The organism is Pseudomonas rustica, assembly GCF_018336155.1.
GTDB lineage: Bacteria > Pseudomonadota > Gammaproteobacteria > Pseudomonadales > Pseudomonadaceae > Aquipseudomonas > Aquipseudomonas rustica.
On sequence record NZ_JAGYHF010000004.1, the window covers coordinates 394,692 to 451,978 of the forward strand.

Below are 57,287 nucleotides of genomic sequence, written 5' to 3' on the forward strand. Positions count from 1 at the left end.
TCCTCCAGGTGGTGATGCACCTTCTCCGACAACTTCTTCGCCGTCGCCAACCACGCCGGGCTCGACATCTCGGTCTCGTCGAGCTCTTCCATCATCTCGTCCATTTCATGGTGCTCGGAAATCGCGTGACGACTGAGGTCGACACCGGCATCGCACTCCATCAACGGAATGTAGAAGTGACGTTCTTCGGCGGTTTCGTGGGCTTGCAGTTCATCTTTGAGCAGTTTGTAAGCCTCAACCCGCTCCGGGGTGTCGCCGCTGGTTTTGATCAGGCTTTTCGCGTAAGTGCGCTGGCGGTCGTGGCTTTCACGAAGGGCTTCAAAAATATTCATGGCGTGTCCTCATCAACCGCGTGCTGGAATGACGCTGTAAAAGCTAGACCGCGACGCGTGAGCGACGGTTCCACCGGTTTTGCGCAGGGACTTGGAAGCAGACCACCGGGCAGGATACGCTGGCGAATTATCCTACAAGGAAGTCCTGCATGAACTTGCGCATCGAGTTAACGCAAACACCCACGGAAGAACACCGCGCGGCGATTCTGGCGCCACTGCGCGCACATAACGTCTCCCAGGCCGGCCCATCGGCGTGGGAACCGATTGCGCTGTTGGTGCGCGACGAGCACGACGCTGTGCTCGGCGGCCTGTATGGCCATACGTTTTATCGCTGGTTGTTCATTGAATTGTTGGCCGTGCCGATTGAAGGGCGCGGTCAGGGCATCGGTTCGAAACTGATGCAGATGGCTGAAGATTTTGCGCGAGAGAAGGATTGCGTGGGGATCTGGCTCGACACCTTTTCGTTTCAGGCGCCGGAGTTTTACAAGAAGGTCGGGTATACCGAGTGCGGTGAGATTGTTGATTATCCGCTGGGGCATAAGCGGCATTTTTTCCAGAAGCGGTTGATTGACTGAATGTGACGGCCCCTTCGCGAGCAAGCTTTGCTCCTACGGTGATCAATATCTGTAGGAGCAAGGCTTGCCCGCGAAGAAGCTCAGCTGCATCAACTGATGGTTACAGGCAAGTCGCCAACGCCGCCAACCGCCGCTTCGCGACAAAATCATCTTTCTGCGCGTAGTAGTTCAGCGTCGTCCCCGACGGCTCCGTGCTCAGGTCAACGAACGACTCCGCCGAACGGGTGTACACCGTCGAACCGCCCTTCTTGCCCGGTTGCAGATAAGCCCCCGCGTCCACGCCAAACACCGCCTCGTCCTGCCAGGCGAATTGCACGCACTGCGCCACGAGCTTCTCGGCTTTGTCCGAGGTCATGACTTTATAAGGCGCTTGGGTGCGCGCATCGTCCATCGCCGAACCTGCGCAACCGGCCAGAACCGTCGCCGCCAGCGCTACCATCAGAATTCGCATTGCATTCGCTCATTCAGAAAAAAGCGGACTGTATCACCGCCGCAAGCGGAAATCGTTCTGCTTTACTGCATTTATAGCGAGACAGGCACTCGCCGCTGCGGCAACCTAAGGTCATCAGCCTCACAAGGAAAACCCATGGCGCCTACCGATCAGCGACATGAACACGCCCTGAAACTGTTCCTCGACGCGCGCCCCGAGCTGCGCGAAAGCCTCGACCACCTCAATCCTCTGTTGGCTCAGGCCAAGGGCGAAACCCAGGCGCAATACCGCGAAGAACGTCTGCATGAGGCGTTTGAAGAAGAAGCGGACAAACTGGGGTTGTTCGCCTGGGAACTGACGTTGCAACTGACCGCTGATTCGCCTGAGGAATATCAGGCGCAGCGCCTGGAAGTGCATCGCGAGGTGGCGGAAATGGCCGGCATGGACTGGCTGGAATACTGCGACCTGTACGGGATCGAACCTTAACCGCCACGCCAAGGATCCTTTCGCCGATGCTGCCTTCCGCCTCGACTCATCGCGCCAGCCCCGGCCATCTGCACACGCAGAAATGGCGCGGACGCGTGGGTCTGGCGCTGGTCGCCAGCCTGTCGGTACTGGCCGGCATGACCGATGCCATCGGCTTCATGGCCAGCGGCGATTTCGTCTCGTTCATGAGCGGGAACACGACACGCCTGGCGGTGGCGATCAGTGAAGGTGATCTCGGGTTGACCTTGCGCCTGGTGATTCTTGTCGCAACGTTCATCCTCGGTAACGCCTTGGGTGTACTCGTCGCGCGCCTCGGTGGGCGACGCGCGCTGCCGCTGCTGCTGTGCATCGCCACCCTGCTCAGCACTTCGGCAGCGTGGCCGTTCGACGCGCAACTGCCGGCACTGCTGGCCGCGATCATTGCGATGGGCATGCTCAACGCAGCGGTCGAGGAGGTGAATGGCCTGCCGGTCGGGCTGACCTACGTGACCGGCGCGCTGTCGCGATTTGGCCGAGGACTGGGCCGCTGGATGCTTGGCGAACGGCGCAGTGGCTGGCGGGTGCAACTGGTGCCGTGGAGCGGGATGTTTATCGGCGCCATTCTCGGGGCGGTGCTGGAACAGCATCTAGGCCTCAAGGCCATGTTTGTCAGCGCTGTGCTGGCCGCGTTGATCGGCCTGCTTTCCCTCAGAATCCCGCGACGCTGGCAACTCGGCTACATGCCCCGCTAACCGCAAATCCCCTGTAGGAGATGACGAGTGAAACGAGGCTGCGATCTTTTGATCTGGTTTTTTTAAAATCAAGATCAACAGATCGCAGCGTGCCGCAGCTCCTACAGGGATCGGGTTTACGCGATCCTTTGGCGGCCGCAATGCTTTATCATGGCCGCAGTTTTGCTGATCGAGTCCGTCATGAAGTTCGCCATCGCGTTGTTTTCCGCCGCCCATGCGCCCTCCTCGCGCCGTGCCCTGCTGTTTGCGCAGGCGGCACTGGCCGGTGGGCATGAGATTGTCCGGCTGTTTTTCTACCAGGACGGCGTCTACAACGCCTCCGACGCGGTGGTCACCCCGCAGGACGAACTCGACTTGCCCAAGCAATGGCGCGCGTTTATCACCGAGCAAAAGCTCGACGGCGTGGTTTGCATCGCCGCCGCCCTGCGCCGTGGCGCCCTGAACGCGGAAGAAGCCAAGCGTTACCAGCGCGAAGCGATTTCGGTCAGCACGCCGTGGGAATTGTCCGGCCTCGGTCAGTTGCATGATGCGGTGCAAGATGCCGATCGCCTGATCTGCTTTGGAGGTGCGTGAGATGGCCAAATCCCTGTTGATCATCAGCCGCCAGTCGCCATGGTCGGGCCCCGGCGCCCGCGAAGCGCTGGACATCGTGCTGGCCGGCGGCGCTTTCGATCTGCCGATCGGTTTGCTGTTTCTCGATGACGGCGTGCTGCAACTCAGCGCCGGGCAAAACGCGAAAGCGCTGCAACAGAAAGACCTCAGCGCCAACCTGCAAGCGCTGCCGATGTTCGGCGTGGAAGAGCTGTTCTATTGCGCCGACAGCGCCAGCGCCCGCGGCCTCAGCACGTTGTCGCTGGACGAAGCCGCGCCGCTGGCCGCCGAGCAAATCACCGCCCTTATTGACCGCTACGACCAGGTGATCACCCTCTGATGTCGACTTTGCATGTGTTGTCTCATTCCCCGTTCGGCGACGATCGCCTGACCAGTTGCCTGCGCGTGATCGGCGGCGCTGATGTTTTGTTGCTGTCCGGCGATGCGGTCTACGCGTTGCAACCGGGCACCGCGCCGTTCACTGCGCTGCACAACCGCCAGATCAAATTGTTCGTTCTGGCCGAAGATGCGCAGGCGCGCGCCATCCAAGTTCCAGACTGGGCCGAAGTGATCGATTACCCGGCCTTCGTCGAACTGTCGATCCATCACGACAAGGTCAACAGCTGGCTATGAATTCCATGACCGTCGGCGCCCGCGCCATCGAACTGGACAAGGACGGCTTCCTCGTTGACCTCAGTGACTGGTCCCACGAGGTCGCCAGCGCCCTCGCCGCTGCCGAAGAGATTGAGTTGACCGCCGAACACTGGGAAGTCCTCGAATTGCTGCGCAGCTTCTACGCCGAATTCCAGTTGTCCCCGGCCACGCGTCCGCTGATCAAGTACACCGGGCTGAAACTCGGTGTGGAAAAAGGCAACAGCCTGCACCTGAACCGACTGTTCAAAGGCACCCCTGCCAAACTCGCCGCAAAACTGGCGGGCCTGCCCAAACCGACGAATTGCTTATGACCGACTTTCCAGCGCTGACCCTCGAAACGCCTGCTGAACATCCATTCGCCCAATTCGTACGCATCCTCGGCAAGGGCAAACGCGGCGCCCGTGACCTGACGCGCGAAGAAGCGCGCGAAGCCATGGGCATGGTGCTCGACGACAAGGTCGAGGACACCCAGCTCGGTGCGTTCCTGATGTTGCTGCGCCACAAGGAAGAAAGCGCCGAGGAAATGGCCGGTTTCACCGAAGCCTTGCGTGAACGCTTGCAGGCGCCGGCGCTGAACGTCGATCTGGATTGGCCGACCTACGCCGGTAAAAAGCGCCATCTGCCGTGGTATCTGCTGGCCGCCAAGTGCCTGGCGCAGAACGGCGTGCGCATCTTCATGCACGGCGGCGGCGCGCACACCGCCGGGCGGCTGTACAGCGAGCAACTGCTCGGTGAGCTGAACATTCCGTTGTGCCGCACCTGGCAGCAGGTCGGCGCGGCGCTGGACAACGGCGGCCTCGCGTTTATGCCGCTGGTGGACTGGGCGCCACAATTGCAGAACATGATCGATCTGCGCAACACCTTGGGTCTGCGCTCGCCGATTCATTCGCTGGCGCGGATTCTCAATCCACTGGGCGCTCGCTGTGGGCTGCAAAGTATTTTCCACCCCGGCTATCAAGCGGTACACCGCGATGCCAGCGGCCTGCTCGGCGATACAGCGATTGTGGTCAAGGGCGACGGCGGCGAAATCGAGATCAACCCGGATGCCGACAGTCATCTCTACGGCACCACGGGTGGCGAAAGCTGGGACGAAGAATGGCCGCAACTGTCGGCGCAACGTCACGTCAAACCTTCATCGCTGGATATTGAGCACTTGAAAGCCGTGTGGCGCGGCGACGTGGTCGACAGCTACCCACAAATGGCGCTGATTTCGACGATGGCGCTGGCCCTGCGCGGGCTTGGCCAACCGCGTGAGCAAGCCTTCGAAACCGCCGAGCAATACTGGGCCGCGCGGGACAAATCGATTTAACCGATCATTCACGCCCGATCTTTGCGCTTTTTGTTCGAACTCACAGGAATAGACTCGACTCCAACGTTTACTGATTTACGGAGTCTTGATCATGGGTTTACTCGTCGATGGCCACTGGCAGGACAAGTGGTACGAAAGCAGCAAAGACGGCGCGTTCCAGCGCGAACAGGCACAACGCCGTAACTGGGTGACCGCCAACGGCGAGCCTGGCCCGAGCGGTGAAGGTGGTTTTGCCGCCGAGGCCGGTCGCTATCACCTCTACGTGTCACTCGCCTGTCCATGGGCACATCGCACGCTGATCCTGCGCAAACTCAAAGGTCTGGAAAGTCTGATCGACGTTTCGGTGGTCAGTTGGTTGATGCTGGAAAACGGCTGGACGTTCGACAAAGCGCTGGGCTCGACTGGCGACAAACTCGATGGCTTTGAATTCATGCATCAGCGCTACACCGCTGACACCGCCGACTACACCGGCCGCGTCACCGTGCCGGTGCTGTGGGACAAAAAGCTCAAACGCATCGTCAGTAATGAATCAGCGGAGATCATCCGCATGTTCAACAGCGCGTTTGATGGTCTGACTGGCAATGAGCTGGACTTCTACCCGGCGCCACTGCGCAGCGAGATCGATGCGCTGAACGATCGAATCTATCCAGCCGTAAACAACGGCGTGTACCGCGCCGGGTTTGCCACGTCGCAACAGGCCTATGAACAAGCGTTCGATGAGGTGTTTGCTGAGCTCGATCATCTGGAGCGGGTTTTAGGTGCGAATCGCTATCTGACCGGCGAGTACCTGACCGAAGCCGATGTGCGCCTGTTCACCACGATGATCCGTTTTGACGCGGTGTATCACGGGCACTTCAAGTGCAATCTGCGACGGATTGCCGATTACCCGAACCTGTCGAACTGGTTGCGTGAGGTGTATCAGCTGCCGGGGATTGGCGAGACAGTGGATTTTCAGCACATCAAGAACCACTACTACGGCAGCCACAAGACCATCAACCCGACGGGGGTTGTGCCGAAGGGGCCGGAGCAGGATTTCACGGCGGCCCATGATCGGGCGCGGTTGGGCGGCAAAGGGGTTTGGTTGAAGGGCTAACAGCAAAAATCAAAAGATCGCAGCCTTCGGCAGCTCCTACATGAGAATGCGTTCTCTGTAGGAGCTGCCGAAGGCTGCGATCTTTTGATCTGACTCAGACCTGCGCCTGAGCCCCTTCAAACCACGCCAGTTTCTCGCGCAGTTGCACCACTTCCCCCACGATCACCAATGTCGGCGCATGCACTTCATGCTCCGACACCATGCGTGGCAGATCCGCCAGCGTGCCGGTAAAGACCCGCTGATTGACCGTGGTGCCCTGCTGAATCAATGCCGCCGGGGTATCCGCCGCGCGACCGTGCTTGATCAGTTGTTCGCAGATCACCGGCAAGCCCACCAGGCCCATGTAGAACACCAACGTCTGCGCCGGGGCGACGAGGTCGGCCCAGGGCAGATCGGTGGAGCCGTCCTTCAAATGCCCGGTGACAAAGCGCACTGACTGCGCGTAATCACGATGGGTCAGCGGAATCCCGGCATACGCCGCGCAACCACTGGCTGCGGTAATCCCAGGCACCACCTGAAATGGAATCCCGTGGGCCGCCAGTTCTTCGATCTCTTCGCCGCCACGGCCGAAGATAAACGGATCACCGCCCTTCAAGCGCACCACACGCTTACCGGCCTTGGCCAGATCGACCAGTTGCTGGTTGATCTGATCCTGCGGCACGGCGTGATCTGAACGGCGCTTGCCGACATACACGCGCTCGGCATCGCGACGGCACAACTCAAGAATCGCTGGCGCAACCAACCGGTCGTACAACACCACGTCGGCTTGCTGCATCAGACGCAAAGCCTTGAACGTCAGCAGATCCGGATCACCCGGCCCTGCGCCGACCAAATACACTTCACCGGTGGTCACGGTCGCTTCGCCATCAATCTTGGCTTGCAACAGACGCTCGGCCTCGGCGCCCTGCCCGGCCAGTTGGCGGTCGGCAATCGGCCCTTGGAACACATCCTCCCAGAATCCGCGACGCTGCTGCACATCCGGAAACAGGCTTTTCACCTGATTACGGAAACGTGCGGCGAGCCCGGCCAATTGGCCGTAAGTCGAGGGAATCCAGGTTTCGATCTTGGCGCGAATCAGTCGCGCCAGCACCGGCGCGTCGCCACCGCTGGACACGGCGATGATCAGCGGCGAGCGATCGACGATCGCCGGGAAGATCACGCTGCACAAGGCAGGCGCGTCGACCACGTTGACCGGCACACAACGCTTGTGAGCATCGGTGGAGACTTGTGCGTTCAGCGTTTCATCGTCGGTGGCGGCGATGATCAGCCCGCAACCGTCCAGATCCGCCTCGACGTAACCGCGCAACAGGCATTCGCCGCCGGAAGCTGCGACCAGCTCACGCAGCTGCGATTCGATTTCAGGTGCGACCACCCGCAGCAGCGCACCGGCATCGGCCAGCAGGCGGGATTTGCGCAAGGCAATTTCCCCCCCACCGACGACCAACACACGACTGCCGCGCAGGTTGTGAAACAGCGGCAGATATTTCATTTAGCCGATGACCTCAAGGCCACCCATGTACGGCTTCAGTACGTCCGGCACACGGATCGAACCGTCAGCCTGCTGGTAGTTTTCCAGCACGGCAACCAGGGTACGGCCTACGGCCAGACCGGAACCGTTCAAGGTGTGTACCAGTTCAGGCTTGCCGGTTTCCGGGTTGCGGAAACGCGCTTGCATCCGACGAGCCTGGAAGTCGCCGCAGTTCGAGCACGACGAAATTTCGCGGTACTTGTCCTGGCTCGGGATCCACACTTCGAGGTCGTAAGTCTTGACCGCGCTGAAGCCCATGTCGCCGGTGCACAGCGCCAGGGTGCGATACGGCAGACCGAGCAGTTGCAGGACTTTTTCAGCGTTGGCGGTCAGGCCTTCCAGCGCTTCCATCGAGGTCGACGGCTCAACGATTTGCACCATTTCAACTTTGTCGAACTGGTGCTGACGGATCATGCCGCGAGTGTCGCGACCCGATGCACCGGCTTCACTGCGGAAGCACGGGGTGTGGGCAACGAACTTGATCGGCAACAGTTTCGAATCGACGATTTCACCGGCAACGATGTTGGTCAACGACACTTCGGCAGTCGGGATCAGGTACAGATCGGCTTCGCCTTCGCGGGCGATCTTGAACAGGTCTTCTTCGAACTTCGGCAGTTGACCGGTCCCCTGCAGCGCCGGCGCCTGAACCAGATAAGGCGTGTAAGCCTCTTCGTAGCCGTGCTCGTTGACGTGCAGGTTGATCATGAACTGCGCGAGTGCGCGGTGCAGACGGGCGATCGGGCCACGCAGCAGGGCGAAACGCGCGCCGGACAGCTTGGCGGCGGTTTCAAAGTCCAGCCAGCCAAACTTCTCGCCGAGGGCAACGTGGTCTTTCACTTCGAAATCGAAAGCGGTCGGCGTGCCCCAGCGGCGCACTTCGACGTTGTCGTCTTCGTCTTTGCCGACCGGCACGGATTCGTGCGGCAGGTTAGGAATGCCCAGAACGATCGAGTCCAGTTCGGTCTGGATCGCGTCCAGCTCGACTTTACCGGCACTCAATTCGCCCGCCATGCGCTCGACGTCCGCCATCAACGGCGCGATGTCTTCGCCGCGCTGCTTGGCCTGACCGATGGATTTGGAACGCGCGTTACGCTCAGCCTGCAGTGCTTCGGTGCGGGTCTGGACGGTCTTGCGCTGTTCTTCCAGCGCTTCGATGCGCGCGGTATCCAGGGCAAAGCCACGGGAAGCCAGGCGGTCCGCTACGTCCTGAAGGTTGCTACGTAACAGTTTGGAATCGAGCATGTCGGTTTCTCGTTATCAAAGTTTGGTCAAAGACAGGCCAGCCCACGTCGCGAGCAGCCCGCCGAATACGCTGAGTGCCGCATAGCCCAAGGCCAGCGGCACTTGCCCGCTTTCCAGCAGGCGCACCGTATCCAGTGAAAAGGATGAAAAAGTCGTCAGCCCCCCGAGGAAGCCGACCATCAACCCGGCACGCACCTCGATCGGCACTTCCGGGCGTATCAAAAACAGGCCGTACAACACGCCAATCAGCAGGCAGCCCACGATATTAACGGCCAGCGTCGCGGTATAGAAGTGCCGCGGCCAATTGGCGTTGATCCAATTGCCGGTGGCGAAGCGCAACAAAGTGCCAGCAACGCCGCCGGCAGAAACCGCGATGATCAATGGAAGCACTATTTTCTCCGCTGCCGAGGGCTTAAACGATCGAGTTGGGCGAGGTGGTTGAGCTTCTCGCCGATCTTCAACTCCAGGCCGCGCGGCACCGGTTGGTAGAACGGGATCGGGTCGAGTTCGTCCGGGAAATAGTCTTCGCCGGCGGCATAAGCGTCCGGTTCATCGTGGGCGTAACGGTATTCGTCGCCGTAGCCCAACTGTTTCATCAGTTTGGTCGGCGCGTTGCGCAGATGCAGCGGCACTTCCAGCGAACCGTGTTCGGCGGCGGCGCGCAGGGCAGTTTTGAAACCCATGTACACCGCGTTGCTTTTCGGCGCGCAGGCCAGATAGGTGATGGCTTGCGCCACGGCCAATTCGCCCTCCGGACTGCCGAGGCGCTCCTGCACTTCCCACGCAGCGAGGCACAGGCTCAGCGCGCGCGGGTCGGCATTGCCGATGTCTTCGCTGGCCATGCGCACCACGCGCCGGGCCAGGTACAGCGGATCGCAACCACCGTCGATCATCCGCGCGAACCAGTACAGCGCGCCGTCGGGGTTGGAACCGCGTACCGATTTGTGCAGCGCCGAGATCTGGTCGTAGAACGCTTCGCCGCCCTTGTCGAAGCGCCGACGCGTATCGCCGAGCAGACTCTGCAGCAGATCAATGCCCATCTCGCTGTTGTCGTCGGCCAGGTCGGAGGCGTTTTCCAGCAGATTAAGCAAACGCCGGCCATCGCCATCGGCGGCGGACAGCAGCATCTGGAAACCTTCGTCGCTGAGGGTCAGATTGCGCTTGCCCAGCCCGCGCTCTTCGGTGAGCGCGCGGTGCACCAGTTTGCGCAGCGCCGCTTCGTCGAGGCTTTTCAGCACGTAGACGCGGGCCCGCGACAACAAGGCGTTATTGAGTTCGAACGAAGGGTTTTCGGTGGTGGCGCCGATGAAGATCAGCGTGCCGTCTTCAACGTACGGCAGGAATGCGTCCTGCTGCGACTTGTTGAAACGGTGGACTTCATCGACGAACAGAATTGTGCGCTTGCCGTATTGGCCAGCCTGCTGCTTGGCGATTTCAACCGCCTGACGAATCTCTTTGACCCCGGCGAGTACCGCCGAAACCGTTTCGAAGTGCGCGTCCGAGACTTCCGCGAGCAACCGCGCCAACGTAGTTTTACCCACGCCCGGCGGCCCCCAGAAAATCATCGAATGCAGGGCTCCCTGCTCCAGCGCCTCACGCAGAGGCTTGCCGCGAGCGAGCACGTGCTCCTGACCGACGTACTCATCCAGATTGGTCGCCCGCAAACGCGCGGCCAGTGGCTGGGCAATCGGTGCACTGCGAAACAGATCCATCACGTAGCGTTGAAACCTCTATTTGAATCCGGTCGATCAGATGGCCATTGTGGGAGCGGGCTTGCTCGCGAAAGCGGTATGTCAGACAACTATTTTGTTGAATGTTAAATCGCATTCGCGAGCAAGCCCGCTCCCACAGGATTTTGCATTTTACTCTTGGATCACATCCGCACCCTTGGGGATGTCGAACTTGAACTTGGAGGCCGGTACCGGCTCGTTGGCCTTCACCCCGGTGAACAGGATGTTGGTGCGTTGGCCGACGCTGTCGATCAGTTGCATGTCGTTGAGCAAACCGTTGCGGAACGACAGGCGCAGGTTGTCGAACAGGGTGTCTTTGGTTTTCGGCTTCAGCGTGAAGTCGATCACGCCGCCCGCTTCTTTCGCGGTGATGTCGAAGCTCTGGCTGATCTTCGACACGTCACCGGACAGCAACAGCGCCGGGGTCTGGGTCAGACGCTCGTCGAGTTTCTTGATGGTCGCCTGTTCCAGATCCGGATCCCACAGGGTGACTTTCTTGCCGTCGGAAACCATGGTCTGCTCGGCCGGCGCGTTGGTGTGCCAGTAGAACAGGCCCGGGCGCTGCAGGGTCATGTTGCCGGTGGTTTCCTGCAACTGGGTGCCGCCGCCGTCGAGGGTCAGCTGCGAGAAGTTGGCGGTCAGGGTTTTCGATGTTTCCAGCAATTGGGTCAGACGCGCCACGTCCTTGTCATCGGCGTGAGCCGTGAGGGTGGTCAACGCCAGTACTGGCAACAGCATGCGGATAAGACGCATGGGAGTCCTCTTGAATACTCGTTGGGAGAGCGGCGGAACATCATTGTCCCGCCTCTTGCTTCTGGCTTCAGTCGCGAACCGGGCCCGGGGCCAGGACTTCACGCGAACCGTTGGTGTTCATTGAGGTGACGACCCCGGCCATTTCCATGGCTTCGATCATCCGGGCGGCGCGGTTGTAGCCGATCTTCAGCTTGCGCTGCACAGCGGAAATCGAGGCGCGACGGCTTTCGAGGACGAATTGCACCGCTTCGTCATACAGCGCGTCAGCTTCCGGATCATCGCCGCCACCGCTGCTGCCTTCAAAGCCGCTGCCCGCCTCTTCGACACCGTTGAGGATGTCGTCGTTGTATTCAGGAGCGCCGCGCAGTTTCCACGCTTCCACCACACGGTGAACTTCTTCGTCGGAGACGAACGCGCCGTGAACCCGGATCGGCAGGCTGGTGCCCGGCGGCATGTAAAGCATGTCACCGTGGCCGAGCAATTGTTCGGCGCCGCCCTGATCGATGATCGTCCGGGAGTCGATCTTGCTCGACACCTGGAACGCCATGCGCGTCGGAATGTTCGCTTTGATCAAACCGGTGATCACGTCCACCGACGGCCGCTGAGTCGCGAGGATCAAGTGAATACCGGCCGCACGCGCCTTCTGCGCAATACGAGCGATCAGTTCTTCAACCTTCTTGCCGACGATCATCATCATGTCGGCGAATTCGTCGACGACCACGACGATGGTCGGCAGCTTCTGCAACAGCGGTGCTTCGTCGTGGATGCTTTCGCGCTTGTACAGCGGATCGCTCAACGGCTCGCCGGCGTCCTGCGCTTCCTTGACCTTGGCGTTGAAGCCGGACAGGTTACGCACGCCCATCTTCGCCATGAGCTTATAGCGGCGTTCCATCTCGGCAACGCTCCAGCGCAGGGCGTTGGCAGCGTCCTTCATGTCGGTCACGACCGGGCACAGCAGGTGCGGAATGCCTTCGTAGATCGACAGTTCCAACATCTTCGGGTCGATCATGATCAGCTTGGCGTCTTCCGGGCCGGACTTGAACAGGATCGACAGGATCATCGCGTTCACGCCCACCGACTTACCGGAACCGGTCGTACCGGCCACCAGCAAGTGCGGCATTTTCGCCAGGTCAGTGATGACCGGCTTACCGCCGATGTCATGGCCCAGCGCCAGAGTGACCGGCGATTTGAAGTTGTCGTACTCAGGCGTCGACAGCACTTCGGAGAAACGCACGATCTGCCGGTCTTCGTTGGGAATCTCGATACCGACCGTGGTCTTGCCCGGAATCACCTCAACCACCCGCACACTGGTCACGGCCAGCGAACGCGCAAGGTCTTTGGCGAGGTTGGCGATGCGGCTGACTTTGACGCCGGCGGCAGGCTGAATTTCGTAACGGGTAATCACCGGACCCGGGTGGATCGAGTCGACGGTCACTTCAACACCGAATTCCTTGAGCTTGATCTCCAGCAAGTGGCCGACCGCTGCCAGGGATTCCGGCGAGTAATTAAGTTGTTTCTTTTCCGCCGGATCGAGGATCGAGATCGGCGGCAAGGTGCCTTCCACGGCGCTGTCGACGAACAACGGCACCTGTTTCTCTTTCTGCACACGCTTGCTTGGCTCAGGCGCTTTGGCCGGCGCCGGAGCGATGACTGGCGGAACCTGTTTCTCGCGGTCGGACATGTGCTTGCTCAGCGCTTGCTCACGTTCGATCAGGCGTTCTTTGACTTTGGCCTGCTCGCGCTTGTCGGTCACCGTCGGCGCGACCACGTCGTGCACGCGATCATCGACCTCACGCAGTTGCGCGACCAGTTGCTTGCGCTCAGTACGCGCCGACCACCAGCGATTGAGCGCGCCCTGGAACAGTTCAAACAGGTCGAGGGTGATCTTGCCGGTGATGTCCATCACCTTGAACCACGACAGGTCGGTGAACACCGTCAGACCAAACAGGAACAGCGCGATGAACAACAACGTGCTGCCCTGAATGTTCAGCGCGTTCTTCGCCAGATTGCCGAGGCTTTCGCCCAACGCACCACCGGCACCGGCCGGCAGACCCGACGCGGCATGGAAATGCAGATGCGCCAGCGCAGCGCCGGACAGCACCAGAAACACCAGACCGATCAGGCGCCAGGAGAACAGCCAGCCGCTCCACTGCCACGGTTCGTGGCGTTGACGGAAGATCTGATAAGCCTTGATCGCCAGCAGCAACGGGAAGATGTAGGCGAAGTAACCCAGCACCATAAACAGGATGTCAGCGCTGTAGGAGCCCGCCGGGCCGCCGAAATTCTGTACGTCGTCGATCTTGCTGTTGTGGCTCCAGCCCGGATCGTCCTTGCCGTAGGTGAGCAAGGCCATCATCAGGAACAGGCACAAAGCGCCGATGGCGATCAATGCACCTTCCTTGAGCCGGTAGTGCAACTGTTGGCGCCAGAGCGGAACGACTGTTTTGGGTGCTGCGGTGGATTTCTTCAAAACGCTACTTTTCCTGCGCCAATGGCGCGTCCATCTATTGAATGACGATAAAAAACTGCCCAATCCAGGCAGGTAACAAAGTGAACGAGCGCAACTGAGACTACTTTTAACACTGCGCCGTGGCTTTTAAAAACACGGCACAACGCGAATATTCTGTAACAGCCCGGCATTGTACGGGTTTGTACGTGCGATGCCATGCTTCAAACCCCAGGGTAAAGCATAGTCAAGCACACAAAACCCGTGGGCCAATTTGAGCATGCATTACCTTTTGTGACAAAGGCTTATGAGGTGTATTTGATGAGCGCAGCGAAGCATTCACGCCTGATCATCCTCAACTCCGGCCCGGCGCTAATGGAACGCTTGGATCAACACGCCACACGGGCTGCCATAGCGATCGATTACGACCACAGCCTCGACGCCAAGTTGCAGCCGCGTCCATTCGGCTGCATGAGCGAGCAGTCTCTGGACGACATTCCTGTCATTTAACGGCACACTTTATCGCGGGCCGAACAGCCCGCCCCGCCCTCCCCTTCTGCAAGCCTGGATGCCATGCTGACTTGGTTACAACGCAACTCCCTGACTTTTCCGCCATTGGAAAAGGCCATGCGCGAACCCAACGGACTGCTCGCCGCCGGTGGTGATCTGTCCGCCGATCGTTTGATTCAGGCGTATCGTCACGGCTGCTTTCCATGGTTTTCCGAAGGCCAGCCGATTCTCTGGTGGTCGCCGGATCCGCGCACGGTGATGTTTCCCGACGAACTGCACGTCTCGCGCAGCCTCGGCAAACTCCTGCGCAAGGAACGCTACCAAGTCACCTTCGATAAAGACTTCGACGCCGTCATCCGCGCCTGCGCCGCACCCCGCGATTACGCCGATGGCACATGGATCACCGAAGCGATGCAGGACGCCTACGTTGAATTGCATCGACGCGGCTTCGCCCATTCGGTGGAGGTTTGGGATCAGGGCGAACTGGTCGGCGGCCTGTATGGGTTGGCGATGGGTCAACTGTTCTTTGGCGAGTCGATGTTCAGCCGCGCCGACAACGCCTCCAAGTACGGTTTCGCCACGCTGGTGCGCCATCTGCAAGATTCGGGTTTCGTGCTGATTGACTGCCAGATGCCGACCGATCATCTGCACAGCCTTGGCGCCCGCTCGATTCCCCGTCAGGAATTTGCTGACTATCTGGCCCGACATCTGGATCAACCCAGTCGCGCCACTTGGGTTTGCTGAGCGACTTTTGCGCGCGTGGCTTACACTTAATTCACCAGCTTATCCCGAGGGTTGATCATGACCGAGTTGGCGCGTCTGAAGTTCTATGCCACTCAACCTCACTCTTGCAGTTATCTGCCTGAGGAGCAGGCTACCACCCTGTTTCTCGACCCGAGCCAGCCCATGGATGTGCATGTCTACGCAGACCTGTCGGAAATGGGCTTTCGTCGCAGCGGCGATCATCTGTACCGTCCGCATTGCCAGAACTGCAATGCGTGCGTGCCTGCGCGCATCCCCGTCGCACAGTTCACCCCCAATCGTCAGCAGAAACGCATTTTCAAGCGCAACGCCGATTTGCAGGTGCGCCCGGTCAAACCGCAATTCAGCGAAGAATATTTCGATCTGTACCAGCGCTACATCGAACAACGCCACGCTGACGGCGACATGTACCCACCGAGCCGTGATCAATTTTCGACGTTTCTGGTGCGTGATCTGCCCTTCTCGCGTTTTTATGAGTTTCGCCTCGACGGACGGTTGCTCGCCGTGGCGGTGACCGATTTGCTGCCTAATGGCTTGTCGGCGGTTTACACCTTTTACGAACCGGCAGAAGAACGCCGCAGCCTCGGCCGCTTCGGCATCCTCTGGCAGATCAGCGAGAGCCAGCGCTTGGGGCTGGAGGCGGTTTACCTCGGTTACTGGATCAAGAACTGCAAAAAGATGAACTACAAAACCCAATATCGCCCCATCGAACTGCTGATTAATCAGCGTTGGGTCATCCTCAACTAAACCAAAGCCCTAAACCCCTTGGCGTAAACCCCATTTTTCGGGCACAATGCACGCCGCTTTTGCCTGGCGCAGTTGCACCGGGCCATTCATTGGATACCGAGGGCTTTACTGCATGTCGAAAGAAGACAGCTTCGAAATGGAAGGCACTGTCGTCGACACCCTGCCCAACACCATGTTTCGTGTGGAGTTGGAAAATGGGCACGTCGTAACCGCGCATATTTCCGGCAAGATGCGCAAGAACTACATTCGTATTCTTACCGGTGACAAAGTGCGCGTCGAGCTGACGCCCTATGACTTGAGCAAAGGGCGCATTACTTACCGCGCTCGTTAATCAGGTCAATACAAGACGCCCGGTTTATGCCGGGCGTTTTTGTTTGTGCGTTTTTTGGGGTTTTGGGTTTTGGGGGCATATCCGTTGCTGCGGGTGATGCCGCCGGCGGTTTCGCTCTTTTAGCGAGTCACCTTTTCCAGACGCCGAAAAGGTAACCCAAAAGGCTTGGCCCCGGCGTACGGCACTTCGCTTAGGCTCAGCGTTCCCTCGCTCCGGTGCCCATCAGGGGGCATCGCCTACGGTTTGCTTCGCTGCACCTCCTCTCGATGTATGCGGCTGCGCCGCATGGCGCTACGCGCCTACCCCTGATGGGCACCTACGCTCGGCCTGCCGAAGGGGCTTGAGATCAAAAGCCACGTCAAAAGCCAGATCAAGATCAAGAGCCCCTCACCCTAGCCCTCTCCCGGAGGGAGAGGGGACTGATCGGGGTGTTTGGGAGAGGTACGCCGGCTTGGGATACCGAGTCGAATGCATATTTTGAAAAGCCCACCATCGGCTCCCTCTCCCTCGGGAGAGGGCTGGGGTGAGGGGCGAATCCAACGCAAATCAAAAAGCCGTGCGCCCCCCGCTCTTCACCACTCAATAGGCCGAGTGTCAGCTCGCCTGCTCTTGATCTTGATCTCGGAGCCCGTCGGCAGGCTGAGTGTAGGGATTGATCCGGGGTGGGAGCGCAGCGACCGTTTGGCGCAGCCAAACACAGCGAGAGGAGGTGCAGCGAAGCAAACCGTAGGCGCTGCCCCCCGGATCGATCCCGGAGCGAAGGAACCCGAGCATTAGCGAGGGCCGAACGTCAGGGCACAGACCTTTTGGTTACTTTTGGGGCGTTTGCCAAAAGTGACCCGCCGTAAGGGCGGAACCCTAACCAGCCATCACCACAACAACGGATATTCACCCAAAAACACCAGACAACAAAAAGGGCGCCCAAAGGCGCCCTCAGCGTAACAACAACGATCAAGCCATCTCAGCAGTGGTCTCGAAATCAAAGGTCAACTCACCATCCTTGATATCGATATGAACAACCCCACCATGCTCAGCCAACTCACCAAACAAGATCTCCTCCGCCAGCGGACGCTTGATCTTGTCCTGAATCAGACGAGCCATCGGACGCGCACCCATCGCCGCATCATAACCACCCGCCGCAATCCAGCTACGCGCCGCGTCAGTCACTTCCAGCAACACACGCTTGTCTTCCAGTTGCGCCTGAAGCTCGGTAAGGAACTTGTCCACCACACTTTTGATAACCTCATGACTGAGGCGACCAAACTGGATAATGGTGTCCAGACGGTTACGGAACTCCGGCGTGAAGCTCTTCTTGATCACTTCCATCGCATCAGACGAGTGATCCTGATGGGTGAAACCGATCGAAGCCCGCGCCGCCGTTTCAGCACCGGCGTTAGTGGTCATGATCACAATCACGTTGCGGAAGTCCGCCTTGCGCCCGTTGTTATCGGTCAGCGTACCGTGATCCATCACCTGCAGCAGCAGGTTGAAGACTTCCGGATGCGCCTTCTCGATCTCATCGAGCAGCAATACGCAGTGCGGCTGCTTGGTGATCGCTTCGGTCAACAGACCGCCCTGATCGAAACCGACATAGCCTGGAGGCGCACCGATCAGACGCGATACGGTGTGGCGCTCCATGTACTCGGACATGTCGAAACGAACCAGTTCAATGCCCAACGCCTTGGCCAATTGCCGCGCGGCCTCGGTTTTACCGACACCGGTCGGGCCGGCGAACAGGAACGAACCGACTGGCTTGTCAGGCGACTTGAGGCCGGCACGGGACAGTTTGATCGCAGTCGACAGCGAATCGATCGCCGCGTCCTGACCAAACACCGTCAGCTTCAGGTCACGCTCCAGGTTACGCAGCAGTTCCTTATCGGAGCTGGTGACATGCTTTGGCGGGATCCGCGCGATCTTCGCCACGATGTCTTCGACGTGCGGCACTTCGATGCGTTTGGCGCGCTTCTCGACCGGTTGCAGGCGCTGGTAGGCGCCCGCCTCGTCAATGACGTCAATGGCTTTGTCCGGCATGTGCCGATCATTGATATAGCGCGACGCCAGTTCAGCAGCGGCACGCAGCGCTTCGTCGCTGTATTCGATGTTGTGGTGCTGCTCGAAACGCCCTTTCAGGCCGCGCAGGATACCGATGGTGTCTTCCACCGACGGCTCGACGACATCAACCTTCTGGAAGCGACGCGCCAAGGCACGATCCTTCTCGAAGATGCCGCGGAATTCCTGGAACGTGGTCGAACCGATGCAGCGAATGTCGCCAGACGACAGCAGCGGCTTGAGCAGATTCGAAGCGTCCATAACCCCGCCCGACGCAGCGCCCGCACCAATAATGGTGTGGATCTCGTCGATAAACAGAATGGCTTGCGGACGTTTTTTCAGTTCATTGAGCAGCGCTTTGAAGCGCTTCTCGAAATCACCGCGATACTTGGTGCCCGCGAGCAGAGCACCAAGATCAAGCGAATAAACGACGCTACCCGCCAACAGATCCGGCACCTGGTTGTCGACAATACGCTTGGCCAGGCCTTCGGCAATCGCGGTTTTACCCACGCCTGCTTCGCCGACCAGCAGCGGATTGTTTTTGCGCCGACGCGCGAGAATCTGCGCGACACGCTCGACTTCCGACTCACGACCGACCAGTGGATCGATGCGACCCTGGCGCGCGAGTTCGTTGAGGTTGCTGGCATAAGCATCCAGAGGATTGCCTGAAGAAGAAGACTCACCGCCCTCGTCGTCCTGCATATCTTGTTCACCTTCAGAGTGATCGCCATGCCCCGGCACTTTGGAAATGCCATGGGCGATGTAGTTGACGACATCGATGCGCGCAACGCTCTGCTGTTTCAGCAGGAACACCGCCTGACTCTCTTGCTCACTGAAGATGGCAACCAGCACGTTAGCGCCAGTTACTTCGCGTTTGCCCGAGCTCTGTACGTGAAAAACAGCACGCTGCAGTACACGCTGGAAGCCCAGGGTTGGCTGGGTTTCGCGATCTTCGTCATGAACGGGGATCAATGGCGTGGTGGAGTCGATGAACTCCTGCAGGTCATGCTTGAGTTTGTCGAGGTTTGCGCCGCAGGCACGCAAAACGGTGGCGGCAGCCTCATTATCCAATAGGGCCAGCAGGAGATGTTCGACGGTCATGAATTCATGACGCTTCGAACGAGCCTCCTTGAAGGCTAAATTGAGGGTGACTTCGAGCTCGCGGTTTAACATAGCTTCACCTCATACCCAAGTGGTCGGCGATTAACCGTCCTTCTCGATTTCACAGAGTAGCGGATGCTGGCTTTCCCTGGCGTACTGGTTGACCTGCATGGCCTTTGTCTCGGCGATGTCGCGGGTAAACACTCCACATACTGCCCGTCCTTCTGTATGAACGGCCAGCATGACCTTGGTCGCCAGCTCGCGATTCAGGTTAAAAAACACCTCGAGCACTTCGACGACGAAATCCATCGGTGTGTAGTCATCGTTGAACAAAACCACCTTGTACATCGGCGGCGCCTGTAATGCAGGCTTTGCTTCCTGAACAGCAACGCCCGCCGAACCGTCGTCGTGTTCCTCCGGGTGATCCTTTTGGAAAGTCGGGCGATCCTGATTGAATGTTAGTCGAATCTGGCTGATTGCATGCATGGAAAGAAAGGTTCGTCAGTTGTGCAAATACAGTGGTGGGGGCGGTTGTACACGTTTTCAACTCCGACTGCCCGGTCACCTTGACTATCGGGAAAACGGTGTTACAACCAATAGAGCCCACAGTGGGTAAAAAAGATCCGCGGAGTCAATCCTTTTAACGGATTAGATTGCGGATGAATTGGATGATACTCCAGCGATGGAATCTGTTGCAGAGGGATTTGAGCATGGCAGTCGGCAAGGTGAAATGGTTCAACAATGCCAAGGGATTCGGTTTCATCAACACCGACACCCATGAGGGCCGCGATGAGGATGGCAAAGACATCGACTTCTTTGCCCATTATTCGGCCATTGAAATGGACGGGTACAAAACCCTTAAAGCAGGTCAAGCGGTGAGATTCGATATTGTGCAAGGCCCCAAAGGCCTGCATGCGGTGAAGATTACTTCGGCCGAAGTCTCGCCGGTGTCGAGCACGGTCGCCGCCGAAGAACAAACAGCGACCAGCTGACGCCGCAAACATTCAGCCATAAAAAAAACCGCCTGACTCAATTCATCGAGTCAGGCGGTTTTTGTGTACCTGCGTTTTACATGTGCGAGATCAGCGCATCACCGAAGCCCGAAGACGACACCAGTTTGGCCCCATCCATCAGACGTTCGAAGTCATAGGTCACGGTTTTGGCCGAGATAGCGCCATTGGTGCCTTTGATGATCAGATCCGCCGCTTCCGTCCAGCCCATGTGGCGCAGCATCATTTCTGCCGAAAGAATCAACGAACCCGGGTTGACCTGATCCTTGCCGGCGTACTTCGGCGCGGTACCGTGGGTGGCTTCGAACATCGCCACGGTGTCGGACAGGTTGGCGCCCGGCGCGATGCCGATACCGCCCACTTCTGCCGCCAGGGCATCGGAGAGGTAGTCACCGTTGAGGTTGAGGGTCGCGATCACATCGTATTCGGCCGGGCGCAGCAGGATCTGCTGGAGCATGGCGTCGGCGATGGCGTCTTTGACCACAACGTTCTTGCCGGTTTTCGGGTTTTTGAATTGCATCCACGGGCCGCCGTCGAGCAGGGTCGCGCCGAATTCTTCAGCGGCCACTTCGTAGGCCCACTCTTTGAAGGCACCTTCGGTGAACTTCATGATGTTGCCTTTGTGCACGATGGTCAGCGAATCGCGGTCGTTATCGACCACATATTGCAGAGCCTTGCGTGCCAGACGCTTGGTGCCTTCCAGCGAAACCGGCTTGACGCCGATGCCGCAGTTTTCGTCGAAACGGATCTTGGTGACGCCCATTTCTTCTTTAAGGAATTTGATGACCTTGGTGGCTTCCGGCGAACCGGCCTTCCACTCAATGCCGGCATAGATGTCTTCGGAGTTCTCGCGGAAGATCGTCATGTCGACGTCGCCAGGCTTTTTCACCGGGCTTGGCACGCCTTCAAACCAGCGCACCGGGCGCAGGCAGACGTACAGGTCGAGCTGCTGACGCAGGGCCACGTTCAGCGAACGGATGCCGCCACCGACCGGCGTGGTCAGCGGGCCTTTGATGGAAACCACGTAATCCTTGACCGCATCGAGAGTTTCCTGAGGCAGCCAGGTGTCCTGATCGTAAACCTGAGTGGCTTTTTCCCCGGCGAAGACTTCCATCCAGGAAATCTTGCGTTTACCGCCGTATGCCTTTTGAACTGCAGCATCGACAACCTTGATCATCACCGGGCTGATGTCGACACCAATGCCGTCACCTTCGATGAAGGGGATGATCGGGTTATCAGGAACATTGAGAGAATGGTCTGCATTGACGGTGATTTTGTCGCCGACGGCTGGAACCTGAATCTTCTTGTAACCCATGCTGAACTCCATTGTTTGGATTGAACATCTGGCTTGGTTCGAGCGTAACCCAGTTAAATCAACACGCAAACCCTCTGTTCCCGGCAATCGCACAACTCCTTTCGTACAACCCTGAAAGCAAAGGGAAAAGCGCCAAACTCAAGCATTCGCAGCGACTCTACGCGCCACCCTGCCCTGCGACCTTTAGACCAATGGACGAGATTGGTTGCATATGAACCATCGGCAGATTGCCAGCTACCTATGTATAATGCCCGCCGCTGACCACAGGGTCACGACGGCTGGCCTCTCTAGAACGAGACTTTCCGCCTGATTGGTCGGGTTGTTACCGCAGCCTGACTGCTTGACGCTCTACTGATGCACCCAACATCACCGCGAAGAATCTCGACATTCGGTTCATGGATGACTTTGAACGAACGCGCTTACCCGGCGCCCCTCGAGTTTCTGCGCACGCTTTAGCAAAGAAGAGAGAGTTAATCCGAATATGCCCACCCGCTCGAAGATCATCTATACCTTCACCGACGAAGCTCCAGCCCTCGCCACCTATTCCCTGCTGCCGATCATCGAGGCCTACACCGCTTCGGCCGATATCGCCGTGGAAACCCGCGATATCTCTCTTGCAGCACGTATTCTGGCCAGCTTCCCCGAGCAACTGGGTGACAAAGCCGTAGCCGACCACCTCGCCGAACTGGGCGACCTGGCCGTTACGCCTGAAGCCAACATCATCAAGCTGCCGAACATCAGCGCTTCGGTGCCTCAGCTGCAAGCCGCGATCAAAGAGCTGCAAGCCCAGGGTTACAACCTGCCGGACTACCCGGAAACCGTGACCAGCGACGCCGACAAAGAAGCCAAGGCGCGTTACGACAAGGTCAAGGGCAGCGCCGTGAACCCGGTTCTGCGTGAAGGCAACTCCGACCGTCGCGCTCCGCTGTCGGTGAAGAACTATGCGCGCAAGCACCCGCACAAAATGGGCGCCTGGGCCAAAGACTCAAAGTCCCACGTCGCTCACATGAGCACCGGCGATTTCTACGGCAGCGAAAAAGCTGCCCTGATCGACGCCGCTGACGCCGTGAAGATCGAGCTGATCGCCAAAGACGGCACCGCGACCGTTCTGAAAGAAAAAACCACCGTTCAGGCTGGCGAGATCCTCGACTGCGCCGTGATGAGCAAAAACGCCCTGCGCGCGTTCATCGCTGCTGAAATCGAAAGCGCCAAGGCCCAGGGTGTGCTGCTCTCGGTTCACCTGAAAGCGACCATGATGAAGGTCTCCGACCCGATCATGTTCGGCCAGATCGTTGCCGAGTTCTATAAAGACGCGCTGACCAAGCACGCTGCCGTGCTGGCCGAGATCGGCTTCAACCTGAACAACGGCATCGGCGATCTGTACGCTCGCATCAAAGCGCTGCCGGCTGAGCAGCAAGCGCAGATCGAAGCCGACATGGCAGCGGTCTACGCTGCTCGTCCGTCGCTGGCGATGGTCAACTCCGACAAAGGCATCACCAACCTGCACGTGCCGAGCGACGTTATCGTCGACGCCTCGATGCCAGCGATGATCCGTGACTCCGGCAAAATGTGGGGCACTGACGGTCAACTGCACGACACCAAGGCTGTGATTCCGGATCGTTGCTACGCGACCATCTACCAAGCCGTGATCGAAGATTGCAAAGCCAATGGCGCTTTCGACCCGACCACCATGGGCAGCGTGCCAAACGTGGGTCTGATGGCGAAGAAAGCCGAAGAGTACGGCTCGCACGACAAGACCTTCCAGATCAAAGCTGACGGCGTGGTTCGCGTGACCGACAGCAAAGGCACCCTGCTGATGGAACAGGCTGTTGAAGCCGGCGACATCTTCCGCATGTGCCAGACCAAAGACGCGCCGATCCAGGACTGGGTCAAACTGGCCGTCAACCGTGCTCGCGCCAGCAGCACGCCAGCGATTTTCTGGCTCGACCCAATGCGCGCTCACGACGGCGTAGTGATCGAGAAAGTTCAGGCTTACCTGAAGGATCACGACACGGCCGGTCTGGACATCCAGATCATGGCGCCGGTCGACGCGATGAAGTTCACCCTGCAGCGCACCCGCGAAGGCAAGGACACCATTTCGGTGACCGGCAACGTACTGCGCGACTACCTGACTGACCTGTTCCCGATCATGGAACTGGGCACCAGCGCCAAGATGCTGTCGATCGTGCCGCTGATGAACGGCGGTGGCCTGTTCGAAACCGGCGCTGGCGGTTCGGCGCCGAAGCACGTGCAGCAACTGGTTGAAGAGAACTTCCTGCGCTGGGATTCGCTGGGCGAGTTCCTCGCACTGGCAGCGTCCCTTGAGCATCTGGGCGTGAACTACAACAACCCGAAAGCGCTGGTGCTGTCGAAAACCCTGGATCAGGCCACTGGCCAATTCCTCGACAACAACAAGTCGCCATCGCGCAAAGTCGGCAACATCGACAACCGCGGCAGCCACTTCTACCTGGCGATGTACTGGGCTCAGGCCCTGGCCGCCCAGACTGAAGATGCGGCACTGCAAGCGCAGTTCGCGACTCTGGCCAAGACTCTGACCGAGAACGAAGCAACCATCGTTGCCGAACTCAACGCCGTTCAGGGCAAGCCAGTCGACATCGGCGGTTACTACCACGCCAATGCCGAGCTGATCAGCAAGGCCATGCGCCCAAGCGCAACCCTCAACGCGGCGATTGCTGCGCTGGTTTAAGGTTGTAAAGGGAACATCACAAACCCCGGCCTAGTGCCGGGGTTTGTGTTTCCGGGTTTTATGATCACCACAAACCCTGTGTGGGAGCGGGCTTGCTCGCGAATGCGGTTTATCATTCAACCTCTTCATTGACTGACCCACCGCTTTCGCGAGCAAGCCCGCTCCCACAGGGGATTGGGTTTCAATTCAATATTTGAGGAAGACTCATGGAATGGCTCCCCCACATCACCGTCGCCACCATCGTCGAGGACAACGGTCGCTTCCTGATGGTTGAAGAACACAAAGCCGGGCGCAATGTGCTCAACCAGCCCGCCGGTCATCTCGATCCGGACGAAACCCTGATCGACGCCGCCATCCGCGAAACCCTTGAAGAAACCGGCTGGGACGTCGAGCCCACAGGCGTCATCGGCATTTACCTCTACACCGCCCCGAGCAACGGCGTGACCTATCAGCGCGTGTGCTTCAGCGCCAAAGCGGTGAAACATCACCCGGATTACCAATTGGACGACGGCATCGTCGGCGCCAAGTGGCTGACCCGCGACGAATTAATGGCCCAGCGCGACAACTGGCGCAGTGAGCTGATCATCCGTTGCATCGACGATTATCTGGCCGGGCATCACTTCAGCCTCGAACTGATCCGCCCTTCTCTTTAGCCTTGAGGCCGCGAGCCTGCTAGAATCGCGTCCTTTTTCAAGACACTCATTGAATCCCTATGCGTGATCCAGCCCCTTCTGACACATCCAAGAAGCGCGTCATTGTCGGCATGTCCGGCGGCGTGGACTCTTCCGTTTCCGCTCTCCTGCTGATCGAGCAGGGCTATGAAGTGGAAGGCCTGTTCATGAAGAACTGGGAAGAAGACGACGGAACGGAATACTGCACCGCCATGGACGACCTGGCGGATGCCCAGGCTGTCTGCGACAAAATCGGTATCAAACTGCACACCGCCAACTTCGCCGCCGAATACTGGGACAATGTGTTCGAGCACTTCCTGGCCGAATACAAGGCCGGGCGTACGCCGAACCCGGACATCCTCTGCAACCGCGAGATCAAGTTCAAGGCGTTCCTCGACTACGCCATGATGCTCGGCGCCGACCTGATCGCCACCGGCCACTACGTGCGCCGCCGTGACATCGATGGCCGCACCGAACTGCTCAAAGGCCTCGATCCGAACAAGGATCAGAGCTACTTCCTGCACGCCGTTGGCGGCGAACAGATCGCCAAGACCCTGTTCCCGGTCGGCGAACTGGAAAAGCCGGAAGTCCGTGCAATTGCCGAGAAATATGAGCTGGCGACCGCCAAGAAGAAGGATTCCACCGGGATCTGCTTCATCGGCGAGCGTCGTTTCAGCGACTTCCTCAAGCAATACCTGCCAGCGCAGCCGGGCGAAATCAAAACCACCGAAGGCGAAGTCATCGGCCGTCACCACGGCTTGATGTACCACACCATCGGTCAGCGTCAGGGCCTCGGCATCGGCGGATTGAAAGACGCCGGCGACGAGCCGTGGTACGTGCTGCGCAAGGATCTCGACACCAACGAGCTGATCGTCGGCCAAGGCAACAACCATCCGTGGCTGTTCTCCGGCGCCCTGCTCGCTTCGGAAATCTATTGGGTCAACCCGATCGACCTGAGCCAGCCGCTGCGCCTGACCGCCAAGGTTCGCTATCGCCAGAGCGATCAGGCCTGCACCCTGGAAAAAACTGCCAATGGCTACCGCGCCGTGTTCGACGAGCCGCAACGCGCGGTGACGCCGGGCCAGTCCGTGGTGTTCTATGACGGTGAAATCTGTCTCGGCGGCGGCGTGATCGAAGTGGCCGAGCCGTGGAGCGGCCAGGCATGAGCCCGACTCAGGAGCAACTGACGGCGCTGGGCGGCGTGTTTCTCGCCGCCGTGCTGGTCGACCGGATCGCCAAAAGCGGCCAGACCAGCGAAGCCGGCCTGACGTGCATGCTCGGCAGCCTGCTGGTGCGCGACCCGAAAGACACGCTGGACGTGTACGGCGGCGATGACCTCAATCTGCGCGAAGGCTATCGGGCGTTGATCGGCGCCCTCGAACGCGACCCGAGCACTTTGCAGCGCGAGCCATTGCGTTATGCCCTGTCGATGCTCGGCCTGGAACGCCAACTGGCGAAACGTGGCGACATGCTCGATGTGATCGGCAAACGTCTGCCGCAGATTCAGTCGCAGGTCGAACATTTCGGCCCGGCCCATGAAAACGTGATTGCGGCGTGCGGTGCGCTGTATCAGGACACCCTGAGCACCCTGCGCCAACGGATTCAGGTACACGGCGACATGCGCAACCTGCAACAACCGAGCAACGCCTCGAAGATTCGCGCCCTGCTGCTCGCCGGCATCCGTTCGGCACGCCTGTGGCGACAGCTCGGCGGCCATCGCTGGCAGTTGGTGATCAGCCGGCGCAAGCTGCTCAAAGAGCTGTATCCGTTGATGCGCAGCGAGTAATTCGCCCTGCAATAAAAGCTTTGTAGTCTGTAACGCGTAATACGCCGGTCAGTTGGCAACGGACCGGCGGATTTTTTCATGTATGATACGCGCCCCATTTCGTTGCCCGACTGTCCGAGAACACCCCATGCAGCTTTCTTCGCTCACTGCGGTTTCCCCTGTTGACGGCCGCTACGCCGGCAAAACCCAGGCCCTGCGCCCGATTTTCAGCGAGTACGGTTTGATCCGTGCCCGTGTTCTGGTTGAAGTGCGCTGGCTCCAGCGCCTGGCCGCCCACGCTGGTATCCCAGAAGTGCCAGCCTTCTCCGCCGAGGCCAACGCCGTTCTCAATGAACTGGCTGAAAACTTCTCGCTGGAGCACGCCGAGCGCGTCAAAGAGATCGAGCGCACCACCAACCACGACGTCAAAGCGATCGAATACCTGCTCAAAGAGCAGGCGGCCAAGCTGCCGGAGCTGGCCAATGTCAGCGAGTTCATCCACTTTGCCTGCACCAGCGAAGACATCAATAACCTGTCCCACGCCTTGATGCTGCGTGAAGGCCGTGACGACGTGATGCTGCCGCTGATGCGCCAGACCGCCGAAGCCATCCGCGAACTGGCCATCCGTTTCGCTGACGTGCCGATGCTGTCGCGCACCCACGGTCAACCGGCCTCGCCGACTACTCTGGGTAAAGAGCTGGCGAACGTGGTTTACCGTCTCGAGCGTCAGATTGCTCAAGTCGCTGCCGTACCGCTGCTGGGCAAGATCAACGGCGCTGTCGGCAACTACAACGCGCACCTGTCGGCCTACCCGCAGATCGACTGGGAAGCCAATGCCCGCGCCTTCATCGAAGACGAGCTGGGTCTGGGTTTCAACCCGTACACCACGCAGATCGAACCGCACGACTACATCGCCGAGCTGTTCGACGCGATCGCGCGCTTCAACACCATCCTGATCGACTTCGACCGTGACATCTGGGGCTACATCTCCCTGGGTTATTTCAAGCAGCGCACCATCGCTGGCGAAATCGGTTCGTCGACCATGCCGCACAAGGTCAACCCGATCGACTTCGAAAACTCCGAAGGCAACCTGGGTATCGCCAACGCACTGTTCCAGCACCTGGCGAGCAAACTGCCGATCTCCCGCTGGCAGCGCGACCTGACCGACTCCACCGTACTGCGTAACCTCGGTGTCGGCTTCGCCCACAGCGTGATCGCGTACGAAGCCAGCCTCAAAGGCATCAGCAAACTCGAGCTGAACGCTCAGAAGATTGCCGCTGACCTCGACGCTTGCTGGGAAGTGCTGGCTGAGCCGATCCAGACCGTGATGCGCCGCTACAACATCGAAAACCCGTACGAGAAGCTGAAAGAACTGACCCGCGGCAAGGGCATCAGCCCTGAAGCGCTGCAGACTTTCATCGATGGTCTGGACATGCCAGCGGAAGCGAAAGCCGAGCTCAAGCAACTGACCCCGGCCAACTACATCGGCAATGCTGTAGCGCAAGCCAAACGCATCTGATCGACCGTTTGCCCCGTTTGAGACGCCCGGCCGCGCCGGGCGTTTTTATTCCCGTCTGAAAAGTGCTTTTTTTCAATAGGTTACACATGAATCCTGATATTCCTCTGCAACTTCTGGGTGGCATCACCGCACGCGAATTCCTGCGCGACTACTGGCAGAAAAAACCGCTGCTGATCCGCCAGGCAATCCCTGACTTCGAAAGCCCGATCGACGCCGACGAGCTGGCGGGTCTGGCCCTGGAAGAAGAAGTCGAATCGCGTCTGGTGATCGAGCACGGCGAGCGCCCATGGGAATTGCGTCGCGGCCCGTTCGCTGAAGACGAATTCAGCAAATTGCCGGAAAAAGAGTGGACGTTGCTGGTTCAGGCCGTCGATCAGTTCGTGCCGGAAGTCAGCGAGCTGCTGGAAAACTTCCGCTTCCTGCCGAGCTGGCGCGTCGACGACGTGATGATCAGCTTCGCCGCCCCGGGTGGCAGCGTCGGCCCGCACTTCGACAACTACGACGTGTTCCTGCTGCAAGGTCACGGCAAGCGCAACTGGAAAATTGGCCAGATGTGCGACTCCGAGAGCCCGCTGCTGCAACACGCGGATCTGCGCATCCTCGCTGAATTCCACGAGACCGAAGAGTGGACGCTGGAACCGGGCGACATGCTCTACCTGCCGCCACGTCTGGCTCACTGTGGTGTCGCGGTCGACAACTGCATGACCTACTCGGTCGGTTTCCGCGCGCCGAGCGCCTCTGAGGTGCTGACCCACTTCACCGACTTCCTCAGCCAGTTCCTGACTGACGAAGAGCGCTACACCGACGCCGACGCGCAGCCAGCCGCTGACCCGCATCAGATTCAACACGATGCGCTGGATCGCCTCAAAGCCCTGCTCGCCGAGCACATGAGCGACGAGCGTCTGCTGCTGACCTGGTTCGGCCAGTACATGACCGAGCCGCGCTACCCGGAACTGGTCAGCGGCCCTGACGACGTCGAGGAAGAAGAATTCCTCAACGCCCTGCAAGACGGCGCCGTGCTGATCCGTAATCCGAGCGCGCGTCTGGCGTGGTCGGAAGTCGATGACGACCTGCTGCTGTTCGCCAGCGGCCAGAGCCGCTACCTGCCGGGCAAACTGCGCGAGCTGCTGAAACTGATCTGCGCCGCCGACGCCCTGCACGCCGACAACCTCGGCGAGTGGCTGAACGACGAAGACGGTGCCGGCCTGCTCTGCGAACTGGTCAAGCAAGGCAGCTTGGGGTTCGCTGATGAATAAGATTCGCGTTCGTGTCGCAGACTGGCAGAAGGACATCGCCGAGATCCGGCGCATTCGTGAAACGGTGTTCATTGCCGAGCAATCGGTGCCACCTGAGTTGGAATGGGACGCGGACGACGCCAGCGCCGTGCATTTCCTGGCGTTTGAAGGCGACTTCCCGATCGGCACTGCGCGCCTGTTGCCTGACGGCCACATCGGCCGCGTGTCGGTGCTGAAAGACTGGCGCGGGATGAAGGTCGGTGATGCGCTGATGCAAGCGGTCATCGCCGAAGCGGAAGCACGCGGCTTGAAAGAGCAGATGCTCAGCGCGCAAGTGCAAGCCACGGCGTTCTATGAGCGCCTGGGCTTCAGCCTGGTCAGCGAGGAATTCCTCGAAGCCGGGATTCCGCACGTCGACATGGTTCGCCATTCGGCCTGAACCCCGCCCTGATCGTTCCCACGCAGAGCGTGGGAACGATCATGCAAACCCTGTGGCGAGGGGATTTATCCCCGTTCGGCTGCGCAGCAGTCGCCAACCCGACAAACTCGGTCTACTTGATGCACCGCGCTCTCAGGATTTGGGGCTGCTTCGCAGCCCATCGGGGATAAATCCCCTCGCCACAAAAGCAGTTCTCGAAACGCCTCGGCATCCAACGATGCCGGGGCGTTTTGCTGTCCAGGATTCAACTTGCCCCACCCGAGGCCGACAAACTGGCAATATCAAGCCTTTCGAACGCGGAGATAACGGACATGTCCCTACTCACCCTGCTCACCACCCTGCTGCTCGGTTGCAGTTTTTCGGTGATGGCAGCCACAGAAATCGTCCCCCTCAAGTACCACACCAGCGCCGATATGTTGCCGGTGGCGCAGGACTTCATCGGTCAGGATGGCCAGGTCAGCGCCTACGGCAACCAGCTCATCGTCAAAGCCGAGCCGGGCAAGATTCAGGAACTCAAGGATCTGCTGTCACAACTCGACACCGCGCCCAAACGCCTGCTGATCACCGTCGACACCAACGAAAACAATGGTCGCGGCGATGAAGGCTACTCCGTCAACGGCGCCCCGCCGAACCAGACCCGCATCATCAGCCGCAGCACCACCAGCCGTAACGGTGGCATTCAGCAAGTGCAGGCCAGTGAAGGCGCACCTGCGCTGATTCAAGTAGGCCAAAGCGTGCCGATCACCAGCAGCCAGAGTAATTCCTACGGCGATTACAGCAGCCAGACCCAGTATCGCAACGTCACTCAAGGGTTCTACGTGACCGCCAGCGTCACCGGCGACACCGTTCACCTGGCGATCAGTACCAACCGTGACCGCATGAGCCAGGAACGTCCCGATGTAGTGAACGTGCAAAGCACTGACACAACCGTCACCGGCCGCCTCGGTGAGTGGATCACCCTCGCCGGCGTCAACAGCCAGACTCAGGCCGACAAACAGGGCCTGACCCGCAGCTACTCTACTCAAGGCCGGGATGACATGACCTTGCGGGTGAAAGTCGACACCTTGGACTAACTCACCGAAAACTGACTGATTAGTCGTATTAGACGAAAGATGTAGTGCTTGAAAAAAAGCACTACAAAACGTTTGACGAGGCAAAAAAGCAAAGGCATGATGGCCTCGCTCCCGCTAATCAGAGGCCCTGGCAAGGGCCTTCGAAGCGATGTTCGCACCTACCCCGCGAACCGCTTCGTGTCTGTACCGCCCACAAGGTGTGTTTGACGAGGTTGCCGACTGGAACGAAGTTGTCCCGAGGGACGGAAGCGTAATTAGGTAACCCGGCTCCACGCTGTAGACCGTATAGAGGCCCACGACGCCCGAATGCGCCCGCAGTCCGCCACTACCTGCTCACTTCCCCTCGAGCCCATCGTTCATCCCGTCGCCTACCCCGCCGAATCCGACTTGACCCTCTAAGCTTCTGGTCAGCGAGCGCAGGAATTTTCCACCGCAGAACAACTTTTCATAAAAGACGCGACGAGGTTTATCTCCATGGCACTGACACGCGAACAGCAAATTGCAGCCCTCGAAAAAGACTGGGCTGAAAACCCGCGCTGGAAAGGCGTGACACGCGCTTACTCCGCTGCTGACGTCGTCCGCCTGCGTGGCTCGGTTCAACCTGAGCACACTTTTGCAAAACTGGGCGCCGAGAAGCTGTGGAACCTGGTGACCCAGGGCGCCAAGCCGTCCTTCCGTCCCGAGAAAGATTTCGTCAACTGCATGGGCGCCCTGACCGGCGGCCAGGCTGTGCAACAAGTCAAAGCCGGTATCCAGGCGATTTACCTGTCGGGCTGGCAGGTTGCTGCGGACAACAACTCCGCCGAATCGATGTACCCGGATCAGTCGCTGTACCCGGTGGATTCGGTTCCAACCGTGGTCAAGCGCATCAACAACTCGTTCCGTCGTGCTGACCAGATCCAGTGGAAAGCCGGCAAAGGCCCGGGCGACGAAGGCTACATCGACTACTTCGCACCGATCGTGGCTGACGCTGAAGCCGGTTTCGGTGGCGTGCTGAACGCTTACGAGCTGATGAAAAGCATGATCGAAGCAGGCGCCGCCGGCGTTCACTTCGAAGACCAACTGGCTTCCGTGAAAAAATGCGGTCACATGGGCGGTAAAGTACTGGTTCCAACTCAGGAAGCCGTACAGAAGCTGACCGCTGCACGTCTGGCTGCTGACGTTGCCGGTACCCCGACCATCATTCTGGCACGTACCGACGCGAACGCCGCTGACCTGCTGACCTCCGATTGCGACCCGTACGACCAGCCGTTCGTGACTGGCGAGCGCACTCAGGAAGGTTTCTACAAGGTTCGTGCTGGCCTGGATCAAGCCATCGCTCGTGGTCTGGCTTACGCGCCATACGCCGACCTGATCTGGTGCGAAACTGCCAAACCGGATCTGGACGAGGCTCGTCGCTTCGCCGAAGCGATCAAAAAGGAATACCCGGACCAACTGCTGTCGTACAACTGCTCGCCTTCCTTCAACTGGAAGAAAAACCTGGACGACGCGACCATCGCCAAGTTCCAGCGCGAACTGTCCGCCATGGGTTACAAGCACCAGTTCATCACCCTGGCCGGCATTCACAACATGTGGCACAGCATGTTCAACCTGGCGCACGACTACGCCCGCAACGACATGACTGCTTACGTGAAACTGCAAGAGCAGGAATTCGCTGACGCCGCCAAGGGTTACACCTTCGTGGCTCACCAGCAGGAAGTGGGCACCGGCTACTTCGACGACATGACCACCGTGATTCAAGGTGGCTCGTCTTCGGTAACCGCACTGACCGGTTCGACTGAAGAAGAACAGTTCCACTGATTCTGCTTCGCCTGAGCAAACGGCCTCTGCGGATCGGATAGAAAGCTAACCGCAGAGCCGCAAAACTGACGCCCCGACTGGTTCGGGGCGTTTTTTTGTCTGGGATTTGGCGATCTGTTCAGGTGTTTAAACGCAAATCCGCATGCGCGTTTAAATTACACAAACCGTTACGCCATAAAGGCTACAACGCCTTGCGCCGTTACCTACGCCCACCTCAGAATCCGCCGGCATACGCTGCTATGGGTCGGGTTATATCGTTGCTCTGTCACTGAAAAACAGTGATCGGGTTTGGTAGCCCGTCTGTAATAGATGTATGGCGACACCTTATGCAGCCTCATTTGCGGCTCTGCTATATATGGTGGTCATGCGGGGGGCTCTTTCGGGAGCGCCGGGTTCCTATTGCAGCCGGTCTACCAACCCGCGTATGGCCGCCACCCTCGTTTGGTAGCGAGAAGTGATGGCTCCTGAAACTGCGATAGGAGCTTCATTCATGTTCAAAGCCACACCGAATCCGCCGGAAACCAATGCAATCCCGTTTGACCCGTCGCTCGAACCTCAAAAGATAAAAGAGGCGACAGACCGGGCCATCAATTTCTACCTCAACCCCGATTCACTGAAACTCTCAATCCCCTCGCGCAAAACCAGCAAGATCTTCCTGATCGACCCCGCCGTGGACGAAGAAACATTACTCGTCGAAGCCTGTGAATCGTTGGCCGCCGCCAACGACATGGCGCGTGAAATTGGCGATGTCGTCGACAACACACAACGCCGATCCCTGTTGATGCTGCATCAGGTAATCATGCTGAGTGAACTCATGGTCAATCGAGTCCTGGACGGCCGACGCCTGCCGCACTAACAAACTCCCCACAATCCCCCTGTAGGAGCTGCCGAAGGCTGCGATCTTTTGATCTTGGTTTTACAAAAACAGATCAAAAGCTCGCAGCCTTTGGCAGCTCCTACAGGGTGTCATTTATCCATCGGAGTTCCAGTTGATGTCCGAAACCACAAGCAATCCACCGGTCACAGACCCGGCGTCACCCTATGAATCACTCAATTCGAAAAAGCTTCATGCGGCGGCTGAGCGCGCGCTCGATCATTATCTTGCGCCTGAGAAAATCATGGCCACGCCGTACAGCCCCAGCACGCTGTTTATGGTTAATCCGCAATCTGATACCGAAACTTTGCTGGCCAATGCTTGCGAATCGCTGGCCTCGGCCACGGTGATGCTGGGTGATTTTGCCGGGATGCTGGAAGGGCCGAATCGCAATACGTTGCTGGGGATTGCGCAGGTGGTGATGTTGGGGGAATTGGCGGTGAACAAGGCGCTGGATAATGTTGTGCCGAGTGCGTGAACCGCGCCCCTCACCCCAACCTCTCCCAGAGTTATTGGGGACTGACCGAGTTGTCTGGGCGTTATACATCGACCTGAAAAATCCAGTCGATTATGGATTCAAAGCGGCACGTTCAAGTCGGCGTATCCCTCCAGCATCCCCCATTCAGTCCCCTCTCCCTCTGGGAGAGGGCTAGGGTGAGGGGCTTTTCAAGCTGACCGCTGATCGCTGATCGCGCAGGCAGAGCTGCTCAACAGCATCCGCGCAATCTTCAGTAAACGTCTGTAATGGATCAACGTCCTTTCCCCTCACCCCAGCCCTCTCCCGGAGGTAGAGGGAGCCGACCGAGGTGTCTGGCGTTATACATCGACATGAAAAATCCAGTCGATTATGGATTCAAAGCAGCACGTTCAAGTCGGCGTATCTCGTGAGCATCCCCCACTCAGTCCCCTCTCCCTCCGGGAGAGGGAGCCGACCGAGGTGTCTGGCGTTATACATCGACATGAAAAATCCAGTTGATTCTGGATTCGGCAAAGCATCCGCCCGCCATCCCCCGTCCTTGACACTCCCCCACCAAACACCCGCCACCTGTGACGACAATTCACACCCTCTTTGAACCATTTAGGGCTAATGCCCTCCCCTTTAAGCGCTTAGGGTACGGCCCATCGCCGTGTCGTTGCGGCGTTACAGACAATAATAAAGACGTTCATTCGAGGTACGAGCCGATGCGTGATGACAAAGACAAGGCTAACAACGAGCTAGGGAATGGCTTGAAAGGACGGCAGGTCACGATGATTTCGATCGGCGGCGTGATTGGCGCCGGTCTGTTTGTGGGTTCGAGTAATGCCATTGCCACCGCTGGCCCTGCGGTGTTGGTGTCGTATGTCTGCGCCGCGATCATTGTGGTGCTGGTCATGCAGATGCTCGGCGAGATGGCGACTGCGCGGCCGGACACCGGGTCGTTTTCTTCCTATGCCGATCAGGCGATTGGTCGCTGGGCCGGGTTTTCCATCGGTTGGTTGTACTGGTGGTTTTACGTGTTGGTGATTGCCATTGAAGCGATTGTTGCTGGCAATATTCTGGGCGACTGGCTGGGGATTTCGCATTGGGTGGCGGCGTTCGGCGTCACGTTCGCATTGATCCTGTGCAACAGCCTCAGCGTCGGTTCGTTCGGTACGCTGGAATATTGGTTGTCGCTGTTCAAAGTCGTGTCGATCGTCGGCTTCATCATCCTCGGCGTGCTGGCGATTTTCGGGATTTTGCCGGGCTCCTCGACCAGCGGGATTTCCAATCTGTACGCCAATGGCGGTTTCGCTCCCAACGGTAATGTGGCGATTGTCGCCGGGCTGCTGACAGCGATGTTCAGTTTCCAGGGCAGCGAAGTGGTGACCATTGCCGCCGCTGAATCCAAGGATCCGAAAGCCAACATCAAAAAAGCCATTCGTGCCGTGGTCTGGCGTCTGGGCTTGTTCTACCTCGGTTCGATGTTTGTGGTGGTGTGCCTGATTCCGTGGAACGCGCCGGATCTGGCGCAGGGTTCTTACCAGGCTGTGCTGAGCGCGATGAACATTCCGTGGGCGCCGCAGATCATGGGCATTGTTGTGCTGGTGGCGGTCACCAGTTGCCTCAATTCGGCGATCTACACCGCTTCGCGCATGGCCTACTCGCTGGCACGTCGCGGTGATGCGCCGAACGCGGTGTCGCACACCACCCGTCACGGCGTGCCGCTGCTGGCCGTCGCGCTGACTTCGGTCGCGGCGCTGACGGCGCTGACCGCCAACTATCTGCTGCCCAAGCAAGTGTTCCAGTTTCTGCTGGCCACCAGCGGCGCATTGGCCTTGCTGATGTACCTGGTGATCGCCGTCACGCAACTGTGCATGCGCCGCAAACTGGTCGCGCAGGGTAAAAAACTCGAAGTGCGCATGTGGATGTTTCCGTATCTGACGATCCTCACGATCGTGTTCATCCTCGGCGTGTTCGCGATCATGGCGGCCTTCCCCGGTCAGCGTGCGGAATTGCTTTCGACCCTCGGCCTGACTGCGGTGCTGGTGATCATCGGCGCGTATTTGCAGAAGTCGCAGCCCGAGCTGTCGGCACGACGCAGCGCCATGGCGCCAGTTGAACCCGCCACCCCGCAAGTATTGGCCTGAAAACCGCCCGCCGCTGTGACTGAGCGTCACAGCGAGTGTGCCGGCGACCTGCTTTTTCACGACTGATCTCCACCCTACTCTGCTTGAAACCCCGGCCAACAACCGGCCGGGGGTTATCAAAACTTACAAGGAACGCCTCATGAGTATTGCGCCTAAACCTGATGAACTGGCCATCCCCTATCAACTGCCGCAAGTGCCGTACATGGCGCCCGACATGGTGCACCCCGGCGTCCTCGGCCAATGGCTGGAAGACGATCAACTGTGGGTGCCGGTGACCGATTCGGTGTCGTTCAAACCGGTGTTGCTCAGCGTGTCCGGTGGCTACTACATCAACCTGCTGCGCGTGCGCAAAAGCGGCGTGCTCTCGCGTCATCGTCATACCGGCGGCGTGCACGCGATGGTGCTTAAAGGTCGCTGGTACTATCTGGAGCATGACTGGGTCGCCGAGGAAGGTTCGTTCGCGTTCGAGCCACCGGGCGAGACGCACACCCTGTTCGTGCCGGAAGATGTCGAAGAGATGATCACCTGGTTTCACGTGCAGGGCGGTTACACCTACGTTGATCCGCAGGGTGTAGCGGTCGGTTACGAAGACGTTTTCACCAAACTGGAAACCGCCCGCGCGCATTACAAAACGCTCGGGCTGCCAGACGATTACATCGAACAGTTCATTCGCTGATCGACGCCGTGGCAGGCGTCGGATCGACACGGGAGGCAAGTCTTGGATAACTACTCGCAGCTGCTGGCGTTTCTTTGGGCCACGGAGCACGGTAACTTTTCAGCGGCCTCTCGCGCCCACGGTCTGACGCCGTCGGCCATCAGCAAGCTGATTTCGCGTCTGGAAGATCGCTTGCAGGTGCGCCTGTTTCAACGCGGTACGCGCAGTTTGTCGCTGACCGAAGAAGGCGCGGCCTATCTGGTCAGCGCCCGCGCGGTGATCAACGCGATGGCCGAAGCCGACTCACTGGCCGAAGCGTTTCCGACGCGGGTCAGCGGCATGCTGCGGATTCACACGATGTCGACGTTTGCCAAACACCAGATCATTCCGTGGCTGCCGGAGTTTTTGGCGGCCTACCCCGGGTTGACGATTGATATCCAGATCGGCGCGCAATTTTCCGATCAGTTCGATCAAGGGCTGGATCTGGCGATTCACAGCGGCGTGTTGCCGGACTCCACGCGCATCGCCCGCAAGATTGGCCAGAGTCGCTGGATCATCTGCGCCTCCCCGGACTACCTCGCCCGCCAAGGAACGCCCGAGCACCCGCAGCAATTGCTCGATCACACCTGTTTCAGTTTTGGCTTCAACAGCGTGTGGAACGACTGGGATTTCCTCATCGATGGCAACCCGACCAGCATCCCGGTGATTCCCAAAGCGACTTTCGCTCAGGGTGATCTGCTGCGCGATCTGGCACTCAGCGGCGCGGGCATTGTGCGCTTGGCCGAGTTTCATATCGGCCACGACATCCGCGAAGGTCGCTTGATCCCGTTGCTGCAGAGCTACAGCCCGGACAGCTTCGAACCGATTTACATGATCTACACCAATCGCAAGCACCTCAGCCCCAGGATCCGCGTGTTCCGCGACTTTCTTGAACAGAAACTCGCGCAGAGTCCGTGGAACACCGAGCGCGGCTGAACGCTCACCTATTAATAAGCACAGAGGCTTCTATGCGTAACCTGATTGGCGATGTTTCCAGCGCCGCGCGCATCCTTCCGGAACTCAATGGCGAAACCCTGTTTATCCGCAACGGCAAGGATGCCTATGTGTATGACGATCAAGGTCGTCGCTACATCGACACCGCGCTTGGCTTTGGCGCGGTGCTGTTGGGGCATGCCAATAATCGTGTCAACGAACAGGTGGCGGCGGCGTTGGCCGATTCTGCCGCGCCGTCCTGGGCGCATGTTCGTGAACACGCGGCGGCTTCTGCGCTGGCGGCGCATACCGGCGCGCTGAGCAAAGTGATTTTCACCAACTCCGGCAGTGAAGCGGTGCACCTCGCCTGCCGCGCGGCTCGCGCTTATACCGGGCGCGGGCGTATCGCGAAAATGGCCGCGGGGTTCGATGGTTGGTTTGATGACGTCAGCTTTGGAAATGTGTCATCCAGTGAGGCGAATTTTGCTGACGGTCAGCGACCTTCTACGCCGCGCACCACGTTGCTGCGTTTCAATGATTTTGCTGATGTTGAGCGGTTGTTTGCTGAGGACTCGGACATTGCGGCGGTAATTCTTGAGCCGATGCTCGCCAATGCCGGCTGCATCATGCCGGCGGCGGGGTATTTGCTGCATGTGCAGGAAGTCGCGCATCGGCATGGCGCGCTGGTGATCTGCGATGAAGTGTTGATGGGGTTTCGTTTGTTCGCCGGGCTCGCGGGTTTGCAGGCAGGGCTGGATCCGGACATCGCCAGTGTTGGCAAGGCGATTGGTAATGGTGTGCCGGTGTCGGCGATTGTCGGTAAGCCGCATATTCTGGTGGGGTTTGAGGAAGGTCGGGTGCTGCGCGGCGGTACGTTCAGCGGCAACCCGATGGCCTGTGCGGCGGTGATCAGCACCTTGGCGCAACTGGATGATGCGGATTATCAGCGTTTGATTGCGCGGGGTGAGGCGCTGCGCGTTTCGGTGGAGGCCTCGTTCAAGGCGCACGGGATGACGGTGAGCACCAGCGGTTACGGCAATGTGTTCGGGATCTGGCCTTCGGCGCAGGCACCGACGAATTATGCCGAGGCGCTGGAATGTGGCGCTGCGGAGTTTAGTAAGGCGCTGCATTTGGCGTTGCGCGAGGCCGGGGTGTTGGTGATGCCTTCGCCTTATGGGCGGGTTTATTTGTCGTTTGCGCATGATGATGAGGTGGTTGAGGAAATGAAGGCTGCTTTTGAGGTCGCGGCTTCGACGCTAGCTGGGCGGTTTGGCTGAGAGGATTGGAGGAGACAGGCCTGGCGTGCAAGGCGTCGGGTCTGGGGGTGGTTGATTTACCGCTTTCGCGAGCAAGCCCGCTCCCACAGGGGTTCTCGGTAGTACACAAACCTCGGGCGCACCACAAATCATTGTAGGAGCTGAGCTTGCTCGCGAAGGCGGCGTGTCAGGCGATAAATGGGTCGGCTGATCTGGCGCTTTCGCGAGCAAGCTTTGCTCCTACGGGGTTCTCTGTCGTACAAAAAACTCGGCGACGCCACAAATCAGTGTGGGAGCGGGCTTGCTCGCGAAGGCGGTGTGTCAGGCAATAAATGTGTTGGCTGATCTACCGCTTTCGCGAGCAAGCCCGCTCCCACAGGGTTCTCGGTAGTACACAAAACCCCAGGCACACCACAAATTGATGTAGGAGTGAGCCTGCTCGCGATGGCTTAAAATCAGCCAACATCTTCGGTACATACACACCGCTATCGCGAGCAGGCTCACTCCTACAAGGTTCGTGTCCACGCCACAAATCAGTGTGGGAGCGGGCTTGATCGCGAAGGCGGTGTGTCAGGCAATAAATGTGTTGGCTGATCTACCGCTTTCGCGAGCAGGCTCGCTCCCACAGGGTTCTCGGTAGTACACAAAACCCCAGGCTCACTCCTACAAGGTTCGTGTCAACGCCACAAATCAGTGTGGGAGCGGGCTTGCTCGCGAAGGCGGTGTGTCAGGCAATAGATGTGTTGGCTGATCTGGCGCTTTCGCGAGCAGGCTCGCTCCCACAGGGATCTGCGGTGCTCGGACAAAACATTGATCCAGAGCGGTAGCGGTGTAGGAAAATTCGTGTAAAACGGGCGCCGTCGCTACTTGCAGTAACGTGCAAGTAAGACAACTTCCCAATACCTCATCCGTTAAACAGTTACAAAACCGCGCCAAACAATATTGATTATCATTTAGCAGCAACTATGTTCGTTACATTTCAAGCAAAACATATTTCCCGCAAAACCGGCTAATGCCCGCAACGCATGGGCTGGCGGGGCTTAGAGGTGCGCTATGTCCTTATTCCAATAAATAATTTCGCTATAGGAATTTTACTTGCCGGGTGTTTAGCCATAAAATCAGCGCGATTGATTGCTGCGACATATCGTCACTGCCTTATTTCTTTATCAAGCTCAGAGACCTTTGCTCTCTGTTAAGGATTACCAGCATGCCCGAAGCGACAGGACTCATGGCCCACAACTGGGGCTTTGCCATTTTCCTTCTGGGTGTCGTCGGCCTGTGTGCCTTCATGCTCGGTGTCTCCAGCCTCCTTGGGTCAAAAGCCTGGGGCCGCAGCAAAAACGAACCGTTCGAGTCGGGCATGCTACCTACCGGTGGCGCCCGCTTGCGGCTCTCAGCCAAATTCTATCTGGTCGCGATGCTCTTCGTGATCTTCGATATCGAAGCCCTCTTTCTCTTTGCATGGTCTGTGTCCGTCCGCGAAAGCGGCTGGACCGGATTCGTCGAAGCTCTCGTTTTCATAGCAATTCTGTTGGCAGGTCTTGTCTACCTGTTCCGAGTGGGCGCCCTTGACTGGGCTCCGGAAGCTCGTCGCAAGCGGCAGGCGAAGCTGAAACAATGAGGCTTTGGCAATGCAATACAATCTCACCAGGATCGACCCCGATGCTCCTAACGAGCAGTATCCGATTGGCGAACGGGAAACCGTTTCCGATCCGTTAGAAGATCAAGTTCACAAAAACATTTTCATGGGCAAGCTGGAAGACGTGCTGAGTGGCGCTGTCAACTGGGGACGTAAGAACTCCCTGTGGCCGTACAACTTCGGCTTGTCGTGCTGCTACGTGGAAATGACCACCGCCTTCACGGCGCCCCACGACATCGCGCGCTTTGGCGCCGAGGTTATCCGGGCATCGCCGCGTCAGGCCGACTTCATGGTTATCGCCGGTACCTGCTTCATCAAGATGGCGCCGATCATCCAGCGTCTCTACGAGCAAATGCTCGAGCCGAAGTGGGTGATTTCCATGGGTTCGTGCGCTAACTCCGGTGGCATGTACGACATCTACTCTGTGGTTCAAGGGGTGGACAAGTTCCTGCCCGTGGACGTCTACGTACCTGGCTGCCCTCCTCGTCCGGAAGCATTTCTGCAAGGCTTGATGCTGTTGCAGGAATCGATCGGCAAGGAGCGTCGTCCGCTTTCCTGGGTCGTTGGCGATCAAGGCGTTTATCGCGCCGACATGCCTTCGCAGAAGGAACAGCGCCGCGAACAGCGAATCGCAGTCACCAACCTGCGCAGCCCTGACGAAGTCTGATCCAGATCTGTTCTGACAAAGAAACGAGAAGCTGGCTTCATTCTTTACGTTGACCGAAAGCGAAAAAATAACCATGACTACAGGCAGCGCTCTGTACATCCCGCCTTATAAGGCAGACGACCAGGATGTGGTCGTTGAATTGAACAACCGTTTTGGCGCCGAAGCGTTCACCGCTCAGTCGACCCGCACCGGCATGCCGGTGCTGTGGGTGGCGCGCGCCAAACTCGTCGAAGTCCTGACCTTCCTGCGTAACATGCCCAAGCCGTACGTCATGCTCTATGACCTGCACGGCGTGGACGAGCGTCTGCGCACCAAGCGTCAAGGGCTGCCGAGCGACGCTGAGTTCACCGTGTTCTATCACCTCATGTCGCTGGAGCGTAACAGTGACGTGATGATCAAGGTCGCCTTGTCCGAAAGCGACCTCAGCTTGCCGACCGTTACCGGTATCTGGCCGAACGCCAACTGGTACGAGCGTGAAGTCTGGGACATGTTCGGCATCGACTTCAAAGGCCACCCGCACCTGTCGCGCATCATGATGCCGCCGACCTGGGAAGGTCACCCGCTGCGCAAGGACTTCCCGGCGCGTGCGACCGAATTCGATCCGTTCAGCCTCAACCTCGCCAAGCAACAGCTTGAGGAAGAAGCCGCGCGGTTCCGTCCTGAAGACTGGGGCATGAAGCGCTCCGGGACGAACGAGGACTACATGTTCCTCAACCTCGGCCCGAACCACCCTTCGGCGCACGGTGCGTTCCGCATCATTCTGCAACTGGACGGTGAAGAAATCGTCGACTGCGTACCGGATGTCGGTTACCACCACCGTGGTGCCGAGAAGATGGCCGAGCGTCAGTCGTGGCACAGTTTCATCCCGTACACCGACCGTATCGATTACCTCGGCGGCGTGATGAACAACCTGCCGTACGTGCTCTCGGTCGAGAAGCTGGCCGGCATCAAGGTGCCTGAGAAGGTTGACGTCATCCGCATCATGATGGCCGAGTTCTTCCGGATCACCAGCCACCTGCTGTTCCTCGGTACTTACATCCAGGACGTCGGCGCCATGACTCCGGTGTTCTTCACCTTCACCGACCGCCAGAAGGCGTACACGGTGATTGAAGCCATTACCGGTTTCCGTCTGCATCCGGCCTGGTACCGCATCGGTGGCGTTGCCCACGACCTGCCGCGCGGCTGGGAAAAACTGGTGAAAGACTTCGTTGAATGGCTGCCAAAACGCCTCGACGAGTACACCAAGGCTGCCCTGCAAAACAGCATCCTCAAGGGCCGTACCATCGGCGTCGCTGCCTACAACACCAAAGAAGCCCTGGAATGGGGCGTCACCGGTGCAGGCCTGCGTTCGACCGGTTGCGACTTCGACCTGCGTAAAGCGCGTCCATACTCCGGCTACGAGAACTTCGAGTTCGAAGTGCCGCTGGCTGCCAATGGCGATGCCTACGACCGCTGCATGGTGCGCGTTGAAGAGATGCGCCAGAGCATCAAGATCATCGACCAGTGCATGCGCAACATGCCGGAAGGCCCGTACAAGGCGGATCACCCGCTGACCACGCCGCCGCCGAAAGAGCGCACGCTGCAGCACATCGAAACCTTGATCACGCACTTCCTGCAAGTTTCGTGGGGCCCGGTGATGCCGGCCAACGAATCCTTCCAGATGATCGAAGCGACCAAGGGCATCAACAGTTATTACCTGACGAGCGACGGCGGCACCATGAGCTACCGTACCCGGATCCGCACTCCGAGCTTCCCGCATCTGCAACAGATCCCTTCGGTGATCAAAGGCAGCATGGTCGCGGACTTGATTGCGTACCTGGGTAGTATCGACTTCGTTATGGCCGACGTGGACCGCTAAGCATGAACAGCACGCTTATCCAGACAGACCGTTTCACCCTCAGTGAAACCGAGCGCTCGGCCATCGAGCACGAGCTGCATCACTACGAAGACCCGCGCGCGGCGTCGATCGAAGCCCTGAAGATCGTTCAGAAAGAACGCGGCTGGGTGCCGGATGGCGCCTTGTACGCGATCGGCGAGATCCTCGGCATCCCGGCCAGCGACGTTGAAGGTGTGGCTACTTTCTATAGCCAGATTTTCCGTCAGCCGGTTGGCCGTCACATCATTCGCGTCTGCGACAGCATGGTCTGCTACATCGGCGGCCACGAGTCGGTGGTCAGCGAAATCCAGAACAATCTGGGCATCGGCCTGGGTCAGACCACCACCGACGGTCGTTTCACCCTGCTGCCGGTCTGCTGCCTCGGCAACTGCGACAAGGCACCGGCGCTGATGATCGACGACGACACCTTTGGTGATGTGCAGCCTGCTGGCGTCGCCAAACTGCTCGAGGGCTACGTATGACCCTGACATCTTTCGGTCCTGCCAACCGCATTCAGCGTTCGGCCGAGACTCACCCGCTGACCTGGCGTCTGCGCGATGACGGCGAAGCCGTGTGGCTCGACGAATACCAGGCCAAGAACGGTTACGCCGCTGCGCGCAAAGCCTTCGCCGACATGGATCAGGACGCCATCGTCCAGACCGTGAAAGACGCAGGCTTGAAAGGTCGCGGCGGTGCAGGCTTCCCCACGGGCGTGAAGTGGGGCCTGATGCCTAAAGACGAATCCATCAACATCCGTTACCTGCTGTGCAACGCGGATGAAATGGAGCCGAACACCTGGAAAGACCGCATGCTGATGGAGCAACTGCCCCATCTGCTGATCGAAGGCATGCTGATCAGTGCTCGCGCGCTGAAAACCTACCGTGGCTACATCTTCCTGCGTGGCGAATACACCACCGCCGCCAAGCACCTGAATCGTGCTGTGGAAGAAGCCAAGGCTGCGGGCCTGCTGGGTAAAAACATTCTCGGCAGCGGCTTCGATTTCGAGCTGTTCGTCCACACCGGCGCCGGGCGTTACATCTGCGGTGAAGAAACCGCACTGATCAACTCCCTCGAAGGCCGTCGCGCCAACCCGCGCTCCAAGCCGCCCTTCCCTGCCGCCGTCGGCGTGTGGGGCAAGCCGACTTGCGTGAACAACGTCGAAACCCTGTGCAACGTGCCGGCGATCATTGCCGACGGCGTTGACTGGTACAAATCGTTGGCCCGCGAAGGCAGCGAAGACATGGGCACCAAGCTCATGGGCTTCTCCGGCAAAGTCAAAAACCCGGGCCTGTGGGAACTGCCATTCGGCGTCACCGGTCGCGAGTTGTTCGAAGACTACGCCGGCGGCATGCGCGACGGTTTCAAACTCAAGGCCTGGCAGCCAGGCGGCGCCGGTACCGGTTTCCTTCTGCCTGAGCACCTCGACGCACAAATGTACGCCGGCGGCATCGCCAAAGTGGGTACCCGTATGGGTACCGGCCTGGCCATGGCGGTGGATGACAGCGTCAACATGGTCTCCTTGCTGCGCAACATGGAGCAGTTCTTCGCTCGCGAGTCGTGCGGTTTCTGCACCCCGTGCCGTGATGGTTTGCCATGGAGCGTCAAGCTCTTGATGGCCATCGAAGAAGGCCGCGGTCAGCCAGGCGACATCGAGACCCTGCTGGGTCTGGTCAACTTCCTCGGCCCAGGCAAGACCTTCTGTGCTCACGCACCGGGTGCCGTGGAACCGTTGGGCAGTGCCATCAAATACTTCCGTCCAGAGTTCGAAGCCGGTATCGCGCCAGTCAGCGCCGCCGTCCCGCCTCTGGCAAGGCCGATCGTAATCGGCGCGTAAACGCTTAATAAGGTGAAGGGCCTGAGCCCTTCGCCTCCTGCGATGACGCCTTTCGAGGCTGGTTTGATTCGCACGGATAACAAGATTCCATTAGCCACGCCCGCTGACACCGGGCCAACGAAGACCTTTGAACCATGGCCACTATCCACGTAGACGGCAAAGCGCTCGAAGTCGACGGGGCAGACAACCTGTTACAGGCATGTCTGTCGCTGGGCCTCGACATTCCATATTTCTGCTGGCACCCCGCGCTTGGTAGCGTCGGGGCTTGCCGCCAGTGCGCGGTCAAGCAGTACACCGACGAGAACGACACCCGTGGTCGCATCGTCATGTCCTGCATGACCCCGGCCACCGACAACACCTGGATCTCCATCGAAGATGAAGAATCCAAGGCGTTCCGCGCCAGTGTTGTTGAATGGCTGATGACCAACCACCCGCACGACTGCCCTGTGTGCGAAGAAGGCGGTCATTGCCACTTGCAAGACATGACAGTGATGACCGGCCACAACGAGCGCCGTTATCGCTTCACCAAACGCACCCACCAGAACCAGCAACTGGGCCCGTTCATTTCCCACGAAATGAACCGCTGCATCGCTTGCTACCGCTGTGTGCGTTTCTATAAGGATTACGCTGGCGGCACCGACCTCGGTGTGTTCGGCGCCCACGACAACGTGTACTTCGGTCGCGTTGAAGACGGCACCCTCGAAAGCGAGTTCTCCGGCAACCTCACCGAGGTCTGCCCGACCGGTGTGTTCACCGACAAGACTCACTCCGAGCGCTACAACCGTAAGTGGGACATGCAGTTCTCGCCGAGCATCTGCCATGGCTGCTCGAGCGGTTGCAACATCTCCCCGGGCGAGCGTTACGGTGAACTGCGTCGCATCGAAAACCGTTTCAACGGTTCGGTGAACCAGTACTTCCTGTGCGACCGTGGCCGTTTCGGTTATGGCTACGTCAACCGCGCCGACCGTCCACGTCAGCCGCTGCTGGCCGACGGCACCAAGCTCAGCCTGGACGCCGCACTGGATAAAGCCGCTGACCTGCTGCGCGGTCGCAACATCGTCGGTATCGGTTCGCCGCGTGCCAGCCTCGAAAGCAACTACGCGTTGCGCGAACTGGTCGGCGCCGAGCACTTCTACTCGGGCATTGAAGCGTCCGAACTGGAGCGCATTCGCCTGGTCTTGCAGGTGCTGAACGACAGCCCGCTGCCTGTGCCGAACATGCGCGACATCGAAGACCACGATGCGATCTTCGTCCTCGGTGAAGACTTGACCCAGACCGCCGCCCGTGTGGCGCTGTCGCTGCGTCAGTCGGTCAAGGGCAAAGCTGAAGACATGGCCGAAGCCATGCGCGTTCAGCCTTGGCTCGACGCTGCGGTGAAGAACATCGGTCAGCACGCGCTGAACCCGCTGTTCATCGCCAGCCTGGCGGAAACCAAGCTCGACGACATCGCTGAAGAATGCGTACACGCTGCTCCGGACGACCTGGCGCGCATCGGTTTCGCCGTTGCTCACGCACTGGACGCCAGCGCCCCGGCCGTTGAAGGTCTGGACGCCGAAGCACTGGAACTGGCTCAGCGCATCGCCGACGCCCTGCTCGCTGCCAAACGTCCGCTGATCATCGCCGGTACTTCGCTGGGCTCCAAAGCCCTGATCGAAGCCGCCGCGAACATCGCCAAAGCACTGAAACTGCGCGAGAAGAACGGTTCGATCAGCCTGATCGTGCCGGAAGCCAACAGCCTCGGTCTGGCCATGCTCGGTGGCGAATCGGTCGACGCGGCACTGCAAGCCGTCATTGACGGCAAGGCTGACGCGATCGTCGTGCTGGAAAACGATCTGTTCACCCGCACCGCCAAAGACAAGGTCGATGCCGCACTGAACGCTGCGAAAGTGGTGATCGTTGCTGACCATCAGAAAACCGCGACCACCGACCGCGCGCACCTGGTTCTGCCGGCTGCAAGCTTCGCTGAAGGCGACGGTACGCTGGTCAGCCAGGAAGGTCGTGCTCAGCGCTTCTTCCAGGTTTTCGATCCGCAATACCTCGACGCGAGCATTCTGGTTCACGAAGGCTGGCGCTGGCTGCACGCCCTGCGCGCGACCCTGCTGAACCAGCCGATCGACTGGACGCAACTCGACCACGTCACCGCTGCCGTTGCTTCGAGCACCGCGCAACTGGCGCGTATCGTCGACGCAGCACCGTCGGCGGCGTTCCGTATCAAGGGTCTGAAACTGGCGCGTGAGCCGCTGCGTTACTCCGGTCGCACCGCGATGCGCGCCGACATCAGCGTTCATGAACCGCGCACCCCGCAAGACAAAGACACCGCGTTCGCCTTCTCCATGGAAGGTTACTCGGGTTCGGTTGAGCCGCGTCAGCAGGTTCCGTTTGCCTGGTCTCCGGGCTGGAACTCGCCACAAGCGTGGAACAAGTTCCAGGACGAAGTCGGCGGTCACATCCGTGCTGGCGACCCGGGCACCCGCCTGATCGAAAGCACTGGCGATTCGCTGAACTGGTTCGCTGCAGCACCGCGTGCGTTCAACCCGGCAGCGGGTACCTGGCAAGCCGTGCCGTTCTTCCACCTGTTCGGCAGCGAAGAAAACTCTTCGAAAGCCGCGCCGGTTCAAGAGCGCATTCCGGCTCCTTACGTGGCACTGGCGAAATCCGAAGCGGATCGTCTGGGCGTCAACGAAGGTGCATTGCTGAGCCTGAACGTGGCCGGTCAGACCCTGCGTCTGCCGCTGCGCATCAATGAAGAACTGGGCGCCGGTCTGGTGGCATTGCCTGCGGGCATCGCCGGCATTCCACCGGCATTCGCCGGCGTATCCGTCGACGGTCTGCAGGAGGCAGCGCAATGACCTGGTTCACCCCTGAAGTGATCGATGTGATCCTGACGGTCATCAAAGCCATCGTCATTCTGTTGGCCGTGGTGGTCGCCGGTGCGTTGCTCAGCTTTGTCGAACGTCGCCTGCTGGGCTGGTGGCAGGACCGTTACGGTCCGAACCGCGTTGGCCCGTTTGGCATGTTTCAGATCGCCGCCGACATGCTGAAGATGTTCTTCAAGGAAGACTGGACGCCGCCGTTTGCCGACAAAGTGATCTTCACTTTGGCGCCGGTGGTGGCCATGTCCGCCTTGCTGATCGCGTTTGCGATCATCCCGATCACCCCGACCTGGGGCGTCGCGGATCTGAACATCGGCTTGCTGTTCTTCTTCGCCATGGCCGGTCTGTCGGTCTACGCGGTGTTGTTCGCCGGCTGGTCGAGTAACAACAAGTTCGCCCTGCTCGGCGCCCTGCGTGCTTCGGCGCAGACCGTGTCCTACGAAGTGTTCATGGGCCTGGCCCTGATGGGCATCGTGGTGCAGGTCGGCTCGTTCAACATGCGCGACATCGTCGAATACCAGGCGCAGAACCTGTGGTTCATCATTCCGCAGTTCTTCGGCTTCTGTACTTTCTTCATCGCTGGCGTCGCCGTGACTCACCGTCACCCGTTCGACCAGCCGGAAGCGGAACAGGAACTGGCCGACGGTTACCACATTGAATACGCCGGTATGAAATGGGGCATGTTCTTCGTCGGTGAGTACATCGGCATCATCTTGATCTCGGCGCTGTTGGTCACCCTGTTCTTCGGTGGCTGGCACGGTCCGTTCGGCATCTTGCCGCAACTGTCCTTCCTCTGGTTCGCACTGAAGACCGCGTTCTTCATCATGCTGTTCATCCTGCTGCGCGCGTCTATCCCGCGTCCGCGTTATGACCAGGTGATGGATTTCAGCTGGAAATTCTGCTTGCCACTGACCCTGATCAATTTGCTGGTGACCGCTGCGGTCGTGTTGTGGAACACGCCTGCAGTCGCGGTTCAGTGAGGATTTGACCCATGTTCAAATATATTGGCGACATCGTTAAGGGTACTGGTACCCAGTTGCGCAGCCTGGTCATGGTCTTCGGCCATGGCTTTCGCAAGCGCGACACCCTGCAATACCCGGAAGAAGCGGTCTACCTGCCACCACGCTACCGTGGTCGTATCGTCCTGACCCGTGACCCCGATGGCGAAGAGCGTTGCGTTGCCTGCAACCTGTGCGCCGTGGCTTGCCCGGTGGGTTGCATCTCGCTGCAGAAAGCTGAAACCGAAGACGGTCGCTGGTACCCGGACTTCTTCCGTATCAACTTCTCGCGCTGCATTTTCTGCGGTCTCTGCGAGGAAGCCTGTCCGACCACCGCAATCCAGCTGACACCGGATTTCGAGATGGCCGAGTTCAAACGTCAGGACCTGGTGTACGAGAAAGAAGATCTTCTGATCTCCGGCCCCGGCAAAAACCCTGATTACAACTTCTATCGTGTTGCAGGTATGGCAATCGCTGGCAAGCCGAAAGGCTCCGCCCAGAACGAAGCCGAACCGATCAACGTGAAGAGCTTGCTGCCTTAAGGAAGAACGATGGAATTCGCTTTCTATTTCGCATCGGGTATCGCTGTTGTGGCCACGCTACGTGTGGTCACCAACACCAACCCTGTGCACGCCCTGCTCTACCTGATCATCTCGTTGATCGCTGTGGCCATGACCTTCTTCGCACTCGGCGCACCGTTCGCCGGCGTGCTGGAAGTGATCGCCTACGCCGGCGCCATCATGGTGCTGTTCGTGTTCGTGGTGATGATGCTCAACCTCGGCCCCGCCGCGGTTCAGCAAGAACGCGCCTGGCTCAAGCCCGGTATCTGGGCAGGGCCGGTGATTCTCGCCGGGCTGCTGCTGGCCGAACTGCTGTATGTGCTGTTCGCTCACCAGAGCGGTCAGGCCATCGGCCACACCACCGTAGACGCGAAAGCCGTGGGCATCAGCCTGTTCGGCCCGTACCTGCTGGTGGTCGAACTCGCCTCGATGCTGCTGCTCGCTGCAGCCGTCACGGCGTTCCATTTGGGCCGTAACGAGGCGAAGGAGTAAGTCATGCCTGCTATCCCTCTCGAGCATGGATTGGCCGTTGCCGGCATCCTGTTCTGCCTTGGTCTGGTCGGCCTGATGGTCCGCCGCAACATTTTGTTCGTGTTGATGAGTCTGGAAGTGATGATGAACGCCTCTGCACTGGCGTTCATTGTCGCGGGCGCCCGTTGGGGCCAGCCGGATGGACAGATCATGTTCATCCTGGTGATCAGCCTTGCAGCTGCCGAGGCCAGTATTGGTCTGGCGATTCTGCTGCAACTGTATCGCCGCTTCCATACGCTCGATATCGACGCTGCCAGTGAGATGCGCGGATGAACCTGATCTTTCTGACTTTCGTATTCCCTCTGATCGGTTTCCTGCTGCTGTCGTTCTCTCGTGGACGCTGGTCGGAAAACCTCTCGGCGCTGATCGGCGTGGGTTCCATTGGCTTGTCGGCGATTGTCGCCGCCTACGTCATCTGGCAATTCAACGTCGCGCCACCCGAAGGCGGTCACTACACCCTGGTGCTGTGGAAGTGGATGGCGGTCGAAGGCTTCAAGCCTGACTTCGCCCTCTACGTCGACGGCCTGTCGATCACCATGCTTGGCGTGGTGGTGGGCGTCGGTTTCCTGATCCACCTGTTCGCGTCCTGGTACATGCGCGGCGAAGCGGGTTACTCGCGCTTCTTCTCGTACACCAACCTGTTTATCGCCAGCATGCTGTTTCTGGTACTCGGCGATAACCTGTTGTTCCTGTACTTCGGCTGGGAAGGCGTGGGCCTGTGCTCGTACCTGTTGATCGGTTTCTATTACAGCAACCGCAACAACGGTAACGCCGCACTCAAAGCCTTCATCGTGACCCGGATCGGCGACGTGTTCATGGCCATCGGCCTGTTCATCCTGTTCCAGCAAGTGGGCACGCTGAACATCCAGGAACTGCTGGTGCTGGCACCGCAGAAATTCCAGGTCGGCGACTTCTGGATCACCTTGGCGACTCTGATGTTGCTGGGTGGCGCGGTCGGTAAATCGGCACAACTGCCGCTGCAAACCTGGCTCGCGGACGCGATGGCCGGCCCGACCCCGGTTTCGGCACTGATCCACGCCGCAACGATGGTGACTGCCGGTGTTTACCTGATCGCCCGTACCCACGGCCTGTTCACCCTGGCGCCGGAAATCCTCCATCTGGTGGGCATCGTTGGTGGTGTGACGCTGGTACTGGCCGGTTTCGCCGCGCTGGTACAAACCGACATCAAACGTATCCTCGCCTACTCGACCATGAGCCAGATCGGCTACATGTTCCTGGCGCTGGGCGTTGGTGCTTGGGATGGCGCGATTTTCCACCTGATGACCCACGCCTTCTTCAAGGCCCTGCTGTTCCTTGCTTCCGGTGCGGTGATCGTTGCCTGCCACCACGAGCAGAACATCTTCAAGATGGGCGGTCTGTGGAAAAAACTGCCACTGGCCTACGCCAGCTTCATCGTCGGCGGCGCGGCACTGGCTGCCTTGCCACTGGTCACCGCAGGCTTCTACTCCAAGGACGAAATCCTTTGGGAAGCGTTCGCCAGCGGCAACCACGGTCTGCTCTACGCAGGTCTGGTCGGCGCGTTCATGACATCGCTGTACACCTTCCGCCTGATCTTCATCACGTTCCACGGTGAAGCCAAGACTGAAGCCCACGCCGGTCACGGCATCGCTCACTGGCTGCCGCTGTCGGTGCTGATCGTATTGTCCACCGCCATTGGCGCGATGATCGTTCCGCCACTGCACGGCGTACTGCCAGAAAGCGTTGGCCATGCCGGTGGCGAAGCCAAGCACAGTCTGGAAATCGCTTCGGGCGCCATCGCCCTGGCCGGTATCCTGCTGGCAGCGCTGCTGTTCCTCGGCAAGCGTCGCTTCGTCACGGCGATCGCCAACAGCGGCATCGGCCGTTTCCTTTCGGCCTGGTGGTTCGCTGCCTGGGGCTTCGACTGGATCTACGACAAACTGTTCGTCAAGCCTTACCTGGCGATCAGCCACGTACTGCGCAAAGACCCGCTCGACCAGACCATCGGTCTGATCCCGCGTATGGCCAAGGGTGGTCACACTGCCCTGAGCCGCACCGAGACCGGTCAACTGCGTTGGTACGCTGCTTCGATGGCTGCTGGTGCCGTGCTGGTTATCGGCGCCATCGTGCTGGTAGCGGTCTGATATGAACCTTGCGAATTTGCGAAAGGAAACGAGCCCGTCATGATTCTGCCTTGGCTAATCCTGATCCCCTTCATCGGCGGCCTGCTGTGCTGGATGGGTGAGCGCTTCGGCGCTACCCTCCCGCGCTGGATTGCGCTGTTGACCATGACCCTGGAACTCGCCCTCGGCCTCTGGCTGTGGGCCCACGGTGACTATTCATTTGCCCCGGCGCCTGGCGCCGATCCGACCTGGGCGCTTGAGTTCAAGCACATCTGGATCGCGCGTTTCGGCATCAGCGTGCACCTGGCCCTCGACGGCCTGTCGCTGTTGATGATCCTGCTGACCGGTCTGCTGGGTATCCTCTCGGTACTCTGCTCGTGGAAAGAGATTCAACGTCACGTTGGCTTCTTCCACCTGAACCTGATGTGGATCCTGGGCGGCGTTGTCGGCGTGTTCCTCGCCCTCGACCTGTTCATGTTCTTCTTCTTCTGGGAAATGATGCTGGTGCCGATGTACTTCCTCATCGCGCTCTGGGGTCACAGTTCTTCGGACGGCAAGAAAACCCGGATCTACGCGGCGACCAAGTTCTTCATCTTCACTCAGGCGTCCGGCCTGATCATGCTGGTGGCGATCCTCGGTCTGGTGCTGGTCAACTTCAACAACACTGGCGTGATTACCTTCAACTACGCCGACCTGTTGAAAACCAAGATGTCGATGACCACCGAGTACATCCTGATGCTCGGCTTCTTCATCGCCTTCGCGGTCAAGCTGCCGGTTGTACCGTTCCACTCATGGTTGCCTGATGCTCACGCCCAGGCGCCGACTGCAGGTTCCGTCGACCTCGCCGGTATCTTGCTGAAAACCGCTGCTTACGGTCTGCTGCGTTTCGCCCTGCCGCTGTTCCCGAATGCTTCGGCCGAGTTTGCGCCGATCGCCATGACCCTCGGTCTGATCGGGATCTTCTACGGCGCGTTCCTCGCGTTCGCACAAACCGACATCAAGCGTCTGATCGCCTTCTCGTCCGTTTCCCACATGGGTTTCGTGTTGATCGGCATCTACTCCGGCAGCCAACTGGCCCTGCAAGGTGCAGTGATCCAGATGCTCGCGCACGGTGTGTCGGCGGCGGCACTGTTTATCCTCAGCGGTCAGTTGTACGAGCGTCTGCACACTCGTGACATGCGTGAGATGGGCGGTGTGTGGTCGCGTATCGCTTACCTGCCGGCAATCAGCCTGTTCTTTGCAGCCGCGTCCTTGGGTCTGCCGGGTACCGGTAACTTTGTCGGTGAGTTCCTGATCCTGATCGGCTCTTTCGCGAGCTGGCCGTGGATCACTGCGATTGCCACTTCCGGTCTGGTGTTCGGTTCGGTCTACTCGCTGATCATGATCCACCGTGCCTACTTCGGCCCGGCGAAATCGGATTCGATCCTGCACGGTATGGACGCTCGCGAACTGATCATGGTGCTAGGCCTTGCGGTGTTGCTGATCTACATCGGCGTCTACCCGCAACCGTTCCTCGACACTTCTGCCGCCACGATGCATGGCGTTCAGCAGTGGCTCGGCACCGCCTTCACTCAACTCGCTTCGGCCCGGTAAGAGCGCTATGGAATTCACGATTCAACACTTTATTGCGCTTGCGCCACTGTTGATCACCAGCCTCACCATTATCGTGGTGATGCTGGCAATCGCCTGGCGCCGCAACCACTCGCAGACCTTCCTGATCTCGGTCGCCGGTCTGAACCTGGCCCTGTTGTCGATCCTGCCAGCCCTGAAAGTCGCGCCTCTGGCCGTGACCCCATTGCTGCAGATCGACTCGTTTGCCTGCCTGTACATGGCGCTGATCCTGGTCGCCACCCTCGCCTGCGTCACCCTCGCCCACGCTTATCTGGGCGATGGCGGTTCGGGTTACCCGGGCAACCGTGAAGAACTGTACTTGCTGATCCTGATGGCCGCCGCCGGTGGTCTGGTTCTGGTCAGCGCGCAGCACCTGGCCGGTTTGTTCATCGGTCTGGAACTGCTCTCGGTACCGGTTTACGGTCTGGTGGCTTACGCCTTCTTCAACAAGCGTTCGCTGGAAGCCGGCATCAAATACATGGTGCTGTCGGCGGCCGGTTCCGCGTTCCTGTTGTTCGGTATGGCCCTGCTCTACGCTGACGCTGGTTCCCTGAGCTTCACCGGTATCGGCCAGGCACTGGCCGCGACAGGTCTGCCTAGCCCGCTGGCACAACTGGGCCTGGGCATGATGCTGATCGGTCTGGCGTTCAAGCTGTCGCTGGTGCCGTTCCACCTGTGGACGCCGGACGTCTACGAAGGTGCTCCGGCGCCGGTGGCCGCGTTCCTTGCGACTGCGTCGAAGGTTGCAGTGTTTGCGGTGATGGTGCGTCTGTTCCAGATCTCCCCTGCTGCCAGCAGTGGCGTACTGAGCGACGTGCTGACCGTGATCGCCATCGCCTCGATCCTGTTCGGTAACCTGCTGGCCCTGACCCAGAGCAACCTCAAGCGTCTGCTCGGTTACTCCTCCATCGCGCACTTCGGCTACCTGCTGATCGCACTGGTGGCGAGCAAGGGTCTGGCGGTGGAAGCCATTGGCGTGTACCTGGTCACCTACGTGATCACCAGCCTCGGCGCCTTCGGCGTGATCACCCTGATGTCCTCGCCGTACAACGGCCGTGACGCGGATGCCCTGTACGAATACCGCGGCCTGTTCTGGCGCCGTCCGTACCTGACCGCCGTGCTGACCGTGATGATGCTGTCGCTGGCCGGTATCCCGCTGACCGCTGGCTTCATCGGCAAGTTCTACATCATCGCCACCGGTGTTGAAGCCCACCAATGGTGGCTGGTCGGTTCGCTGGTTCTGGGCAGCGCCATCGGCGTCTTCTACTACCTGCGCGTGATGGTCACCCTGTACCTGATCGAACCAAACCTGCGTCGCCACGACGCCCAACTGCACTGGGAACAAAAGGCAGGCGGCGTGATGCTGCTGGCCATCGCCCTGGTCGCATTCTTCCTGGGTGTGTACCCGCAGCCATTGCTGACACTGGTTCAGCAGGCGGGGCTGGCGGGCTGATTGCTCCGTCGCTTTTAGCTACAAATAGAAACGGCACCTTCGGGTGCCGTTTTTGTTTTTGTGGGATTTAACGTCAAAAAGATCGCAGCCTTCGGCAGCTCCTACATTGGGATGGTATGTGGTCTGTAGGAGCTGCGGAAGGCTGCGATCTTTTGACTTACTACGCTCTCCCCTTTTTTAGGAATTTGCCTGCAAAGCGGTGAGCAATGGCTGACATTCTGCAGAAGGTAATTGCGGTTAAATTTGAGGATCACCTATCAAGTGGAGATCCACGAACCATGAAGCGGGATATTTTTTCAGAGTTGATGGATGGCATTGGTGCGATAGCCAGAGAACGCCAAGGCAAAATCACATTGAAGAAGACGCGTGTAAAACGGATCGGCGACACGAAGGGCAAACTCATACTTCCCGCCGAAACTGATGCCTCTCTATCACACGGTTTGCTGGATACCTTCGAACGATAAAAAGCCAAACCTGCTCTCATGTGATCGATCAGACCACTGTGGGAGCAAGCTCGCTCCCACAGGTTTGTGTGGCGTTCACTCAATCCAAATAACCACATGACGAAATTGTAATTCCCTCATCACCTTGGCGTTATCCGCAGCTTGCAACGATGTCACCCGGCGACCATGCCGGCGGGCCCTCGCCCGTCGAACAATAAAACTCACGCCGAAGCACGTTCCCGTTCTGCCGAACTCCAGGAGTGACTGATGCTTAACCCTACAAAAATATCGATGGCCGCTTTAACGGTGGCGATCAGCGCCGCACCGTCCATGGTAGTGGCGGAGGAAAAAGCCGAAGGCTTTATCGAAGGCAGCAGCCTCACCGCCCTCAACCGCAATTACTACTTCAATCGTGATCACCGCAACGGCCAGTCCAGCCCTACCGGCAATGGCTATTCCGAAGCCTGGGCGCACGCAGTAATCAGCAAGTTCGAATCCGGATTCACTCAAGGCACTGTCGGCTTCGGTGTTGATGCGTTTGCCATGATCGGCCTGAAACTCGACACCGGTGACGGCCGTAACGGCGCTCGTAGCTCCTTCGATGTGTTGCCGGTCAACAGCGATGGCCAGGCGCAGGACGAGTACACCAAATTCGGCGGCGCCGCCAAAGTGCGCGCGTTCGATACGATCGTACGGGTCGGCGATGTGTTCCCTGCCACCCCGGTGGTCGCCGCTGGTGACTCGCGATTGCTGCCCGAGAGCTTCAAAGGCGTGACAGCCATCAACACCAGTATCGAAGGCCTGTCGGTACAGGGCGGTCGACTGCATGCAATGAGCCAACCGACCTCCAGCGACCTCAACGATAACTTCGCCACCTTCTACGCCGGCCCGGTCAATTCCCCGTGGATCGCCTACGGCGGCGGCGATTACGCGTTGAACAAAAACCTCACGTTCAGCCTGTATTCCAGCCGTCTCAAGGACGCCTGGAATCAGTACTACGCCGGCACCGCATGGACGTATCCATTGGCAGATGACCTGTCATTGTTCGGCGACCTCAACTATTACAAGGCCGTCGACGAGGGCAAACAACTCCTCGGCAAATTCAACAACAACATCTGGAGCGGCCGCGTCGGCGTCAAACTCGGCGCCCACTCTGTCGCCCTCTCCCACCAGCGCAACAACGGCAACGATGACTTCGATTACCTGCGTCAGTCCGACTCGATCTTCCTCGACAACTCCATCCAGTACAGCGACTTCAACTCGCCCAAAGAACGTTCCTGGATGGTGCGCTATGACCTCGACATGACCCCGTACGGCGTGCCGGGTCTGTCGTTCATGACCCGTTATGGTCGCGGCACCGATGCTGATTATTCCAACGCCAACACTGTGTACATGCGCCGCG

Annotated in this window: 54 protein-coding genes and 1 pseudogene (2 of these 55 cut by a window edge); 44 read left to right on the forward strand and 11 right to left on the reverse strand. The window is 59.1% G+C overall.

Translation table 11 applies throughout. The annotated features are described in order from the left end of the window. Window positions 1-332 carry the 5' portion of a hemerythrin domain-containing protein gene (locus KFS80_RS09775; RefSeq protein WP_159815203.1) on the reverse strand. 112 nt of this gene lie to the left of the window's left edge, so 332 of the gene's 444 nt are visible here — the first part of the coding sequence; it begins with the start codon at window positions 330-332; the stop codon falls past the left edge of the window. Between the two features lie 149 nt (window positions 333-481). Here KFS80_RS09775 and KFS80_RS09780 point away from each other — a divergent pair, with 149 nt between their 5' ends. Beyond that, entirely contained in the window at window positions 482-907 is a 426-nt protein-coding gene (locus KFS80_RS09780; protein ID WP_212544683.1) for a GNAT family N-acetyltransferase, read from the forward strand. 100 nt (window positions 908-1,007) lie between these two features. Here the strand turns inward: KFS80_RS09780 and KFS80_RS09785 are convergent, their stop codons facing one another. After that, window positions 1,008-1,358 (reverse strand): hypothetical protein, encoded by a 351-nt coding sequence (locus tag KFS80_RS09785; protein WP_053121569.1) that lies wholly within the window; start codon window positions 1,356-1,358, stop codon window positions 1,008-1,010. A gap of 135 nt (window positions 1,359-1,493) precedes the next feature. Here KFS80_RS09785 and KFS80_RS09790 point away from each other — a divergent pair, with 135 nt between their 5' ends. The 8 genes from KFS80_RS09790 (at window position 1,494) to KFS80_RS09825 (ending at window position 6,201) form a co-directional block, all read left to right on the forward strand. Further along, complete coding sequence (locus KFS80_RS09790) at window positions 1,494-1,823, forward strand: DUF6388 family protein (RefSeq protein WP_212544684.1); 330 nt, start codon at window positions 1,494-1,496, stop codon at window positions 1,821-1,823. A gap of 26 nt (window positions 1,824-1,849) precedes the next feature. Then, complete coding sequence (locus tag KFS80_RS09795; protein WP_053121573.1) at window positions 1,850-2,554, forward strand: YoaK family protein; 705 nt, start codon at window positions 1,850-1,852, stop codon at window positions 2,552-2,554. Window positions 2,555-2,734: 180 nt separating this feature from the next. Beyond that, the gene (tusD, locus tag KFS80_RS09800; protein ID WP_212544685.1) at window positions 2,735-3,127 is read left to right on the forward strand and encodes a sulfurtransferase complex subunit TusD; all 393 of its coding nucleotides are present in this window, start codon (window positions 2,735-2,737) and stop codon (window positions 3,125-3,127) included. Between the two features lies 1 nt (window position 3,128). Further along, window positions 3,129-3,485 carry a sulfurtransferase complex subunit TusC gene (gene tusC / locus KFS80_RS09805; RefSeq protein WP_212544686.1) on the forward strand — a complete coding sequence of 119 codons (357 nt, stop codon included), beginning with the start codon at window positions 3,129-3,131 and terminating at the stop codon, window positions 3,483-3,485. Beyond that, window positions 3,485-3,778, forward strand: coding sequence for a sulfurtransferase complex subunit TusB (gene tusB, locus KFS80_RS09810; protein WP_212544687.1), 294 nt, complete (start codon window positions 3,485-3,487; stop codon window positions 3,776-3,778). Before tusC ends, tusB begins: the two co-directional genes overlap by 1 nt. Further along, window positions 3,775-4,110 carry a TusE/DsrC/DsvC family sulfur relay protein gene (locus KFS80_RS09815; protein WP_212544688.1) on the forward strand — a complete coding sequence of 112 codons (336 nt, stop codon included), beginning with the start codon at window positions 3,775-3,777 and terminating at the stop codon, window positions 4,108-4,110. The genes tusB and KFS80_RS09815 overlap by 4 nt, the downstream gene beginning before the upstream one ends. Next, a complete protein-coding gene (locus tag KFS80_RS09820; RefSeq protein ID WP_212544689.1) occupies window positions 4,107-5,108 on the forward strand; it encodes a glycosyl transferase family protein in 1,002 nt (333 codons plus the stop codon). Before KFS80_RS09815 ends, KFS80_RS09820 begins: the two co-directional genes overlap by 4 nt. 91 nt (window positions 5,109-5,199) lie before the next feature. Beyond that, entirely contained in the window at window positions 5,200-6,201 is a 1,002-nt protein-coding gene (locus KFS80_RS09825; RefSeq protein WP_212544690.1) for a glutathione S-transferase family protein, read from the forward strand. Window positions 6,202-6,295: 94 nt separating this feature from the next. Here KFS80_RS09825 and cysG read toward each other — a convergent pair whose 3' ends face one another. The 6 genes from cysG to KFS80_RS09855 all read right to left on the reverse strand — a co-directional run bounded on the left by cysG (window position 6,296) and on the right by KFS80_RS09855 (window position 13,924). Next, window positions 6,296-7,690, reverse strand: coding sequence for a siroheme synthase CysG (cysG, locus tag KFS80_RS09830; protein ID WP_212544691.1), 1,395 nt, complete (start codon window positions 7,688-7,690; stop codon window positions 6,296-6,298). Continuing rightward, window positions 7,691-8,971 (reverse strand): serine--tRNA ligase, encoded by a 1,281-nt coding sequence (serS, locus tag KFS80_RS09835; RefSeq protein ID WP_053121586.1) that lies wholly within the window; start codon window positions 8,969-8,971, stop codon window positions 7,691-7,693. A 15-nt stretch (window positions 8,972-8,986) separates the two neighbouring features. Beyond that, window positions 8,987-9,361, reverse strand: a complete 375-nt coding sequence (gene crcB, locus KFS80_RS09840) for a fluoride efflux transporter CrcB (RefSeq protein ID WP_053121588.1) — start codon at window positions 9,359-9,361, stop codon at window positions 8,987-8,989. Beyond that, a complete protein-coding gene (locus tag KFS80_RS09845) occupies window positions 9,361-10,683 on the reverse strand; it encodes a replication-associated recombination protein A (protein WP_053121590.1) in 1,323 nt (440 codons plus the stop codon). Before KFS80_RS09845 ends, crcB begins: the two co-directional genes overlap by 1 nt. 150 nt (window positions 10,684-10,833) lie before the next feature. Further along, window positions 10,834-11,454 (reverse strand): outer membrane lipoprotein periplasmic chaperone LolA, encoded by a 621-nt coding sequence (gene lolA, locus KFS80_RS09850; RefSeq protein ID WP_053121592.1) that lies wholly within the window; start codon window positions 11,452-11,454, stop codon window positions 10,834-10,836. 67 nt (window positions 11,455-11,521) lie between these two features. Next, window positions 11,522-13,924, reverse strand: coding sequence for a DNA translocase FtsK (locus KFS80_RS09855; protein ID WP_212544692.1), 2,403 nt, complete (start codon window positions 13,922-13,924; stop codon window positions 11,522-11,524). Window positions 13,925-14,221: 297 nt separating this feature from the next. On the opposite strand from KFS80_RS09855, the gene KFS80_RS09860 reads away from it, so the two are divergent. From KFS80_RS09860 to infA, 4 genes are all read left to right on the forward strand, one after another. Next, entirely contained in the window at window positions 14,222-14,410 is a 189-nt protein-coding gene (locus KFS80_RS09860) for a hypothetical protein (protein WP_212544740.1), read from the forward strand. A gap of 63 nt (window positions 14,411-14,473) precedes the next feature. After that, window positions 14,474-15,154, forward strand: a complete 681-nt coding sequence (gene aat / locus KFS80_RS09865; protein ID WP_053121596.1) for a leucyl/phenylalanyl-tRNA--protein transferase — start codon at window positions 14,474-14,476, stop codon at window positions 15,152-15,154. A gap of 57 nt (window positions 15,155-15,211) precedes the next feature. After that, on the forward strand, window positions 15,212-15,919 hold the full coding sequence (locus tag KFS80_RS09870) for an arginyltransferase (RefSeq protein ID WP_053121598.1): 708 nt from the start codon (window positions 15,212-15,214) through the stop codon (window positions 15,917-15,919). A 112-nt stretch (window positions 15,920-16,031) separates the two neighbouring features. After that, the gene (infA, locus tag KFS80_RS09875; protein WP_002553999.1) at window positions 16,032-16,250 is read left to right on the forward strand and encodes a translation initiation factor IF-1; all 219 of its coding nucleotides are present in this window, start codon (window positions 16,032-16,034) and stop codon (window positions 16,248-16,250) included. Window positions 16,251-17,201: 951 nt separating this feature from the next. Here the strand turns inward: infA and clpA are convergent. After that, window positions 17,202-19,472 carry an ATP-dependent Clp protease ATP-binding subunit ClpA gene (gene clpA, locus KFS80_RS09880; RefSeq protein ID WP_053121600.1) on the reverse strand — a complete coding sequence of 757 codons (2,271 nt, stop codon included), beginning with the start codon at window positions 19,470-19,472 and terminating at the stop codon, window positions 17,202-17,204. A 30-nt stretch (window positions 19,473-19,502) separates the two neighbouring features. Beyond that, on the reverse strand, window positions 19,503-19,886 hold the full coding sequence (gene clpS / locus KFS80_RS09885) for an ATP-dependent Clp protease adapter ClpS (protein WP_053121602.1): 384 nt from the start codon (window positions 19,884-19,886) through the stop codon (window positions 19,503-19,505). Window positions 19,887-20,110: 224 nt separating this feature from the next. On the opposite strand from clpS, the gene KFS80_RS09890 reads away from it, so the two are divergent. Further along, on the forward strand, window positions 20,111-20,392 hold the full coding sequence (locus tag KFS80_RS09890) for a cold shock domain-containing protein (protein ID WP_053121605.1): 282 nt from the start codon (window positions 20,111-20,113) through the stop codon (window positions 20,390-20,392). Between the two features lie 76 nt (window positions 20,393-20,468). Here the strand turns inward: KFS80_RS09890 and icd are convergent, their stop codons facing one another. Then, complete coding sequence (gene icd / locus KFS80_RS09895; protein ID WP_159813875.1) at window positions 20,469-21,725, reverse strand: NADP-dependent isocitrate dehydrogenase; 1,257 nt, start codon at window positions 21,723-21,725, stop codon at window positions 20,469-20,471. A 481-nt stretch (window positions 21,726-22,206) separates the two neighbouring features. Here icd and KFS80_RS09900 point away from each other — a divergent pair, with 481 nt between their 5' ends. The 30 genes and pseudogenes from KFS80_RS09900 to KFS80_RS10045 form a co-directional block, all read left to right on the forward strand. After that, window positions 22,207-24,432 (forward strand): NADP-dependent isocitrate dehydrogenase, encoded by a 2,226-nt coding sequence (locus KFS80_RS09900; protein ID WP_212544693.1) that lies wholly within the window; start codon window positions 22,207-22,209, stop codon window positions 24,430-24,432. Window positions 24,433-24,638: 206 nt separating this feature from the next. Next, window positions 24,639-25,085, forward strand: coding sequence for an NUDIX hydrolase (locus KFS80_RS09905; RefSeq protein ID WP_212544694.1), 447 nt, complete (start codon window positions 24,639-24,641; stop codon window positions 25,083-25,085). A 59-nt stretch (window positions 25,086-25,144) separates the two neighbouring features. After that, window positions 25,145-26,269 carry a tRNA 2-thiouridine(34) synthase MnmA gene (gene mnmA / locus KFS80_RS09910; protein ID WP_122661291.1) on the forward strand — a complete coding sequence of 375 codons (1,125 nt, stop codon included), beginning with the start codon at window positions 25,145-25,147 and terminating at the stop codon, window positions 26,267-26,269. Continuing rightward, entirely contained in the window at window positions 26,266-26,889 is a 624-nt protein-coding gene (gene hflD / locus KFS80_RS09915; RefSeq protein ID WP_053121613.1) for a high frequency lysogenization protein HflD, read from the forward strand. Before mnmA ends, hflD begins: the two co-directional genes overlap by 4 nt. A gap of 127 nt (window positions 26,890-27,016) precedes the next feature. After that, window positions 27,017-28,387 carry an adenylosuccinate lyase gene (purB, locus tag KFS80_RS09920; protein ID WP_159813879.1) on the forward strand — a complete coding sequence of 457 codons (1,371 nt, stop codon included), beginning with the start codon at window positions 27,017-27,019 and terminating at the stop codon, window positions 28,385-28,387. Between the two features lie 86 nt (window positions 28,388-28,473). Next, window positions 28,474-29,643: a ribosomal protein uL16 3-hydroxylase gene (locus tag KFS80_RS09925; protein ID WP_053121616.1), complete on the forward strand. Its 1,170-nt coding sequence runs from the start codon at window positions 28,474-28,476 to the stop codon at window positions 29,641-29,643. Continuing rightward, window positions 29,636-30,061 (forward strand): GNAT family N-acetyltransferase, encoded by a 426-nt coding sequence (locus KFS80_RS09930; protein ID WP_053121618.1) that lies wholly within the window; start codon window positions 29,636-29,638, stop codon window positions 30,059-30,061. Before KFS80_RS09925 ends, KFS80_RS09930 begins: the two co-directional genes overlap by 8 nt. Before the next feature lie 311 nt (window positions 30,062-30,372). Continuing rightward, the gene (locus KFS80_RS09935; RefSeq protein WP_212544695.1) at window positions 30,373-31,134 is read left to right on the forward strand and encodes a secretin N-terminal domain-containing protein; all 762 of its coding nucleotides are present in this window, start codon (window positions 30,373-30,375) and stop codon (window positions 31,132-31,134) included. Between the two features lie 474 nt (window positions 31,135-31,608). Beyond that, the gene (gene aceA / locus KFS80_RS09940) at window positions 31,609-32,934 is read left to right on the forward strand and encodes an isocitrate lyase (protein ID WP_008032724.1); all 1,326 of its coding nucleotides are present in this window, start codon (window positions 31,609-31,611) and stop codon (window positions 32,932-32,934) included. Window positions 32,935-33,424: 490 nt separating this feature from the next. Further along, window positions 33,425-33,790, forward strand: coding sequence for a DUF6124 family protein (locus tag KFS80_RS09945; protein ID WP_159813885.1), 366 nt, complete (start codon window positions 33,425-33,427; stop codon window positions 33,788-33,790). A gap of 136 nt (window positions 33,791-33,926) precedes the next feature. Further along, window positions 33,927-34,286, forward strand: a complete 360-nt coding sequence (locus tag KFS80_RS09950) for a DUF6124 family protein (RefSeq protein WP_212544696.1) — start codon at window positions 33,927-33,929, stop codon at window positions 34,284-34,286. 704 nt (window positions 34,287-34,990) lie between these two features. After that, window positions 34,991-36,415 carry an amino acid permease gene (locus KFS80_RS09955; RefSeq protein ID WP_212544697.1) on the forward strand — a complete coding sequence of 475 codons (1,425 nt, stop codon included), beginning with the start codon at window positions 34,991-34,993 and terminating at the stop codon, window positions 36,413-36,415. Between the two features lie 139 nt (window positions 36,416-36,554). Then, window positions 36,555-37,091 (forward strand): 2,4'-dihydroxyacetophenone dioxygenase family protein, encoded by a 537-nt coding sequence (locus tag KFS80_RS09960; protein WP_159813890.1) that lies wholly within the window; start codon window positions 36,555-36,557, stop codon window positions 37,089-37,091. 42 nt (window positions 37,092-37,133) lie between these two features. Then, window positions 37,134-38,045, forward strand: coding sequence for a LysR family transcriptional regulator (locus KFS80_RS09965; RefSeq protein WP_159813892.1), 912 nt, complete (start codon window positions 37,134-37,136; stop codon window positions 38,043-38,045). Between the two features lie 32 nt (window positions 38,046-38,077). After that, entirely contained in the window at window positions 38,078-39,319 is a 1,242-nt protein-coding gene (locus KFS80_RS09970) for an aspartate aminotransferase family protein (RefSeq protein ID WP_212544698.1), read from the forward strand. 1,186 nt (window positions 39,320-40,505) lie between these two features. After that, window positions 40,506-40,919 (forward strand): NADH-quinone oxidoreductase subunit A, encoded by a 414-nt coding sequence (locus tag KFS80_RS09975; protein ID WP_003223812.1) that lies wholly within the window; start codon window positions 40,506-40,508, stop codon window positions 40,917-40,919. 10 nt (window positions 40,920-40,929) lie between these two features. Continuing rightward, the gene (locus KFS80_RS09980) at window positions 40,930-41,604 is read left to right on the forward strand and encodes a NuoB/complex I 20 kDa subunit family protein (RefSeq protein ID WP_053121628.1); all 675 of its coding nucleotides are present in this window, start codon (window positions 40,930-40,932) and stop codon (window positions 41,602-41,604) included. A 73-nt stretch (window positions 41,605-41,677) separates the two neighbouring features. Then, a complete protein-coding gene (gene nuoC / locus KFS80_RS09985; RefSeq protein WP_212544699.1) occupies window positions 41,678-43,462 on the forward strand; it encodes an NADH-quinone oxidoreductase subunit C/D in 1,785 nt (594 codons plus the stop codon). A gap of 2 nt (window positions 43,463-43,464) precedes the next feature. Then, window positions 43,465-43,962: an NADH-quinone oxidoreductase subunit NuoE gene (gene nuoE, locus KFS80_RS09990; protein ID WP_007920186.1), complete on the forward strand. Its 498-nt coding sequence runs from the start codon at window positions 43,465-43,467 to the stop codon at window positions 43,960-43,962. Next, complete coding sequence (gene nuoF, locus KFS80_RS09995) at window positions 43,959-45,314, forward strand: NADH-quinone oxidoreductase subunit NuoF (RefSeq protein WP_008082856.1); 1,356 nt, start codon at window positions 43,959-43,961, stop codon at window positions 45,312-45,314. The genes nuoE and nuoF overlap by 4 nt, the downstream gene beginning before the upstream one ends. Window positions 45,315-45,448: 134 nt before the next feature. Further along, complete coding sequence (nuoG, locus tag KFS80_RS10000) at window positions 45,449-48,163, forward strand: NADH-quinone oxidoreductase subunit NuoG (RefSeq protein WP_212544700.1); 2,715 nt, start codon at window positions 45,449-45,451, stop codon at window positions 48,161-48,163. Beyond that, window positions 48,160-49,167: an NADH-quinone oxidoreductase subunit NuoH gene (nuoH, locus tag KFS80_RS10005; RefSeq protein WP_008082852.1), complete on the forward strand. Its 1,008-nt coding sequence runs from the start codon at window positions 48,160-48,162 to the stop codon at window positions 49,165-49,167. Before nuoG ends, nuoH begins: the two co-directional genes overlap by 4 nt. A gap of 11 nt (window positions 49,168-49,178) precedes the next feature. Then, window positions 49,179-49,727: an NADH-quinone oxidoreductase subunit NuoI gene (gene nuoI / locus KFS80_RS10010; RefSeq protein WP_007920177.1), complete on the forward strand. Its 549-nt coding sequence runs from the start codon at window positions 49,179-49,181 to the stop codon at window positions 49,725-49,727. Between the two features lie 9 nt (window positions 49,728-49,736). Continuing rightward, window positions 49,737-50,237 (forward strand): NADH-quinone oxidoreductase subunit J, encoded by a 501-nt coding sequence (nuoJ, locus tag KFS80_RS10015; RefSeq protein ID WP_008082850.1) that lies wholly within the window; start codon window positions 49,737-49,739, stop codon window positions 50,235-50,237. 3 nt (window positions 50,238-50,240) lie between these two features. Then, window positions 50,241-50,549: an NADH-quinone oxidoreductase subunit NuoK gene (gene nuoK, locus KFS80_RS10020; RefSeq protein WP_003223790.1), complete on the forward strand. Its 309-nt coding sequence runs from the start codon at window positions 50,241-50,243 to the stop codon at window positions 50,547-50,549. Beyond that, window positions 50,546-52,399, forward strand: a complete 1,854-nt coding sequence (gene nuoL, locus KFS80_RS10025) for an NADH-quinone oxidoreductase subunit L (protein WP_038362640.1) — start codon at window positions 50,546-50,548, stop codon at window positions 52,397-52,399. Before nuoK ends, nuoL begins: the two co-directional genes overlap by 4 nt. Before the next feature lie 39 nt (window positions 52,400-52,438). Next, on the forward strand, window positions 52,439-53,971 hold the full coding sequence (nuoM, locus tag KFS80_RS10030; protein ID WP_008082846.1) for an NADH-quinone oxidoreductase subunit M: 1,533 nt from the start codon (window positions 52,439-52,441) through the stop codon (window positions 53,969-53,971). Between the two features lie 7 nt (window positions 53,972-53,978). Then, window positions 53,979-55,442 carry an NADH-quinone oxidoreductase subunit NuoN gene (nuoN, locus tag KFS80_RS10035; protein WP_159813898.1) on the forward strand — a complete coding sequence of 488 codons (1,464 nt, stop codon included), beginning with the start codon at window positions 53,979-53,981 and terminating at the stop codon, window positions 55,440-55,442. Between the two features lie 278 nt (window positions 55,443-55,720). After that, a pseudogene (locus KFS80_RS27280) lies at window positions 55,721-55,816 on the forward strand (transcriptional regulator); the annotation flags it as partial. A 336-nt stretch (window positions 55,817-56,152) separates the two neighbouring features. Continuing rightward, window positions 56,153-57,287, forward strand: the 5' portion of a protein-coding gene (locus tag KFS80_RS10045; protein ID WP_212544701.1) for an OprD family porin. Its footprint extends 191 nt past the window's final position; 1,135 of the gene's 1,326 nt are visible here — the first part of the coding sequence; its start codon is at window positions 56,153-56,155; its stop codon lies beyond the right edge, outside the window.

Excerpts from the sequence above, each read along its gene's own strand:
- KFS80_RS09780 (WP_212544683.1), top strand. The coding sequence starts at position 482 with ATGAACTTGCGCATCGAGTTAACGCAAACACCCACGGAAGAACACCGC.
- KFS80_RS09785 (WP_053121569.1), bottom strand. The coding sequence starts at position 1,358 with ATGCGAATTCTGATGGTAGCGCTGGCGGCGACGGTTCTGGCCGGTTGC.
- KFS80_RS09790 (WP_212544684.1), top strand. The coding sequence starts at position 1,494 with ATGGCGCCTACCGATCAGCGACATGAACACGCCCTGAAACTGTTCCTC.
- KFS80_RS09795 (WP_053121573.1), top strand. The coding sequence starts at position 1,850 with ATGCTGCCTTCCGCCTCGACTCATCGCGCCAGCCCCGGCCATCTGCAC.
- tusD (WP_212544685.1), top strand. The coding sequence starts at position 2,735 with ATGAAGTTCGCCATCGCGTTGTTTTCCGCCGCCCATGCGCCCTCCTCG.
- tusC (WP_212544686.1), top strand. The coding sequence starts at position 3,129 with ATGGCCAAATCCCTGTTGATCATCAGCCGCCAGTCGCCATGGTCGGGC.
- tusB (WP_212544687.1), top strand. The coding sequence starts at position 3,485 with ATGTCGACTTTGCATGTGTTGTCTCATTCCCCGTTCGGCGACGATCGC.
- KFS80_RS09815 (WP_212544688.1), top strand. The coding sequence starts at position 3,775 with ATGAATTCCATGACCGTCGGCGCCCGCGCCATCGAACTGGACAAGGAC.
- KFS80_RS09820 (WP_212544689.1), top strand. The coding sequence starts at position 4,107 with ATGACCGACTTTCCAGCGCTGACCCTCGAAACGCCTGCTGAACATCCA.
- KFS80_RS09825 (WP_212544690.1), top strand. The coding sequence starts at position 5,200 with ATGGGTTTACTCGTCGATGGCCACTGGCAGGACAAGTGGTACGAAAGC.
- cysG (WP_212544691.1), bottom strand. The coding sequence starts at position 7,690 with ATGAAATATCTGCCGCTGTTTCACAACCTGCGCGGCAGTCGTGTGTTG.
- serS (WP_053121586.1), bottom strand. The coding sequence starts at position 8,971 with ATGCTCGATTCCAAACTGTTACGTAGCAACCTTCAGGACGTAGCGGAC.
- KFS80_RS09845 (WP_053121590.1), bottom strand. The coding sequence starts at position 10,683 with ATGGATCTGTTTCGCAGTGCACCGATTGCCCAGCCACTGGCCGCGCGT.
- lolA (WP_053121592.1), bottom strand. The coding sequence starts at position 11,454 with ATGCGTCTTATCCGCATGCTGTTGCCAGTACTGGCGTTGACCACCCTC.
- KFS80_RS09860 (WP_212544740.1), top strand. The coding sequence starts at position 14,222 with ATGAGCGCAGCGAAGCATTCACGCCTGATCATCCTCAACTCCGGCCCG.
- aat (WP_053121596.1), top strand. The coding sequence starts at position 14,474 with ATGCTGACTTGGTTACAACGCAACTCCCTGACTTTTCCGCCATTGGAA.
- KFS80_RS09870 (WP_053121598.1), top strand. The coding sequence starts at position 15,212 with ATGACCGAGTTGGCGCGTCTGAAGTTCTATGCCACTCAACCTCACTCT.
- infA (WP_002553999.1), top strand. The coding sequence starts at position 16,032 with ATGTCGAAAGAAGACAGCTTCGAAATGGAAGGCACTGTCGTCGACACC.
- clpA (WP_053121600.1), bottom strand. The coding sequence starts at position 19,472 with ATGTTAAACCGCGAGCTCGAAGTCACCCTCAATTTAGCCTTCAAGGAG.
- clpS (WP_053121602.1), bottom strand. The coding sequence starts at position 19,886 with ATGCATGCAATCAGCCAGATTCGACTAACATTCAATCAGGATCGCCCG.
- KFS80_RS09890 (WP_053121605.1), top strand. The coding sequence starts at position 20,111 with ATGGCAGTCGGCAAGGTGAAATGGTTCAACAATGCCAAGGGATTCGGT.
- icd (WP_159813875.1), bottom strand. The coding sequence starts at position 21,725 with ATGGGTTACAAGAAGATTCAGGTTCCAGCCGTCGGCGACAAAATCACC.
- KFS80_RS09900 (WP_212544693.1), top strand. The coding sequence starts at position 22,207 with ATGCCCACCCGCTCGAAGATCATCTATACCTTCACCGACGAAGCTCCA.
- KFS80_RS09905 (WP_212544694.1), top strand. The coding sequence starts at position 24,639 with ATGGAATGGCTCCCCCACATCACCGTCGCCACCATCGTCGAGGACAAC.
- mnmA (WP_122661291.1), top strand. The coding sequence starts at position 25,145 with ATGCGTGATCCAGCCCCTTCTGACACATCCAAGAAGCGCGTCATTGTC.
- hflD (WP_053121613.1), top strand. The coding sequence starts at position 26,266 with ATGAGCCCGACTCAGGAGCAACTGACGGCGCTGGGCGGCGTGTTTCTC.
- purB (WP_159813879.1), top strand. The coding sequence starts at position 27,017 with ATGCAGCTTTCTTCGCTCACTGCGGTTTCCCCTGTTGACGGCCGCTAC.
- KFS80_RS09925 (WP_053121616.1), top strand. The coding sequence starts at position 28,474 with ATGAATCCTGATATTCCTCTGCAACTTCTGGGTGGCATCACCGCACGC.
- KFS80_RS09930 (WP_053121618.1), top strand. The coding sequence starts at position 29,636 with ATGAATAAGATTCGCGTTCGTGTCGCAGACTGGCAGAAGGACATCGCC.
- KFS80_RS09935 (WP_212544695.1), top strand. The coding sequence starts at position 30,373 with ATGTCCCTACTCACCCTGCTCACCACCCTGCTGCTCGGTTGCAGTTTT.
- aceA (WP_008032724.1), top strand. The coding sequence starts at position 31,609 with ATGGCACTGACACGCGAACAGCAAATTGCAGCCCTCGAAAAAGACTGG.
- KFS80_RS09945 (WP_159813885.1), top strand. The coding sequence starts at position 33,425 with ATGTTCAAAGCCACACCGAATCCGCCGGAAACCAATGCAATCCCGTTT.
- KFS80_RS09950 (WP_212544696.1), top strand. The coding sequence starts at position 33,927 with ATGTCCGAAACCACAAGCAATCCACCGGTCACAGACCCGGCGTCACCC.
- KFS80_RS09955 (WP_212544697.1), top strand. The coding sequence starts at position 34,991 with ATGCGTGATGACAAAGACAAGGCTAACAACGAGCTAGGGAATGGCTTG.
- KFS80_RS09960 (WP_159813890.1), top strand. The coding sequence starts at position 36,555 with ATGAGTATTGCGCCTAAACCTGATGAACTGGCCATCCCCTATCAACTG.
- KFS80_RS09970 (WP_212544698.1), top strand. The coding sequence starts at position 38,078 with ATGCGTAACCTGATTGGCGATGTTTCCAGCGCCGCGCGCATCCTTCCG.
- KFS80_RS09975 (WP_003223812.1), top strand. The coding sequence starts at position 40,506 with ATGCCCGAAGCGACAGGACTCATGGCCCACAACTGGGGCTTTGCCATT.
- KFS80_RS09980 (WP_053121628.1), top strand. The coding sequence starts at position 40,930 with ATGCAATACAATCTCACCAGGATCGACCCCGATGCTCCTAACGAGCAG.
- nuoC (WP_212544699.1), top strand. The coding sequence starts at position 41,678 with ATGACTACAGGCAGCGCTCTGTACATCCCGCCTTATAAGGCAGACGAC.
- nuoE (WP_007920186.1), top strand. The coding sequence starts at position 43,465 with ATGAACAGCACGCTTATCCAGACAGACCGTTTCACCCTCAGTGAAACC.
- nuoF (WP_008082856.1), top strand. The coding sequence starts at position 43,959 with ATGACCCTGACATCTTTCGGTCCTGCCAACCGCATTCAGCGTTCGGCC.
- nuoG (WP_212544700.1), top strand. The coding sequence starts at position 45,449 with ATGGCCACTATCCACGTAGACGGCAAAGCGCTCGAAGTCGACGGGGCA.
- nuoH (WP_008082852.1), top strand. The coding sequence starts at position 48,160 with ATGACCTGGTTCACCCCTGAAGTGATCGATGTGATCCTGACGGTCATC.
- nuoI (WP_007920177.1), top strand. The coding sequence starts at position 49,179 with ATGTTCAAATATATTGGCGACATCGTTAAGGGTACTGGTACCCAGTTG.
- nuoJ (WP_008082850.1), top strand. The coding sequence starts at position 49,737 with ATGGAATTCGCTTTCTATTTCGCATCGGGTATCGCTGTTGTGGCCACG.
- nuoK (WP_003223790.1), top strand. The coding sequence starts at position 50,241 with ATGCCTGCTATCCCTCTCGAGCATGGATTGGCCGTTGCCGGCATCCTG.
- nuoL (WP_038362640.1), top strand. The coding sequence starts at position 50,546 with ATGAACCTGATCTTTCTGACTTTCGTATTCCCTCTGATCGGTTTCCTG.
- nuoM (WP_008082846.1), top strand. The coding sequence starts at position 52,439 with ATGATTCTGCCTTGGCTAATCCTGATCCCCTTCATCGGCGGCCTGCTG.
- nuoN (WP_159813898.1), top strand. The coding sequence starts at position 53,979 with ATGGAATTCACGATTCAACACTTTATTGCGCTTGCGCCACTGTTGATC.